This is a genomic window from Leucobacter aridicollis (genome assembly GCF_013409595.1).
GTDB lineage: Bacteria > Actinomycetota > Actinomycetes > Actinomycetales > Microbacteriaceae > Leucobacter > Leucobacter aridicollis.
Window position 1 is genome coordinate 1,132,722 of sequence record NZ_JACCBD010000001.1, and the last position, 57,671, is coordinate 1,190,392.

General features: G+C 68.6%; 43 protein-coding genes (2 of these 43 cut by a window edge). 19 read left to right on the forward strand and 24 right to left on the reverse strand.

Annotated elements, in window-relative coordinates:
* Positions 1-213, reverse strand: the start of a protein-coding gene (metX, locus tag BJ960_RS05300; protein WP_185986523.1) for a homoserine O-acetyltransferase MetX. It extends 993 nt beyond the left edge of the window; 213 of the gene's 1,206 nt are visible here — the first part of the coding sequence; it begins with the start codon at positions 211-213; its stop codon lies beyond the left edge, outside the window.
* A 116-nt stretch (positions 214-329) separates the two neighbouring features.
* Positions 330-1,652: a bifunctional o-acetylhomoserine/o-acetylserine sulfhydrylase gene (locus BJ960_RS05305; protein ID WP_121077473.1), complete on the reverse strand. Its 1,323-nt coding sequence runs from the start codon at positions 1,650-1,652 to the stop codon at positions 330-332.
* Positions 1,653-1,817: 165 nt separating this feature from the next.
* Here BJ960_RS05305 and BJ960_RS05310 point away from each other — a divergent pair, with 165 nt between their 5' ends.
* Both BJ960_RS05310 and BJ960_RS16675 read left to right on the forward strand, forming a co-directional pair.
* The gene (locus tag BJ960_RS05310; protein ID WP_185986524.1) at positions 1,818-2,642 is read left to right on the forward strand and encodes an SDR family NAD(P)-dependent oxidoreductase; all 825 of its coding nucleotides are present in this window, start codon (positions 1,818-1,820) and stop codon (positions 2,640-2,642) included.
* A gap of 8 nt (positions 2,643-2,650) precedes the next feature.
* Positions 2,651-3,478 (forward strand): uracil-DNA glycosylase, encoded by an 828-nt coding sequence (locus BJ960_RS16675; RefSeq protein WP_185988165.1) that lies wholly within the window; start codon positions 2,651-2,653, stop codon positions 3,476-3,478.
* A gap of 215 nt (positions 3,479-3,693) precedes the next feature.
* On the opposite strand, the gene BJ960_RS05320 is transcribed toward BJ960_RS16675, so the two are convergent.
* Complete coding sequence (locus tag BJ960_RS05320) at positions 3,694-5,136, reverse strand: amino acid permease (protein WP_185986525.1); 1,443 nt, start codon at positions 5,134-5,136, stop codon at positions 3,694-3,696.
* A 2-nt stretch (positions 5,137-5,138) separates the two neighbouring features.
* Positions 5,139-6,128 (reverse strand): agmatinase family protein, encoded by a 990-nt coding sequence (locus BJ960_RS05325; RefSeq protein ID WP_185986526.1) that lies wholly within the window; start codon positions 6,126-6,128, stop codon positions 5,139-5,141.
* 124 nt (positions 6,129-6,252) lie between these two features.
* Here BJ960_RS05325 and hutH point away from each other — a divergent pair, with 124 nt between their 5' ends.
* Together hutH and BJ960_RS05335 are read left to right on the forward strand one after the other, a co-directional pair.
* Positions 6,253-7,836, forward strand: a complete 1,584-nt coding sequence (gene hutH / locus BJ960_RS05330; protein ID WP_185986527.1) for a histidine ammonia-lyase — start codon at positions 6,253-6,255, stop codon at positions 7,834-7,836.
* A 36-nt stretch (positions 7,837-7,872) separates the two neighbouring features.
* On the forward strand, positions 7,873-8,661 hold the full coding sequence (locus BJ960_RS05335; protein ID WP_121077460.1) for an IclR family transcriptional regulator: 789 nt from the start codon (positions 7,873-7,875) through the stop codon (positions 8,659-8,661).
* 6 nt (positions 8,662-8,667) lie between these two features.
* Here BJ960_RS05335 and BJ960_RS05340 read toward each other — a convergent pair whose 3' ends face one another.
* Positions 8,668-9,264, reverse strand: coding sequence for a TetR family transcriptional regulator (locus tag BJ960_RS05340; RefSeq protein ID WP_185986528.1), 597 nt, complete (start codon positions 9,262-9,264; stop codon positions 8,668-8,670).
* Positions 9,265-9,351: 87 nt separating this feature from the next.
* On the opposite strand from BJ960_RS05340, the gene BJ960_RS05345 reads away from it, so the two are divergent.
* Positions 9,352-10,650: an MFS transporter gene (locus tag BJ960_RS05345; protein ID WP_185986529.1), complete on the forward strand. Its 1,299-nt coding sequence runs from the start codon at positions 9,352-9,354 to the stop codon at positions 10,648-10,650.
* A 15-nt stretch (positions 10,651-10,665) separates the two neighbouring features.
* Here BJ960_RS05345 and hutI read toward each other — a convergent pair whose 3' ends face one another.
* From hutI to BJ960_RS05360, 3 genes are all read right to left on the reverse strand, one after another.
* Positions 10,666-11,889, reverse strand: a complete 1,224-nt coding sequence (gene hutI / locus BJ960_RS05350) for an imidazolonepropionase (RefSeq protein ID WP_185986530.1) — start codon at positions 11,887-11,889, stop codon at positions 10,666-10,668.
* A 58-nt stretch (positions 11,890-11,947) separates the two neighbouring features.
* A complete protein-coding gene (gene hutU, locus BJ960_RS05355) occupies positions 11,948-13,675 on the reverse strand; it encodes a urocanate hydratase (protein WP_185986531.1) in 1,728 nt (575 codons plus the stop codon).
* Between the two features lie 125 nt (positions 13,676-13,800).
* Positions 13,801-15,387: an APC family permease gene (locus BJ960_RS05360; RefSeq protein ID WP_372430593.1), complete on the reverse strand. Its 1,587-nt coding sequence runs from the start codon at positions 15,385-15,387 to the stop codon at positions 13,801-13,803.
* A gap of 254 nt (positions 15,388-15,641) precedes the next feature.
* Here BJ960_RS05360 and BJ960_RS05365 point away from each other — a divergent pair, with 254 nt between their 5' ends.
* A complete protein-coding gene (locus BJ960_RS05365; protein WP_185986532.1) occupies positions 15,642-16,217 on the forward strand; it encodes a hypothetical protein in 576 nt (191 codons plus the stop codon).
* Between the two features lie 326 nt (positions 16,218-16,543).
* On the opposite strand, the gene hpaD is transcribed toward BJ960_RS05365, so the two are convergent.
* From hpaD to BJ960_RS05395, 6 genes are all read right to left on the reverse strand, one after another.
* Positions 16,544-17,686, reverse strand: a complete 1,143-nt coding sequence (gene hpaD, locus BJ960_RS05370; RefSeq protein ID WP_121077443.1) for a 3,4-dihydroxyphenylacetate 2,3-dioxygenase — start codon at positions 17,684-17,686, stop codon at positions 16,544-16,546.
* A gap of 65 nt (positions 17,687-17,751) precedes the next feature.
* Positions 17,752-19,248 carry a 5-carboxymethyl-2-hydroxymuconate semialdehyde dehydrogenase gene (gene hpaE / locus BJ960_RS05375; protein WP_185986533.1) on the reverse strand — a complete coding sequence of 499 codons (1,497 nt, stop codon included), beginning with the start codon at positions 19,246-19,248 and terminating at the stop codon, positions 17,752-17,754.
* A 50-nt stretch (positions 19,249-19,298) separates the two neighbouring features.
* Positions 19,299-19,970 (reverse strand): GntR family transcriptional regulator, encoded by a 672-nt coding sequence (locus BJ960_RS05380; protein WP_185986534.1) that lies wholly within the window; start codon positions 19,968-19,970, stop codon positions 19,299-19,301.
* Between the two features lie 2 nt (positions 19,971-19,972).
* Positions 19,973-21,484 (reverse strand): fumarylacetoacetate hydrolase family protein, encoded by a 1,512-nt coding sequence (locus BJ960_RS05385; protein WP_185988167.1) that lies wholly within the window; start codon positions 21,482-21,484, stop codon positions 19,973-19,975.
* Between the two features lie 345 nt (positions 21,485-21,829).
* Entirely contained in the window at positions 21,830-22,663 is an 834-nt protein-coding gene (locus BJ960_RS05390; protein WP_185986535.1) for an HpcH/HpaI aldolase family protein, read from the reverse strand.
* On the reverse strand, positions 22,648-23,433 hold the full coding sequence (locus tag BJ960_RS05395; protein ID WP_185986536.1) for a fumarylacetoacetate hydrolase family protein: 786 nt from the start codon (positions 23,431-23,433) through the stop codon (positions 22,648-22,650). Before BJ960_RS05395 ends, BJ960_RS05390 begins: the two co-directional genes overlap by 16 nt.
* Positions 23,434-23,611: 178 nt before the next feature.
* Between BJ960_RS05395 and BJ960_RS05400 the strand changes: the two genes are divergently transcribed.
* Positions 23,612-25,936 (forward strand): DEAD/DEAH box helicase, encoded by a 2,325-nt coding sequence (locus BJ960_RS05400; protein ID WP_185986537.1) that lies wholly within the window; start codon positions 23,612-23,614, stop codon positions 25,934-25,936.
* A gap of 87 nt (positions 25,937-26,023) precedes the next feature.
* Here the strand turns inward: BJ960_RS05400 and BJ960_RS05405 are convergent, their stop codons facing one another.
* From BJ960_RS05405 to BJ960_RS05425, 5 genes are all read right to left on the reverse strand, one after another.
* On the reverse strand, positions 26,024-27,436 hold the full coding sequence (locus BJ960_RS05405) for an aldehyde dehydrogenase family protein (protein WP_185986538.1): 1,413 nt from the start codon (positions 27,434-27,436) through the stop codon (positions 26,024-26,026).
* A gap of 72 nt (positions 27,437-27,508) precedes the next feature.
* Complete coding sequence (locus tag BJ960_RS05410; RefSeq protein ID WP_185986539.1) at positions 27,509-29,617, reverse strand: primary-amine oxidase; 2,109 nt, start codon at positions 29,615-29,617, stop codon at positions 27,509-27,511.
* Positions 29,618-29,737: 120 nt separating this feature from the next.
* Positions 29,738-30,673, reverse strand: a complete 936-nt coding sequence (locus tag BJ960_RS05415; RefSeq protein WP_185986540.1) for an AraC-like ligand-binding domain-containing protein — start codon at positions 30,671-30,673, stop codon at positions 29,738-29,740.
* Positions 30,674-30,752: 79 nt separating this feature from the next.
* A complete protein-coding gene (locus tag BJ960_RS05420; RefSeq protein WP_185986541.1) occupies positions 30,753-32,129 on the reverse strand; it encodes an FAD-binding oxidoreductase in 1,377 nt (458 codons plus the stop codon).
* A gap of 100 nt (positions 32,130-32,229) precedes the next feature.
* On the reverse strand, positions 32,230-33,096 hold the full coding sequence (locus BJ960_RS05425) for an IclR family transcriptional regulator (protein WP_185986542.1): 867 nt from the start codon (positions 33,094-33,096) through the stop codon (positions 32,230-32,232).
* Positions 33,097-33,205: 109 nt separating this feature from the next.
* On the opposite strand from BJ960_RS05425, the gene BJ960_RS05430 reads away from it, so the two are divergent.
* Together BJ960_RS05430 and BJ960_RS05435 are read left to right on the forward strand one after the other, a co-directional pair.
* Positions 33,206-35,389, forward strand: coding sequence for a malate synthase G (locus BJ960_RS05430; RefSeq protein ID WP_185986543.1), 2,184 nt, complete (start codon positions 33,206-33,208; stop codon positions 35,387-35,389).
* A 313-nt stretch (positions 35,390-35,702) separates the two neighbouring features.
* Positions 35,703-37,082 carry an MFS transporter gene (locus BJ960_RS05435; protein ID WP_185986544.1) on the forward strand — a complete coding sequence of 460 codons (1,380 nt, stop codon included), beginning with the start codon at positions 35,703-35,705 and terminating at the stop codon, positions 37,080-37,082.
* A 345-nt stretch (positions 37,083-37,427) separates the two neighbouring features.
* On the opposite strand, the gene BJ960_RS05440 is transcribed toward BJ960_RS05435, so the two are convergent.
* The 3 genes from BJ960_RS05440 to BJ960_RS05450 all read right to left on the reverse strand — a co-directional run bounded on the left by BJ960_RS05440 (position 37,428) and on the right by BJ960_RS05450 (position 41,623).
* Complete coding sequence (locus tag BJ960_RS05440; RefSeq protein ID WP_185986545.1) at positions 37,428-37,799, reverse strand: hypothetical protein; 372 nt, start codon at positions 37,797-37,799, stop codon at positions 37,428-37,430.
* 1,063 nt (positions 37,800-38,862) lie between these two features.
* Positions 38,863-40,755 (reverse strand): thiamine pyrophosphate-binding protein, encoded by a 1,893-nt coding sequence (locus BJ960_RS05445; protein ID WP_185986546.1) that lies wholly within the window; start codon positions 40,753-40,755, stop codon positions 38,863-38,865.
* A 142-nt stretch (positions 40,756-40,897) separates the two neighbouring features.
* Positions 40,898-41,623 (reverse strand): IclR family transcriptional regulator, encoded by a 726-nt coding sequence (locus tag BJ960_RS05450; RefSeq protein WP_185986547.1) that lies wholly within the window; start codon positions 41,621-41,623, stop codon positions 40,898-40,900.
* Between the two features lie 132 nt (positions 41,624-41,755).
* Between BJ960_RS05450 and BJ960_RS05455 the strand changes: the two genes are divergently transcribed.
* Positions 41,756-43,663: an FAD-dependent monooxygenase gene (locus tag BJ960_RS05455; protein WP_185986548.1), complete on the forward strand. Its 1,908-nt coding sequence runs from the start codon at positions 41,756-41,758 to the stop codon at positions 43,661-43,663.
* A 49-nt stretch (positions 43,664-43,712) separates the two neighbouring features.
* Here BJ960_RS05455 and BJ960_RS05460 read toward each other — a convergent pair whose 3' ends face one another.
* Entirely contained in the window at positions 43,713-44,165 is a 453-nt protein-coding gene (locus BJ960_RS05460; RefSeq protein ID WP_119282882.1) for an Lrp/AsnC family transcriptional regulator, read from the reverse strand.
* Positions 44,166-44,268: 103 nt separating this feature from the next.
* Between BJ960_RS05460 and BJ960_RS05465 the strand changes: the two genes are divergently transcribed.
* Complete coding sequence (locus BJ960_RS05465; RefSeq protein ID WP_185986549.1) at positions 44,269-45,351, forward strand: Glu/Leu/Phe/Val family dehydrogenase; 1,083 nt, start codon at positions 44,269-44,271, stop codon at positions 45,349-45,351.
* Between the two features lie 139 nt (positions 45,352-45,490).
* Positions 45,491-46,393: a serine hydrolase gene (locus BJ960_RS05470; protein WP_185986550.1), complete on the forward strand. Its 903-nt coding sequence runs from the start codon at positions 45,491-45,493 to the stop codon at positions 46,391-46,393.
* Positions 46,394-46,472: 79 nt separating this feature from the next.
* Here BJ960_RS05470 and BJ960_RS05475 read toward each other — a convergent pair whose 3' ends face one another.
* Complete coding sequence (locus tag BJ960_RS05475; RefSeq protein ID WP_185986551.1) at positions 46,473-47,315, reverse strand: M55 family metallopeptidase; 843 nt, start codon at positions 47,313-47,315, stop codon at positions 46,473-46,475.
* Between the two features lie 212 nt (positions 47,316-47,527).
* Here BJ960_RS05475 and BJ960_RS05480 point away from each other — a divergent pair, with 212 nt between their 5' ends.
* From BJ960_RS05480 to BJ960_RS05510, 7 genes are all read left to right on the forward strand, one after another.
* Complete coding sequence (locus tag BJ960_RS05480) at positions 47,528-48,550, forward strand: ABC transporter permease (protein ID WP_121077381.1); 1,023 nt, start codon at positions 47,528-47,530, stop codon at positions 48,548-48,550.
* Positions 48,547-50,418, forward strand: coding sequence for a dipeptide/oligopeptide/nickel ABC transporter permease/ATP-binding protein (locus BJ960_RS05485; RefSeq protein ID WP_202229189.1), 1,872 nt, complete (start codon positions 48,547-48,549; stop codon positions 50,416-50,418). The genes BJ960_RS05480 and BJ960_RS05485 overlap by 4 nt, the downstream gene beginning before the upstream one ends.
* The gene (locus BJ960_RS05490) at positions 50,415-51,194 is read left to right on the forward strand and encodes an ABC transporter ATP-binding protein (protein WP_185986552.1); all 780 of its coding nucleotides are present in this window, start codon (positions 50,415-50,417) and stop codon (positions 51,192-51,194) included. Before BJ960_RS05485 ends, BJ960_RS05490 begins: the two co-directional genes overlap by 4 nt.
* A 134-nt stretch (positions 51,195-51,328) precedes the next feature.
* The gene (locus tag BJ960_RS05495) at positions 51,329-52,921 is read left to right on the forward strand and encodes an ABC transporter substrate-binding protein (protein ID WP_185986553.1); all 1,593 of its coding nucleotides are present in this window, start codon (positions 51,329-51,331) and stop codon (positions 52,919-52,921) included.
* A 224-nt stretch (positions 52,922-53,145) separates the two neighbouring features.
* Positions 53,146-54,738 carry an ABC transporter substrate-binding protein gene (locus tag BJ960_RS05500; RefSeq protein WP_185986554.1) on the forward strand — a complete coding sequence of 531 codons (1,593 nt, stop codon included), beginning with the start codon at positions 53,146-53,148 and terminating at the stop codon, positions 54,736-54,738.
* Between the two features lie 106 nt (positions 54,739-54,844).
* Positions 54,845-56,269: a serine hydrolase domain-containing protein gene (locus BJ960_RS05505; RefSeq protein ID WP_185986555.1), complete on the forward strand. Its 1,425-nt coding sequence runs from the start codon at positions 54,845-54,847 to the stop codon at positions 56,267-56,269.
* On the forward strand, positions 56,269-57,671 hold the 5' portion of the coding sequence (locus BJ960_RS05510) for an amidohydrolase family protein (protein ID WP_185986556.1). The gene runs 73 nt beyond the window's last position; only the first 1,403 of its 1,476 coding nucleotides appear in the window; the start codon lies at positions 56,269-56,271; the stop codon falls past the right edge of the window. The genes BJ960_RS05505 and BJ960_RS05510 overlap by 1 nt, the downstream gene beginning before the upstream one ends.

Consider the following 57,671-nt stretch of genomic DNA (forward strand, 5'->3'; position numbering starts at 1 on the left):
CAGCTCGCCGAACGTCTCGTAGGCGATCCGCACGTGGGGGAGTTCCTCGCCGGCCTCGGTCGTGAGCGATCCGATCGACACGAACTGCCGGTTGCCGACGGGGTCGCCGTCGCGCCAGCCGCCCGAGATCGGTGGTCGCCCCATGAGCGCGCGGAGCTGCGCGTCAGTGATGAAGTCGGTAGGGAACGAGTCCTCGGGGGTCTGCCAGTCCATAACTCCCTATTGTGGCCTGCTTCGCACCCCGCCGGGCGAATGTTACGTGGGCAACGCAAAAGCGCCGCCCGCCCGGAACTCCGGGACGGGCGGCGCTTCACACCACGTGGCGCGGACTAGGCTGCGGCCGCCGCCACGACCTCGCGAGCGGCCGCGAAGCCAACCTCAAGGTCAGCCTTGATGTCGTCGATGTGCTCGAGGCCGACCGACAGGCGAACGAGGCCCGGGGTCACGCCACCCGAGAGCTGCTGCTCCGGGGTGAGCTGCGAGTGCGTCGTCGACGCGGGGTGAATGACGAGCGAGCGCACGTCGCCGATGTTCGCGACGTGGCTGAAGAGTTCGAGGCTGTTCACGAACGCCTTACCCGCCTCGACGCCGCCCTTGAGCTCGAACGACAGCACCGCGCCGACACCCTTCGGGGCGTAGACGTTCGCCGCAGCGTAGCTCGGGTCGGTGGGGAGGCCTGCGTAGTAGACCGAGGCCACGTCTGCGTGTGCGTCGAGCCACTCTGCAACGTTCTGCGCGTTCTGCGTGTGGCGCTCCATGCGCAGCGACAGGGTCTCAACGCCCTGCAGCAGCTGCCAGGCGCTCTGCGGCGCGATCGCCGAGCCGAGGTCGCGGAGCAGCTGCACGCGCGCCTTGATGACGTACGCGATGCTGTCACCGACGGCGCCGGTGTAGCTCACGCCGTTGTAGGAGGGATCAGGCTCCGTGAGGCCGGGGAACTTGTCGACGTGCTCCGACCAGGGGAACGAACCGCCGTCGACGATCGCACCGCCGAGCGTCGTGCCGTGGCCGCCAAGGAACTTCGTGACCGAGTGCAGCACCACGTCAGCGCCGTGCTCGAGCGGGCGCACGAGGAAGGGGCTCGCGACGGTGTTGTCGACGATGAGCGGGAGGTGGTTCTCGTGTGCGACATCGGCAACGGCGCGGATGTCGAGGATCTTGGTACGCGGGTTCGCGATCGACTCCGCGAAGAACAGCTTCGTGTTCGGGCGGACGGCGCGCTGCCACTCGGCCGGGTCGTCCTGATCCTCAACGAACGTGACCTCGATGCCGAGCTTCGCGAGCGAGTACTTGAAGAGGTTGTAGGTGCCGCCGTAGATGGCAGCCGAGGAGACGATGTGGTCGCCCGAGTTCGCGATGTTCAGCACGGCGAACGTCGACGCCGCCTGGCCGCTCGACAGCAGCAGCGCCGCGGTGCCGCCCTCAAGCGCGGCGATGCGCTGCTCGGCGACATCCTGAGTCGGGTTCGTGATGCGAGTGTAGATCGGGCCGAACTCGGCGAGTGCGAAGCGGTTCGCCGCCTGCTCAGTGCTGTCGAAGACGAAGGCCGTGGTCTGGTGGATGGGAAGCGCGCGCGATCCGGTCGTCGGATCCGGCTCCTGGCCAGCGTGAATCTGCTTGGTTTCAAAACCCCATGCGGTCTTGTCAGTCATTGTGTACTCCCCAGAGTTCGGTGTGGTGTTGTATCGAGAGTATGGAAGCGCGGGCGGTTCGCGCAATCGCGACCGACACGAACCGTAATGTTGCGCGTTAGGCTCAGACGTACAGCGGGGGCGAGGAAGCCGCCGCGCAGACAACGAGAGATGGAGTGGACAGCGATGGCGCAGCGAGTAGTCGTAACTGGAGCGAGCTCAGGCATCGGCGCGGCGACGGTACGCCGATTCGCGGAACTCGGATACGAGACGGTCGCCGTCGCCCGTCGTGAGGATCGCCTCCGCGAGCTCGCGGCCGAAACCGGGGCGCACGTCATTCAGTGCGACGTGACCGACGAGGCCGCCGTCGCACGGATGGCCGAGGAAGTTCGGGCCACGGGCGGCGCCTCGGGACTCGTGAACAACGCCGGCGGCGCGCTCGGCACTGACTCCGTCGAGACCGCCCTCAACGACGACTGGCGCCGCATGTTCGAGGTGAACGTCATCGGGCTCCGGAACGTGACTGCGGCGCTGCTGCCGGTGCTCCGCGAGTCGACCCGTGCCGCGGCCCCGGCACAGCCCGATGCGAGCGCGGGTGCGGCCACCGGAGTCGACGCCGGGCACGGCTGGGCGTCGATCCTGAACCTCACCTCCACCGCCGGCCTCGCCTCCTACCCGGGCGGCGGCGGATACAACGCGGCGAAGTACGCGGCGCACGCCGTCACCGAGGTGCTGCGGCTGGAGCTCGCGGGCGAGCCGATTCGCGTCATGGAGGTCGCTCCAGGGCTCGTGCACACCGAGGAATTCACCCTCAACCGGCTGCGCGGCGACGCGGCAGCGGCATCGATTCCCTACGAAAACGTGACGCCGCTCACGGCTGAGGACGTCGCGCGCGTACTCGTCGGCGCATTCGAGCAGCCGCCCCACGTGAACCAGGACCTCATCGTGCTGCGCCCCGTCGCGCAGTCGAGCGTCTTCCACGTGCACCGCGGCCCGCTCGCCGCGAAGTAGGCCGCGTGATCCCAACGTCGCTCGCCGAGCTTGTTGCCTCGGGGCGCGTCTCAGCCGACTGGGGCGAGGCGCTCGCCGCAGTCGATACGGGCGGCACGCTCGACGCGACGCTCGCTGAGCTCGCGTCGTTCCTCGCCGCCGAGGAGGCAGCGGGCGCCCAGGTGCTGCCCGCGGAGGAGCACGTGTTTCGGGCATTCGCGCGGCCGCTTGGTGCGGTGCGGGTGCTCATCGTCGGTCAGGATCCGTACCCCACCCCGGGCCACGCCGTCGGGCTGTCGTTCTCGACGGCCCGCGACGTGCGGCCGCTGCCGCGCAGCCTGAAGAACATCTACCGGGAACTCGAGGACGATCTCGGCGCTGGGCACACTTCCGGCGCCGGAGCCGGCGCCGGAGCCCTGCCCGAGTCGTCGTCAAGCTCGTGGGCTGAGGACTTCTGGGCGGAGTCTGTGGGCTCACCGGGTGCTCCCGGTCACGCCGCTGTCGGGCAGCACGGCGACCTCTCGGCCTGGGCCGATGCGGGGGTGCTGCTGCTCAACCGCGTGCTGACGGTGCGGGCCGGTGACGCTGGCTCGCACCGCCGCAAGGGCTGGGAACAGGTGACGGAACTCGCGATCCGGGCGCTCGTCGCACGTGGCGGGCCGCTGGTGGCAATCCTGTGGGGAGCTGACGCGCGGGGGCTCGCGCCGCTGCTCGGGGACACCCCGATCGTTGAGAGCGCGCACCCGTCGCCGCTGTCCGCTTCGCGCGGGTTCTTCGGGTCGCGGCCGTTTAGTCGAACGAACGCGCTGCTCGAGGCCCAGGGCGCCGCACCGATCGACTGGGGCGCGCTCGGCTGAGCTGGTTGCGCCTGCCTGCCTGCCTGCCAGCCTGCCCGGCCCGTCTGGCCCCACCGCCCACCAGTTGCAACTTTCTCTACGTTTTGACGTAGTTGAGAGGCTCAAACTACGTCAAAACGTAGAGAAAGTCTTGGGGCGGGGCGGGCGGGGCGGTGGCCCGGGGTGGCAGCCCCAGCCCCGGGCCGCCAGCCCCTGCCAGACAGGCCCGCCCCGGCCTACCGCACGCGCCGGCGCCTGGGACGAACCGGCTCGCCCTGCACCGCGATGGCGCCGGTCTCGTCGACCAGCTCGTACCGGCGCTTGCCCGCGTCCTTCACGAAGAACCGATAGCTCAGCGCGAGCAGCACAACCCACACGGCCCCGACAAAGATCGCGGGCCGCGAGTCTGGCACGAGCCCGATCATCACGATGACGAACAGAATGAACGCGATCGCCGCGTACGAGGCGCCGGGCCAGAGCGGCACCGGGAACTCGCTCGGCAGCCGGGACTCGCGGGCGATCTCGCGCTTCATCCGCACGTGCGCGATGAGGATCATGAGCCACACCAGCACCGTCGCAAACGTCGCGAGCGCCGCGATGAAGAAGAAGATCTGGTCGGGGAAGATCGCGTTGAGCACGACCCCGAGGAGGAGCGCCGTGACCATGGTCACCACCGTGAGCCACGGCACGCCACTTTTCGTCAGCTTCATGAACTGCTTGGGGGCCTGGCCCTGCTCGGCGAGCCCACGCAGCATGCGGCCCGCACCGAAGATGTCCGCGTTGATCGCCGAGAGTGCCGCGGTGATGACGACGACGTTGAGGATGTGCGCGGCGCCAGACAACCCGAGCGACTCGAAGATTGACACGAACGGGCTCGTCTTGCCGTCGATCGTGGTCCAGGGCTGGAGGCTCATGATGACGCCGAGGGTGAGCACGTAGAACAGCAGGATGCGCATGGGCACCGAGTTGATCGCCTGCGGAATGACTTTCTTCGGGTTCTGTGCCTCGCCCGCGGTGATGCCGATCACCTCGATGCCGCCGAAGGCGAACATCACGACCGTGAACGAAGCAAGCAGGCCCCAGAGTCCGTTCGGCATGAACCCTCCGTGCGACACGAGGTTCTGGATCCCGGCCGCGCCCTCGCTCTGATTTCCGAGGCCGAAGACGATGATCGCGATGCCGCCGACGATCATGAGTACGATCGCGGTGATCTTGATGAGCGAGAACCAGAACTCGAGTTCCCCGAACACCTTCACGCTGATGAGGTTGATTGCGGCGATGAAGAAGACGACGGCGAGCACCCAGATCCAACGCTCGACGTCGGGGAACCAGAAGCCCATGTAGAGCCCGAACGCGGTGACGTCTGCGAGCGCGACGACAAACATTTCGAACGTGTACGTCCAGCCCGCGAGAAAACCAGCGAACGGGCCGATGTAACGTGACGCGTACTGCGCGAACGAGCCGGATACCGGGTGTCGCACCGCCATCTCGCCGAGGGCGCGCATCACCATGAAGACGGCGGCACCGCCGATGATGTAGGCGAGCAGCACGGCCGGCCCGGCCGCCTGGATCGCCCCGGCGGACCCCATGAACAGGCCCGTGCCGATTGCGGATCCGAGCGCCATCCAGCGGATGTGCCGGGCGGTGAGCCCGCGCTTGAGTGCTTCAGGGGCCGCCATGGTTATGCCCTCCCGTCGCGTGTGGCCTGGCGTGCGGCAAGGCCTGCCGCGGCCTCCAGCACGCAGAGCGCGGCGAGTCGCACGGTGCGCCCGTCGGGGGCGTCGGCGGTCGCGTCGACCTCGGCGATGTCGATGCCGCGCACGCGCGGGTCGGCCGCGAACATCCGGGCGAAGGCCCGCAGCTCGTGCGCGGCGATCCCTCCCGGAATCGAGGCCGGGCAGCCGGGCGCGACGGCGCGGTCGCACACGTCGACGTCGAGGTCGACGTGCACCGGCCCGCCGCCGGCCCCGGCGATCTCGAGCGCTTCGGCGGCGATCTCGGCGAGAGGCCGCGAGAACAGCTCGTCGCGGTGGATCACCGTGATGCCCCACTCCTTCGCTCGCTCGCGGTAGGCGCGGGAGTTCGCGAAGTCGGCGATCCCGATCTGCACGATGCGGCGCGGGTTCAGCCCGGCCTCGACGAGCCGGCGGACGGGGGAGCCGTTCGAGCGGCCGTCGCGCAGGTCGTGGTGAGCGTCGAGCGTGATGAGTCCGGCCGATTCGAGGGCGTCGCCCGCGACGCCGAGCGCGGCGGGCACGGTGAGCGCGTTGTCGCCACCGAGGGCGACGACGAGCTCGGCGCGGGCGGCGAGCTCGCGCACCGTTGCAGCTGCGGCGCCCTCACCGTCTTCGGTGTCGGGATCCGTGACGTCCCCGGCGTCGCGGATGCTGAGCGCCTCGCCCAGCACCGTTTCCAACTCGGTGCCGCGCGCGCCCGGCGCAGCGGCCTCGACGGTGTGGTCGGAGTAGCGCCTGAGCGCCTCCCTGACGGCCGCCGGAGTGAGGTGCGCGTTCGTGGGCGAGAGCGACGTTCTCGAGGTCGGAATTCCGACGAGCGCGAGGTCGATCCGGGCGCTGCCGTCGGTCCCGTCGACTGCTGGCCAGGCGCCGGCGCGCGGCCAATTGGGGTCGTGGGAGAGCGGACGAGCGACGTTGCTAGTTGGGGTGGTCATAGTTGCAAGCTAGCAACGGAGCGGCGTGCAGCGGGTGGCAGGATCGCCGCCATCGTCCGGGATTCCGGACACGAGGTTGCGCTCTGGCGCACACGAGCGCCGACGAATGCGGTGTGATCGAACCATGACCGACAACACCCACACAGTGATCCTCGGGGACGCCCCACTGACCCGCGCCGATGTCGTCGCGGTGGCCCGCCACGACGCGAAGCTCGAGCTCGCCCCGGCGGCGCTCGCCAGGGTCGCGGCAAGCCGCGCGGTGATCGAGCAGCTCGCCGATGACTCCCGCCCGCACTACGGCGTCTCGACGGGATTCGGAGCGCTCGCAAAGGTGCAGATCCCTGTCGAGAAGCGCCAGCAGCTCCAGCGCAGCCTCATCCGATCCCACGCGGCCGGCACCGGCCCCGAGGTCGAGCGCGAGGTCGTACGATCGCTCATGCTGCTCCGGCTCCAGACGCTCATGACCGGGCGCACCGGCGTCCGCGAGGTCGTCGCTCGGACATACGCGGAGATCATCAACGCCGGCATCACGCCGGTCGTGCACGAGTACGGCTCGCTCGGCTGCTCGGGCGACCTCAGTCCGCTCGCGCACTGCGCGCTCACGCTCATGGGCGAGGGCAATGTGCGCGTCGGCGGTGCCGCGGATGAGGATCCGCACGCGCCCACCATCCCCGCCGCCGAGGCGCTCGCGGCCGCAGGCATCGAACCGCTCGTGCTCGCCGAGAAGGAGGGCCTGGCCCTCATCAACGGCACCGACGGCATGCTCGGCATGCTGTGCCTTGCGCTCGGGGATCTCGACGAGCTGTTCGCCGTGGCCGACTTCGCGGCCGCCGCGAGCATTGAGGCGTTGACCGGGACGGACGCCGTGTTCCAGCCCGAGCTGCACGCGCTCCGGCCGCACCCCGGACAGAGCTCATCGGCGGCGAACATGGCCGCCGTGCTCGCCGACTCGCACCTCGTGCAGCGCCCGCGCGAAGGGGAGTTCACGCGGGTGCAGGATGCGTACTCGCTGCGCTGCGCCCCGCAGGTGCACGGCGCCGCGCGCGACACGGCGAGCCACGCCGACAGGGTCGCCGCGGTCGAGCTCGCCTCGGCGGTCGACAACCCCGTCGTCCTGCCCGACGGGCGCGTCGAATCCAACGGCAACTTTCACGGCGCCCCCGTCGCGTACGTGCTCGATTTTCTCGCGATCGCGGTCGCCGATCTCGCATCGATCAGCGAGCGCCGCACCGACCGCTTCCTCGACGTCTCGCGCAGTCACGGCCTGCCGCCGTTCCTCGCCGCGGACGCGGGCCTCGATTCGGGCCTCATGATTGCCCAGTACACCGCCGCAGGCATCGTCTCCGAACTCAAGCGCCTCGCGGTGCCGGCGTCGGTCGACTCGATCCCGTCGTCGGCGATGCAGGAGGATCACGTGTCGATGGGGTGGGCGGCGGCCCGCAAGCTGCGTCGCGCCATCGACGGGCTCCGGCGGGTGCTCTCGATCGAGCTGCTCACGTCGACGCGCGCGCTCGACTTCCGCGCGGCCGATGGGGCGGGCGCTCCGGGCGCAGCGACGGCTGCGGTGCACGCGCTGTTCCGCACCGAGATCCCGGCGCCCGACACCGACACGTTCCTGTCGCCGACGATCGACGCGGCGGTCGGTTTCGTAGCATCGGGTGCGGTGCGCGAGGCCGCCGAGGCCGCGCTCGACAGGCGCTTGGCCTAGCCACGCCGGAGGGCGAGCGCCCGATAGGCTGCACCCATGAGCGAGCCCAAGGTTCCCGCGGCGGATCAGACGCTGCGCATCCTGACGCTGCTCGCGCGCTCCCGGGGCCCGGTCCCGGCGAGCATCGTGGCCTCGCAGCTCGGGCTGCCGCGCTCGACGGCGTATCAGCTGCTCGCGACGCTCCAGGAGCACGGCTACGTCATGCACCTCGCCGAGGAGAAGCGCTACGGGCTCGGGATCGCGGCCGTCGAACTGAGTTCGGCCTACGAGCGGCAGGAACCCATCGCGCGACTCGGGAGGCCGCTGCTCGCCGCGCTCGTCGATCGCGTGCGCGTGAGCGGCCATCTCGCGGTCCCGAGCGGGAGCGACGTGCTCTACGTCATCGAGGAGCGCGCTCAGGGGACACCGCCGCTCGTCACCGACGTCGATGTTCGACTGCCGATGCACCTCACCGCGAGTGGGCGGGCGATCCTTGCGAGCCTGCCGCGGGCGCAGGTGCGCGCGCTGTACCCGAACGCGCAGTCGTTCGCGCACCGCCTGGCTGGCCCGGACGGCATCGACAGATACTCGCGGCTGCGAGGCGTGCTCGACGACACCGTCACGCGCGGCTTCGCGCTCGAGCGCGGGTCGGTGACCGAGGGACTGTCGTCAGTCGCCGCACCCGTGCTTGACCACCGCGGGTGGCCGATCGCCGCGGTCGCCGTGACCTTCAGCGATGACGAGCACGGCGAGGGGGAGTTTGCCGCGCTCGCCGGCGAGGTGCGTGACACCGCAAACGCGCTGTCGGCGCGGATCCACGGGCGCGCGCTGCGCGAGGGCGGCTAGCGCCGGCTATCGCTCGGCGGCGAAGCTGCGCCAGCCGTCGTTCAGGATCCGGAAGGCCCCGTCAAGGACGGCCTCCGGATCGTCGTCCGCCGTCGCAAGTAGTTGTACTTGGAGGACGAACCGGGCATACGCGCGAATCTCTGGAGAGGGCGCGTCCAGGCCGAAATCCTCGGCGATCGCGGCCCCGAGGGCGTGTTCGTGTCTGGTCCACATCCGGGCGGCGTAGTCGGTGAGGGCGGGGGTCGCGTCGAGAAACTCCATGAATTTCTGGGCCCCGTCGCCGTGCTCGGTGCGGCTCTCGAGGATGCCCGCGGCGAAATAACGGTGCAGTGCGTCGGTGATTGATACCTCGGGGTCACGGTCTCGAACGGCGGCGACGAGCGCCTCGCGCTGCTCCTCGTCCTCGTCAAAGACGAGGGCTTCCTTCTGCGGGAAGTACGCAAACACCGTGGTGGGGGAGACGTCGACGCGGTCCGCGATCTCGCGAACGCTCACGTTGTCGAAGCCGCGCTCCAGAAACATCGCGGTGGCGGTGTTCGAGATCGCTTTGCGCGTCGCCGCCTTCTTGCGCTCGCGGCGCCCGAGTGTCGGTTGCTCAGCCATGCCCTGATTCTACCGGAAGTGGGCGCAAAACCGGTATTGATACAAAACTGGCTTGACTTCAAAGTTGGTATCGGTACACTTTTGCGCATGACTTCTTCATCATCCGCGCCTACGAAGGCGCCAGCAACCAGGCGTCGAGCCTGGATCACGCTCATCTCAATCACCATGCTCAACGTCATCGGCATGACCGTCGTGCTCCCGGTGCTTCCCTTCGTCGTTCAGCGATACGTTGACACACCCGCGCACCTTGCGATCTGGGTCGGCGTGCTCGAATCGGTGAACGCGCTCTGCGCCTTCCTCGTCGCGCCGCTGTTCGGTGGCCTCTCTGACCGCTTCGGCCGCCGCCCGGTGATCATCGTCGCGACGCTCGGCGCCGCGGTCGGCTTCGCGACCTTTGGCATCGGCGGCTCCATCTGGGTCCTGCTCGCAGGCCGAATCATCCAGGGCATCACCGCCGGAGATATGCCCGCGCTGTTCGCCTACGCCGCCGACATCACCCCGCCAGCGGAGCGCGCGAAGCGCTTCGGGCTGCTCGGCGCGCTCAACGGCGTCGGCTTCATGATCGGCCCGGCGCTTGGCGGCTTGCTTGCCGCGATCCACATCGACCTGCCAGTGTTCGTGACCGCAGGGATCGCACTTGTCGTCGCCGTCGTCGCGCTCTTCGCGCTCCCCGAAAGTCTCGCACCCGAGAAGCGCACGCCGCGCCTGAAGCTTGAGGGGCTCCACCCGGTCGCGGTGTTCAAGAAAGCGTTCGGCAGGCCCGAGCTGCGGGGCCTGCTTATCGCCCTCGTGTTCGTCGCGCTTCCGTTCGGCATGTTTGTGAACAACTTCAGCGTGCTCGCGCTTGATCAGCTTGCGTGGACGGCGACGTCGATTGGCCTCCTCACCGCCGCAATCGGCATCCTCGACATTGTGCTGCAGGGCGTACTCATGCAGGCGCTCCTGCCCAGGCTTGGCGAACGCGGCATCATCGTCGCTGGGCTCCTGGCGCAGGCTGTCGGCCTCGCTGCCCTCACGGTCGTTGGCACCGTGTTTGCGGAGCCGTGGATCCTGATCCTCGGGACGCTGCTTCTCGGCGGTGGACAGGGGCCCGCGACCGCAGCGATGGACGGCGTTCTCTCGCAGCAGGTCGGCGAGCACGAGCAGGGCTGGATCGCCGGGGTGATGCAATCGCTCAACACTGGCGTGAACGTCATCGCGCCGCTCATCGCAGGCGTGCTCTACGCGAGCGTGTCACACGCGGCGCCGTACGCGGTCGGCTTCCTGCTCATGATCGGCGCGATCATCATGGTCGGACGCGCGAGGTTTCAGAGCCTCGCGAAGCGCCAACGCGCGCAGTCACCCGGCGGGGCAGGGGAGGCCGACAGCGTGGCGGCCGGCGTCTGAGGGCTGGGGCCGCACTCAGACCGCGCGGACGCCAGCCTTCCACACGCCGTGCGTGAGCCGCATGCCTGGCCGGTACGCGAGGTGCGTGACCGAGGGAGCGTCGAGCAGCTGGACGTCGGCGCGCGCGCCGGGGGCGATCACGCCGACGCGGCCCTGCGCCTCGCCACGCGGATCGACCCAGCGGTCCTCGTGCATGCCGAGCGCGATCGCGCCGCCGAGCGTCGCGGCACGCACGGCCTCCTGAATCGAGAGTCCCATCTGGAGCACCGCGGTGGCGACGCAGAACCCCATCGAGCTCGTGTACGAGGTGCCGGGGTTGCAGTTCGACGCGATCGCGACGACCGCGCCCGCGTCGAGGAGTCGCCGGGCCGGTGCGAGTGGCATCCGCGTCGAGAGGTCGCAGGCGGGGAGCACCGTCGCGACGGTGCCGCGCGAGCCATTCGCCCAGGAGCCCGCGAGCGCCTCGACGTCGGCATCGTCGAGGAAGCCGAGGTGGTCGACGCTCAGCGCGCCGTGCGCGACCGCGAGCTGCGTGCCGGGCCCGTGCCCGAGCTGATTGCCGTGCACGCGGGTGGCAAGGCCCGCCGCGGTCGCCGCGGTGAGGATGCGCTCGGTCGCATCCCCGTCGAAGGCACCCGTCTCGCAGAACACGTCGACCGCGCTCACGAGCGGGGCGACGGCCGCGAGCATCGGCCCGGTGACGAGGTCGACGTACTCCGCCGGATCAGCTCCCGCCGGCACCAGATGCGCGCCGAGGAATGTGACGGCGTCGACCTGGCTGGCGGCGACGCGGGCAGAGCGCACCTCATCCTCGACGGTCAGCCCGTAGCCGGTCTTCGTCTCCATCGTGGTCGTGCCATCGCGGAGCGCCTCGCCCACGAGCCTGCCGAGGTTCGCCCCGAGCTCGGCATCGGAGGCGGCACGGGTCGCGTTCACTGTGACGTTGATGCCGCCTGCGGCATATCCCTCACCGGCCATGCGGGCCTCGAACTCGGCGGTGCGGTCCCCGGCGAAGACCATGTGGGTGTGCGAGTCGACCCAGCCCGGGAGCACCGCGCGGCCGGCGGCGTCGATGCGCTCGTCAGCTGCGGGGGCCTCCGAAGCCGGACCAACCCACGCGATCCTGTCGCCGTCGATGACGACGGCGGCGTCGCTCAAGCGCCCCCCGATCCCGGCCCCGAGATCGGGGTCGTTCGTGGTGAGCTCGCCGATGTTGTCGATGAGGATCGCGTGGGTCATATGCTCAGTCTCCCAGGGGATGTCGTGTGTGTCGTGTGCGTCGCGTGGGCTAACGCCGCTACCAGGCGGTCTCAGTGTTGCGGATCGTCGGTGCAAGCGGCACCCGCACGCCGCGCTCCTTCGCGACCTCGTCGGCGCGCTGGTACCCCGCATCGACGTGGCGGATGACCCCCATGCCGGGGTCGTTTGTGAGCAGCCGCTCGAGCTTCTCGGCGGCGAGGTCGGTGCCGTCGGCGACCGAAACCTGGCCGGTGTGGATCGAGCGGCCGATGCCGACGCCGCCGCCGTGGTGGATCGACACCCACGTGGCGCCCGACGAGGTCGCGGTCAGGGCGTTGAGCAGCGGCCAGTCGGCGATCGCGTCGGAGCCGTCGGCCATCGCCTCGGTCTCGCGGTACGGCGACGCGACCGAGCCCGAATCGAGGTGGTCGCGCCCGATGACGATCGGCGCCTTCACCTTGCCCTCGGCGACAAGCCTGTTGAAGAGCAGGCCGGCCTGGTGGCGCTCGCCGTATCCGAGCCAGCAGATGCGGGCGGGGAGGCCCTCGAACTCGACGCGTTCGGCGGCAGCGTCGAGCCACTTGTGCAGGTGCGTGTTCTCGGGGAAGAGCTCCTTGAGCGCCTCGTCGGTGACGCGGATGTCCTCGGGGTCTCCCGACAGCGCGGCCCAGCGGAACGGGCCGAGGCCCTCGCAGAACAGCGGCCGAATGTACGCGGGCACGAAGCCCGGGAACTCGAACGCGCGGTCGTACCCGCCCTTGCGTGCCTCGTCGCGGATCGAGTTGCCGTAGTCAAACACCTCTGCGCCGGCGTCCTGGAACTCGACCATCGCCTGGACGTGCGCTGCCATCGCGGCCTGCGCGTCGCGGGTGAACTGATCCGGATCCTGCTCGGCGCGCGCGAGACGCTCCTCGACCGCGTAACCAATCGGCAGGTAGGAGAGCGGATCGTGGGCGCTCGTCTGATCGGTGACGAGGTCGATCGTGACCTCGCCGGCCTGATGGCGGCGGAGGATCTCGGGGAACACCTCGGCGGCGTTCCCGACGAGGCCGACGGACCAGCCGCGGCCCTCCTCTTTCGCCCGCTGGACCTTCGCGAGTGCCTCGTCGAGATCGGTGACGACCTCGTCGAGGTAGCGCTTGCCGGCGCGGCGGTCGAGGCGAGTCTTGTCGACGTCGACGATGAGGCACGCGCCGTCGTTGAGCGTCACCGCGAGCGGCTGCGCGCCGCCCATGCCGCCGCAGCCGCCGGTGAGCGTGATGGTCCCCGCGAGCGATCCCTTGCCCTCGACCGGGGCGATGCGGCCCTGGCCCTGCAGCTTCCGCCCGGCCGCCGCGAAAGTTTCATAGGTGCCCTGCAGGATGCCCTGCGTGCCGATGTAGATCCACGAGCCAGCGGTCATCTGGCCGTACATCATGAGCCCCTCGGCCTCGAGCTTTCTGAACTCGGGCCACGTCGCCCAGTCGCCGACGAGGTTGGAGTTCGCGAGCAGCACGCGCGGCGCCCACTTGTTCGTGCGGAAGACGCCGACGGGCTTGCCCGACTGCACGAGCAGGGTCTCGTCTTCTTCAAGATCGCGGAGCGTGTCGACAATCGCATCGAACGCTTCCCAGCTGCGCGCCGCGCGGCCCGTTCCGCCGTAGACGACGAGGTCGTCCGGGCGCTCGGCGACCTCGGGATCGAGGTTGTTCATGAGCATGCGAAGCGGGGCCTCAGTCTGCCAGCTCTTCGCTGAGATCTCGGTGCCGCGTGGTGCGCGGACGGGGCGTGCGCCGGGGAGAGCCATCGTTGGTTCCTTTCAAACGGTCTGGATCGAGCCGATGACTCCATCTCACCGCGTCGCTGGTGCCCAAACAACGTCGCGCCGAGCGCCCCTGTCCGGAATCCCGGACGAGTGCGCCCCGCCCGCCGTCAGGAGGTAGCTCCGACCACGTCGACGACCTCGGTGCCGTAGGCGCCTGGCTCGGTGCCGCGGCCGATCCGCGCGTACACCTCCGGACGCTTCGCACGCAGCACGAGCCCCCACACGACGCCCGCAAGCCCGGCACACGCGACGATGATCGGCAGCACGTAGGTGCCCGCGGTCGGCGCTTCCTGTCCGAGCTGCAGGTGGAAGTTGGCGATGATCATGACGAACACCCACGCGAGCAGCAGGCCGGAGACGAGCGGCGCGACAAACGTGGTCCAGAGACCGAGCCCGCGCCGGTCGCGCGCAAAGAACCCGATCACCGCCGCGGCGATCACCGCCATGAGCATGACGAGGCCCATTGCGCCAGTGTTCGTCAGCCAGGTGAACATCGTGAGGACCGGGTACAGGAACCCCTGGTCGCCGAGCGCTGCCTCGCCACCCAGCGCCCCCGCGATCGCAAAGCCCGCGGTCACGACGAGCGCGATGACGGTCTGCGCGACAGATCCGGCCCACGGCGCGCCGGACCTGCCGGTGTGCGCGAACCAGGCGGGGAGCACGCCCTCGCGTCCGAGGGAGAAGAAGTAGCGCGCGACGGCGTTGTGGAACGACTGCAGGGCAGCGAACAGGCTCGTGAGGAACAGGATGTTCATGATGTCGACGAAGATGACGCTGACGTGCTCGGACATGAACACGAACATGAGGTCGGGGCCGAACTCCTGCGACGCGCCCACGATGTTCGACGGGCCGATCCCCACCGAGAACGCCCACGCGCTGAACGCGTAGAAGACGCCGATGATGGCGACCGCCGCGTAGGTCGCGCGCGGTACGGTGCGCTTCGGATCCTTCGCTTCCTCGCCATAGATCGCCGCGCCCTCGAATCCCATGAACGCAGCCACGCCAAACACGAGCACGATGCCGAGCGACGGGCCGAACAGCTCGCCGGGATTCAGTGTCGTCGTGGTGACGCCCTCGGGGGCCGCGGCGAGCGAGTAGATGTCGAAGACGATCACGACAAGAAACTCGAGCGCGACGAGGATCCCGAGGACCTTCGCCGAGACGTCGATCTTGTTCACGCCCAGGAGGCCGACCGCGATGATGCCGATGATGATCCAGAGCCACCAGGGCGACGCGAACCCGAACTTGGCCTCGAGGAACATTGACAGCTGAAATCCGAACAGCCCGAAGATGCCGACCTGCATCGCGTTGTAGGCGACGAGTGCGATGAGCGACGCCCCGACGCCGGCGGCCCTGCCAAGCCCGCGAGAGATGTACGCGTAGAAGGCGCCGGCGTTCGTGATGTGGCGGCCCATAGCCGTGTAACCGACCGCGAACACTGTGAGGATCACTGCGATGAGGAGAAACCCGAGCGGTACGCCGAGCGATCCGGTGACGGCGAACGACGTCGTGACGCCGCCCGCGACGACCGTGAGCGGCGCCGACGCTGCGATGATCATCAGGGTGATCGCGGGGACGCCGAGCGTGCGGCGGCTGAGCCCCGGGTCGTGCGTGGGGAGTGCCGTGTGCTGGGACGCTGTCTGCGCTGCTGGCGCGGTACGCGCGGGTTGCGCGGTGTTCGGTGCTTCGCTCATGTGCTGAGTCCTCTCGTGGCGTCGTTGCCGGCGCGCTTCCGGGAGAGCCTGGCCGCGCGTCGATCCGAGTCTAAGAAGCGCCAATACCCGAGGGAAGGGCTGGACTAGGGTGCGAGCGCATGCCCCATGTCCGGGAGTGCAGACCTCGCCGATGCAGAACAACGGGGTCTGCAAGTGGCGCACGGCGCATGTCGCAGCGCGCACGGTTCGCCTGGTCGGGGGCGCATCGGGGGAGCGGTTCGTAGTGTGAATGGATGCTCGCAACAATGGTGATGCCCGTGGTGATGATCGGCTCCGCCGCGGTCTGCCTGTGGTGCGCCGCCCGGACGCGGGACCCGCTGCGGCTTGTTGCCGCGTGCGTGATGTTTGGCGCCATGCTCGATCATGCGGTGACTGGGTACCTGTCGCCGATGCTGTGGGCTGCGTTGCTCATGAGTGCCGGGCTGCTCGTCGGAGCGTCGCTGCGCCCGTCAGCCTGTGACGACAGGGCGGCCGGTGCTGGCGGGGCGGCTGGTGCTGATGCGGCCGCACCCATGATGGCGGGTGCGCTTGTTCACGCGCATGGGATCCTGACCGCGCTCTCGTACCCCGCGATGGGCGCGCTGCTGCTCGTCAGCGCCGCGCCGCCGCCGCAGGCCAACGCGTCGCTGACGGTTGTGAAGCTGCACGAACACGGCACCGTGCCATCGCTCGAATGGCTGGCTGCGGCCGTCGGGCTGCTGGCAGTGGGGCTCGCGTGCACGGCGCTCGCCGCAGCCAGGGACGGTCGGAGGTTCGCGGCTGCGGACGCTGGCGCAATGTCGCTCATGCTCGGCGCGATGCTCCTGTGACGACGTGTCTGCCGACACAAACCGCGTCCCCGCCGCCCCAACCCGCGTCCCCGCCGCCCCAAACTTTCCTACCCGCCCCAAATATTCCGGAGATTTGGGGTTGCGGAGAAAAATTGAGTGGGTGAGGATCCCGGTTCGGCCGGGCTCCGGGTGGGTCGGGCGATGGGCGGGCCGAGCTCCGGGTGGGCCCGGTAACGGGTGGGCCGGGCACCCGTGGCCGAGCGCCGGGCGCGCCTCGCCCGCGGCGGGGAGCGCCCCGCACCGGCCGCAGGGACGCCGGAGGGGCTGGAGCGCCTGCGCGCCCCAGCCCCTCCGCTGCAACCGGTCTACAGGGTGTTGCCGAGCTTGAAGCCCTTCTCGCCCTCGTCGTCGCGGGTGTACGAGAACCCGTCGGCGCCGATCGTTACGGCCATTTCCGACGCGTCGGTGCGCGCGACGACGGGCTGCGGGTTCCCGTCGAGGTCGAGCACGAGCGACGCATCCGTGTACCACGACGGCACGACGGGGTTGCCCCACCAGTCGCGGCGCTGGTTGTCGTGCACGTCCCAGGTGACGACGGGGTTGTCTGGATCGCCCGTGTAGTAGTCCTGGGTGTAGATCTCGACGCGGTGCCCGTCGGGATCGAGGATGTACAGGTAGAACGCGTTCGAGACGCCGTGGCGGCCGGGGCCGCGCTCGATCCTGTCCGACATGCGCAGCGCGCCGAGCTTGTCGCAGATCGCGAGGATGTTGTGCTTCTCGTGCGTGGAGAACGCGACGTGATGCATGCGGGGGCCGTCGCCGCCCGTCGCTGCGGTGTCGTGCACGGTGGGCTTGCGGCGCAGCCACGCGGCGTAGACGGTGCCCTCCTCGTCCTGGATGTCCTCGGTGACGCGGAACCCGAGATCCTGGTAGTGGCGCACAGCGCGGGGCACGTCGGGGGTGACCTGGTTGAAGTGGTCGAGGCGCACGAGTGCGCCCGGCGTGTAGAGGTCGTAGCGCCACGCGAGCCGCTCGACGTGCTCGACGTCGTAGAAGAACTCGTACGGGAAACCGAGCGGATCCTCAACGCGCACCGAATCACCGATGCCCTTCGTGAAGCCCTCGGAACGGCGCTCGACGCGGCAGCCGAGCTCGGTGTAGAACGCGACAGCCTTGTCGAGGTCCTCGGGGGTGCGGACGCGGTACGAGAACGCGGCGACGGCAGCGACGGGCCCCTTGCGGAGCACGAGGTTGTGGTGGATGAACTCCTCGAGCGAGCGCAGGTAGATCGCGTTCTCGTCTTCCTCGGTGACAGTGAGGCCGAGCACGTCGACGTAGAACTCGCGCGACTTCTTCAGGTCGGTGACGACGAGCTCCATGTAGGCGCAGCGCAGGATGTCCGGGGCGGGAACCGACGGGGTCTTGACCGGGTTGTCGGTCTGGATCGGGGCTTCCTTGGTGACGTAGAAGCCGGAGGAGGTCTTTTCGCGACCCTTGAGTTCAGACATGACATTGTCCTTCCTGGGTAGTGGTGGCGCGCCATCGAGGGCGCGCCACCTGGATCAAACTGGGGTTACTTGCCTGCGCCGAACTTCGGTGAGTGCGCTTCGTTGAGCGTGATGTGCACTGCCTGCTGGTCGGTGTAGAAATCGATGGAGCGGTACCCGCCCTCGTGGCCAAGGCCCGAAGCCTTCACGCCGCCGAACGGGGTGCGAAGGTCGCGCACGTTGTTCGAGTTCAGCCACACCATGCCGGCCTCGACCGACTGCGAGAAGTTGTGCGCGCGCTTGAGGTCGGAGGTCCAGATGTACGCCGCGAGACCGTACTTCGTGTTGTTCGCGAGCTCGAGCGCCTCCTCGTCGGTGTCGAACGGGGTGATGGCGACGACGGGGCCGAAGATCTCCTCCTGGAAGATCCGCGCGTCGGGCTTCACATCGGCGAATACCGTGGGGGCGACGAAGTTGCCGACCGGGAAGCCGTCGGGGCGACCGCCGCCGGCGACGAGGCGGCCCTCGGTCTTGCCGATCTCGACGTAGCTCATGACCTTCTCGTAGTGCTCGGGGTGCACGAGCGCGCCGACCTCAGTCGCCGGATCGGAGGGGAGCCCGACGACAACGTTCTTCGCGCGCTCGGCGTAGCGCTCGACGAACTCGTCGTAGATTGACCGCTCGACGAGGATGCGGCTGCCTGCGGTGCAGCGCTCGCCGTTCAGGCTGAAGACGCCGAAGACCGTCGCGTCGAGGGCCGACTCGAGATCCGCGTCAGCGAAGACGACGGCCGGGCTCTTGCCACCCAGCTCCATCGACAGGCCCTTGAGGAACGGCGCCGAGTTGCCGAAGATGAGCGAGCCCGTGCTCGACTCGCCCGTGAACGAGATGAGGGGAACCTCGGGGTGCTTGACGAGCGCGTCCCCTGCCTCTTCGCCGAAGCCGTTGACGAGGTTGAAGACGCCGTCGGGCACGCCGGCCTCGCGGAAGATCTCGCCCCAGAGCGACGCCGACAGCGGCGTGAACTCGGCGGGCTTCAGCACCACGGTGTTGCCGGTCGCGAGCGCGGGGCCGAGCTTCCACGACTCGAGCATGAATGGAGTGTTCCACGGCGTGATGAGGCCCGCGACGCCGATCGGCTTGCGATTCACGTAGTTCATCTGGCGGCCCGGCACCTTGAACGCATCGTCGTGCTGGGCGACGATGAGGTCTGCGAAGAACCGGAAGTTCTCGGCCGCGCGGCGCGCCTGGCCCTTCGCCTGCGTGATCGGCAGGCCCGAGTCGAAGCTCTCGAGCTCCGCGAGCTGTGCGTCGCGGGACTCGACGATGTCGGCGACCTTGTGCAGGATCCGCGAGCGCTCGCGCGGCAGCATCTTCGGCCACGGCCCCTCGGTGAACGCGCGGCGTGCGGCCGCGACGGCGAGGTCGATGTCGGCCTTCTGGCCGGCTGTCGCCTGGATGTAGGTCTCATTCGATACGGGATCGAGAACGTCGAACTCCTCGCCGCCGACCGAATCGACGAACTTGCCGTCGATGAAGTGGCGGATCTTGTCGGGGAGCCCTGCGGGCTTCGTGTGAGTCATGTTGTCGCCTCCGTGTTGGGGTAGTGGAAACTGGGGAATGGGTGAGTGCGTTACGCGGCCGAGACCGGGTGCTTGAGTTCCTCGGAGTGCGCGAGTACCGCGTCGAGGGTTGCCGTACGGTGCGCGCGGGCCGCGAGCTCGATGTCGAGCGGGCTCGCGCCCTGCTCGATGAGCTGCAGAATGCGCTCGTGCTCCTCGACCGACTCGCTCGCGCGGCCGGGCACGAAACTGAACGACGAGTTGCGCAGCACCTTCATGCGGTTCCAGCCGCGGTGCACGAGGTCGAGGATGTGCGGGTTCGGGCACGTCTCGAACAGCACCGCGTGAAACTCGAGGTTGAGCTCGGTGAACCGCGTGGGATCGAACGCTTCGAGCGACTCGCGCATCGTCGCGTTGACGGCGCGGGCGCGGGTGATCTGATCCTTCGTGATGAACGGCGCGGCCAGGCCCGTCGCCGAGCCCTCCACGAGCGCGAGCGTCTGCATAGTGTGCAGGTACTCAGTCTCCTTCACGAGCGAGACCTGGGCGCCGACGTTGCGCTCGAACGTGACGAGTTGCTCGGCCTCGAGACGGCGAATCGCCTCGCGCACCGGCACCACCGACATGTCGAGCTCGGCCGCGATCGGGGCGAGCACGAGCCGGTAGCCGGGCATGTACTCGCCAGCGTCGATCCTGCCCCGGATGAGGCGGTACGCGCGCTCGGACTTCGATTCGGTCGACACGATCAGCCCCTGCCGGTTTCGGCGACGTAGCGGGCGCGCCACTCGGCGTTCATCGGGAACAGCCCGTCGACGGCGTGCCCCTCGGCGACGCGGTCGGCAACCCAACCGTCCTCGAGCTCCTGGGCGGCGGCCTCGGCCGCGACCTCAGCGAGCAGGAACGGCGGGATCACGATGACCCCGTCGCGGTCGCCCATGATGATGTCGCCCGGCTGCACGGCGGCCCCGCCGCACGCGATCGTGACATCGGTCTCCCACGGGACGTGGCGGCGGCCGAGCACGCTCGGATGCGCGCCCTGCGAGAACACCGGGATGTCGAACTGCTGCACGGCCGCGAAGTCGCGCACGCCGCCGTCGGTGACGACACCGGCCGCACCGCGGACCTGCGCGCGGAGCGCCAAGACGTCGCCGACTGTGCCCGTCGAGGGGACGCCGCGCGCCTCAACGACGAGCACCTCGCCCTCGTTCACGGTGTCGAACGCGCGCTTCTGCGCGTTGAAGCCGCCCGCGTGCTCCTTGAAGAGGTCGGGGCGGAACGGGATGAAGCGGAGCGTCTTCGCCGTGCCGAGGATCGCGTCGCCCTCGTGGTTCGGGTAGACGCCGTCGATGAAGATCTCGGTGTATCCGCGCTTGCGGAGCGCGGCGGACACCGTCGCGACCGCGACGCCGCTGAGGAGCTCGCGGATCTCGGGCGTGAGCGGGCTCGCCGGCGACGTGGTGGCGTCGGTGGAGGCTGCGTCGCTCGCGCTGGCGGCGGGTGCGTCGAGCGGGGTCGCGCGGCCGGCCGCGACGGCCGCCGCGTGCTCCTCCTCGCTGCCCCACGCCTCGATTCGCTGCAGGTCGTTGACGGCGGGCCGGTTGCCGAAGTCCCCGAACTCGGTCTCGCCCTGCGTGACTGTCGTCACAAGGCGCCCGGTAGTCGGGGCGCCAGGCGCCGTCGGGGCGTCGACCTCGACCTCGACGACGTCGCCGGGGAGCAGCACGGAGGAGCCCGCGGGCGTGCCCGTCAGGATCACGTCACCCGGCTCAAGCGTCATGTGCTGCGAGAGGTCTGCGACGAGCTGGCCGAACGGGAACTTCAGGGTGTCGCTCGTGTCCTCCTGGACAAGCTCGCCGTTGACCCAGGTGCGCACGCGCCAGTCGCCCTCGCCGATGCCGTCGGTCGGGATCGTGACGGGGCCGATCGGCGTGAAGCCGTCGCCGCCCTTGTTGCGCACGTTCGAGCCTTTATCTGCGGCGCGCAGGTCGTAGAGCCCGAGGTCGTTCGCTGCGGTGACCTGCGAGACGTACTGCCAGCCGTCTTCGGGGGAGACCCAGCGGGCCGCTTCTCCGATGACGAGTGCGATCTCGCCCTCAAACGCGAGCAGCTCGGTGCCGGCGGGACGCTCGACGGTGCCGCCGGTCGGGGCGAGCGATGAGGCCGGCTTGAAGAAGTAGGAGGGGAACTCGGGGGTGCGCCCGCGCTGCGCGATCCGTGAGGGATAGTTCAGATGGACAGCGATGATCTTGCCGGGCATATCGATCCCGAACTCGCTGTCGAACTCGTCCTCGAACTCACTGTCGAGTTCGTTGTCGAAAGCGGCTTCGTTTCCGAGCGCTGCTTCGTTTCCGAGCGTCATGACTACCTCGTCTCTTCTTTGTATTTCATATCGTATATGATCTGGTGGCCGTTGGGAAGGGGCGTCTGTGGTGGCGGGGCCGCTGGGCATTGCGCCTGCGTGTGCCGTTCCGGGGTCCCTGCGCCCTCACCCCGCCGGAGAGTAGCTTCCTTGCGGAACAGGCCCTAGAACGCTGTGGGGAAGGGGATGTTTTGCCGGAACATGTCTGTCTTGCGGGATGAGGGGACCGAACCCGGGGCTGAGCTAGTAGCTGGCGCGCGGCGCGGCAGTGTCGCCCGCTGTGGCACCCTCGGATCCTGACGGAATGAACTGGTCAACGAGCGCTTCGGTCGCGCGGGCGAGAATCGCGACGTCGGCTCCCACCGCGATGAAGTTCGCCCCGGCCTCGATGTAGCGCTCCGCCTGCTCCGGCACGAACGCGTTCACGCCGACGGGCTTCCCCGCGGCCCGCGCTGCCGAGATCACGTGCAGCACCGCATCAACGACCGCCGGGTGCGACTGCTGCCCGAGAAGGCCCATCGACGCCGCGAGGTCAGCGGGGCCGACGAACACCGCATCGACGCCGTCGACCGCGACGATACGTTGCACGTCGCTCACAGCGGCGACCGACTCGATCTGCACGGTCACGCTCACGAGGTCGTTCGCCCGGGCGAGGTAGTTCTCGACTCGGTTCCAGCGCGCGGATCGAGCAAGCGCCGACCCGACCCCGCGCGTGCCCTCGGGGGCGTACCGGGTGGCGCGCACGACCTCCTCGGCGTGCTCGGCAGAGTCGACCATCGGGATCAGCAGATTCTGCGCCCCGAGATCAAGGAACTGCTTGATCGTTACGGTGTCGCCGTATGGCGGGCGCACGACGACGGTCGCCGGGTACGGTGCCATCGCGTGCAGCTGGGCGAGCAGCGACTCGAGTCCATTGGGGGAGTGCTCAGCGTCGAGAAGCACCCAGTCGCAGCCACTGCCCGCGACGATCTCGGCGTTGACGGCGCTGCCCGCTGTCGCCCACAGGCCGATCAGCGCACGATCGGATTCCGCGAGGCGGTCGCGCAGCGTGGGCGGAAGTTCTAGATGAATCGGCACGTCACTGACCCCAATCCGTTGTAGTCGGCGTGCACGGTATCGCCGCGTTCGACCCACATGGGCTTCGTGAAGGAGCCGGCGAGGATGATCTCGCCGGCCTCGAGGGACTGCCCGTGCTGCGCAAGCTTGTTCGCGAGCCAGGCGACCCCGAGCGCCGGATGTCCAAGGACAGCGCCCGCGACGCCCGAATCCTCAATGGTCTCGTTGCGGTAGAGGAGCGCGGGCACCCAGGTGAGGTCGACGTCATTGACCTTGACCGGGCGACCGCCCACGACCATCGCGCCCATCGCGGCGTTGTCCGAGATGGTGTCGACGATCGTGCGGCCCTCGAGTTCCAGGTGCGAGTTCAGCACCTCAAGCGCCGGGACGACGTAGGCGGTCGCGTCGAGCACGTCGAACAGCGACACGTTCGGGCCGGTGAGCGGCTTCGAGAGGACGAACGCGAGCTCGACCTCGATGCGAACGTTCGAGAAGCGATCGAACTCAAGTGTCGCGCCGGACTCGAAGACCATGTCGTCGTGGATCACGCCATAGTCCGGCTCCGTGATGCCGGTCGCGACCTGCATGACCTTCGACGTGAGGCCGATCTTGTGGCCAACGAGGCGGGCCCCCGCGGCAATGCGGCGATCGGACCACTCCTTCTGGATCGCGTACGAGTCCTCGATCACCATCTCGGGGAAGCGGGAGGTGAGCCGGGGAAGCACCGCGCGGTCGCGGTCCGCTTGGACGAGTTCATCTGCGATGGATGCGATTTGAGAGGGATCGAGCACAGGGGCCTCCGCTTCTTCGGGGTGTGGGCTGTCGGGTCGCTTGGGGCGCGGGAACGAACGCGCCGCCCGCGGCCATATCTCAGATCGTATACGATCCCGGGTCGCGATTCTAGCCCGGAATGCGCTGGGCGTCTGAGGGTGTTCCTCGGCGTATACCATGAGGGTGTAGACTGATACGATGCCCTCTTCCGAGAACACCGCGCCCGAGTCCGCAGACGAAACCATCGCTGCTGAGACCGCTCCGGCTGACGCGCAGACCGAGTCGCCAGAAGCCGCTCCCGCGAACGCCCCCGAAACTTCCTCCGATCCCGAAACCGATGCTCCGGCAGTCGACGCTCCCGCGAAGGGCGCAGACGCAAACGACGCCGATGCCGACACTGAGCGTGTGACCTTCGCAGACCTCGGCCTCGCGCCGAAGGTGCTCGAGGCGATTACCGCCGTCGGCTACGAGACTCCGTCCGCCATCCAGGCGGCGACGATCCCGACCCTCCTGTCGGGGCGCGACGTCGTCGGCCTCGCGCAGACTGGCACCGGCAAGACCGCCGCGTTCGCGCTGCCGATCCTGTCGCGCATCGAGCCCGGTCAGGGTGTGCCCCAGGCCCTCGTGCTCGCTCCGACCCGTGAGCTCGCGCTCCAGGTGTGCGAGGCCTTTGAGAGCTTCGCGTCGAAGCTGCCCGAGGTTCACCTGCTTCCCGTCTACGGCGGTCAGGCGTACGGCCAGCAGCTCTCGGCTCTGCGCCGCGGCGTTGACATCGTCGTTGGCACGCCGGGTCGCATCATGGACCACCTGAAGCGCGGCTCGCTCGACCTCACCCAGATCAAGTACCTCGTGCTTGACGAGGCCGACGAGATGCTCAAGATGGGCTTCGCGGAGGACGTCGAGACGATCCTCGCCGACACGCCGAAGGAGAAGCAGGTCGCGCTGTTCTCGGCCACGATGCCGAACCAGATCCGCCGCATCTCGCAGCAGTACCTCAACGATCCGCGCGAGGTGAAGATCGCGGGCAAGACGCAGACCTCGTCGAACATCACGCAGCGCTACATCGTCGTCTCGTACATGCAGAAGGTCGACGCCCTCACCCGCGTGCTCGAGGTCGAAGACTTCGACGGCCTCATCGTCTTCACGCGCACCCGCGGTGATTCCGAGCAGGTCGCCGAGAAGCTTCGTGCGCGTGGGTACTCGGCAGCCGCGATCAACGGTGACGTGCCCCAGAACGTGCGTGAGCGCACCGTGCAGTCGCTGAAGGACGGCCGCCTCGACATTCTCGTTGCGACCGACGTCGCGGCGCGCGGCCTCGACGTTGAGCGCATCAGCCACGTCGTGAACTTCGACCTGCCGATCGATACCGAGTCGTACGTGCACCGCATTGGCCGTACGGGACGTGCTGGCCGTTCGGGCGACGCGATCAGCTTCGTCACACCGCGCGAGCGTCGCATGCTCACCTCGATCGAGAAGGCAACGAAGCAGACGCTCACGCAGATGCAGCTGCCCCGCGTCGAAGAGGTCAACGCGACCCGCCTCACCCGCTTCGACGACGCGATCACCGCGGCGCTCGGCGAGACGAGCCGGATCGAGCGCTTCCGGGACATCATCGACCACTACGTGCGTCACCACGATGTGCCCGAGACCGACGTCGCGGCCGCGCTCGCGGTTGTGTCGCAGGGCAAGACGAAGCTGCTGCTGGACGAGTCTGACGACCAGAAGTTCGCGCGCGACCGGCAGCAGGCGGCTCGCTTCCTTGAAGACGGGCAGCGCGATCGGGATCGCGGCGACCGTGGCGGTCGCGACGACCGCGGCGGCCGGTTCGACCGTGAGAAGCGTGAGCCGCGCGCGCAGCGCGACGACCTGCAGATGTACCGCATCGAGGTGGGCCGTCGCCAGAAGGTGCAGCCCGGCCAGATCATCGGCGCGATCGCGAACGAGGGTGGCCTCACCCGCGACGACTTCGGTCGCATCCAGGTGCGCGACGACTTCTCGCTCGTTGAGCTCCCGAAGCGGCTGTCTGCGGAGACCGTCGCTGCGCTGTCGGATACCCGCATCAGCGGCAAGCTCATTGAGCTCCGCGAGGATTCAGGCCCCAGCCCGCGCGGTAAGGGCTGGGAGGATCGTGGCGACCGCGGCGGTCGTGGCGGTTACGACCGCGGCGACCGCGGCGGCGACCGCGGAGACCGTGGTGGGTACCGTGGTCGTGACGACCGTGGCGGAGACCGTGGCGGGTACCGCGGACGCGATGACCGTGGAGATCGCGGTGGATACGGCGGCGACCGCGGGGGAGACCGCGGCGGCTACCGTGGCGGCAACGACCGTGGGTACGGCGGAGACCGTGGCGACCGCGGCGGCAACGACCGCGGTTACGGTGGCGATCGCGGCGGGTACCGCGGGCGCGATGACCGCGGCGGAGACCGCGGCGGACGCGGTGGCTACGGAGGAGACCGCGGCGGCTACGGCGGGAACGACCGCGGCAACGACCGCGCTGACGGCAAGCGCAAGCCGCGCTGGTAACCAGCGGACATGAGGAAGGCCTCCCGGGACGAACGTCTCGGGGGGCCTTCCTCATTGTGTGAACGGCGTCGGGCGGAGCCCCGCGGGCTAGCCGCTGATGACGTGCGGTTCAGCGACGGCCTGCAACCCGAGCACGCCGAACTCCCGCCCGTAGCCTGACTGCTTCGCGCCGCCGAACGGGATCATCGGGTGCAGGCCACCGTGCGAGTTGATCCAGGTCGTGCCGGCCTCGAGCCGCGCCGCGACCTCGAGCGCCTTGGCCCGGTCTGATGACCACACCGAGGATCCGAGACCGACCTCGAGCTCGTTGGCGAGCGCGACCGCCTCGTCGACGTCCGAGTAGCGGATGATGGGCAGGGCCGGGCCAAACTGCTCCTCGAGCACGAGCTCCTGGTGGGCATCGATGTCGGCGATGAGCGTTGCCGGATAGAAGTTACCGACCGCCTCGCGGTCTGGGTTTCCGCCGAGCACAACGCGCGCGCCCGAGGCCTTGGCCGACTCGACGAGCCTGTCGACGATGTCGAACTGTGCTCGGTTCTGCAGCGGGCCGAGCACGTTCTGCTCGTCAAGCCCAACGCCCATCGGCACGGCCGCCGCTACCGCAGCAAGCTCCTCGACCACTGCGTCGTACACAGCATCGTGCACGTACAGGCGCTTGAGTGCAGCGCACGTCTGGCCGGTGTTGATGAATGCGCCCCAGAACAGATCCTCAGCGATCGCCTTCGGATCCACGTCCGGCAGCACGATCCCCGCGTCGTTCCCACCCAACTCGAGCGTGAGCCGCGTCACGTTCGGCGCCGACGCCTCGATGATGCGCTTGCCGACCGGGGTCGAGCCGGTGAACATGATCTTGCCGATCTTGGGGCTGCGCGTGAGTGCATCGCCGACCGTTCGGCCGGGGCCGGGGACAATGTTCAGCACGCCCTCCGGGAGCACCGTGTTCATCACGTGCACGAGCGCGAGCACCGACAGCGTCGTGGTCTCCGCCGGCTTGATGACGACGGTATTGCCCATACGCAGCGACGGCGCGATCTGCCAGATCGAGATCATCATCGGCCAGTTCCAGGGCGAGATCGCTCCCACCACGCCGATCGGGCGGTAGTGCAGTTCGGCGTAGCCCGACTCGTCGTCGACGACAACCTCGACGGGGAGCGGGGTGTCGGCCGCGGCCCGCGTCCATGCGACGGCGCCACCGACCTCGAATCTCGCATTCGGGCCGTTCAGCGGCTTGCCCTGCTCGCGCGAGAGCAACTCAGCGAGCGGCTCGGCATGCTCCTCAATCGCGTCGGCCGCCCGGTTCAGGTACTCGCTCCGCGCCTCGTGCCCGAGCGCCGCCCATGCTCGCTGGGAAGCCTCGGCCCGATCGATCGCCACCTCGAGCGCGGCAACATCGCTGACGGGTGCCTGGCCGATGACGGCGTCGGTCGCGGGATCGCGAACCTCACGGCTGTCGCCGCTTGTCGCGGTCACGGCGGCGAGTAGCTCTTCGTAGCTCAACATGTATCTCTCCTCTGTGGAAGTGGTGGGGTGGGTACCCGCGTCTGGACGGGCGTCGAGTCGGGATCCGGGCCGCTACGCGCGCGGCTTTCCGCAGGCGCACGCGGTTCCCCCGCAGCGGCAGCTGTCGCCGGCGCAGCAGCCGCAGCCGCCGCCCGCGCAGCACCCACCGCCGGCCGCGCCGGAGGCGTTAGTGCCGCGCGAGCAGGAGGCCCCGGCGCGCGCGTCGGCGGGCAGGTTCATCGCCGGGTTCTGGTCGAGGAAGCCGTGCGGCTTGAACCAGAAGCCCGAGTAGTCGACTGGCATGATCGGCCAGTCCTCGGTGCGGGGGATGTGGGTCGGGCCGAACGAGTGCCAGAGCACGAGGTCTTCGCCGTCGAGCGACCGGTCTGCCGCGGTCCACGCGGGGAGGCCTGCGCCGGGCTCGTGCGCGTTCGGGTAGGAGCCGGCCGGGTAGAGCTCCTCGGCGTCGTACTGGGTGCCCCAGAGGTGCTTCGTCGCGAAGGTCGCCCGCCCGTGCACGGTGGCCTCGGGCTGCGCCGCGAGCAGCATCTTGCCCTCGGGGATGAGCCAGTACGCCGTCGGCTTGCCGACGTAGTTCGTACGGTGGGCGGAGCGTACCTCCCACACGCGTGACGTGAGCCCGTTCGCGATGCGCTGCGCCTCAAGCTCGCTCGTGAGCTGCGTGTTCGTCCAGGTGAATGCGTTGCCGTATGGGTTGTCGGGGCCGGTCGGGATGCCTGCCGCCTCGATCTCGTGGAGCGTGTTGTCCTCGCCGTCGATCGCGACGTCGAGGCGCGCGCAAAAGATGTGTTGGTGCACGGGGGTGAAGATGCCGGGCGCGATCTCGGGGCCGTGCGGGTCGTCGCTGCCGGGGATCCCGGCGCCGGCGAACACGATCCCGGTCGCTTTGGCCTCCATCTGGATCGAGCCGTCGAGGTAGAAGTACCAGAAGAACCCGTAGTCGTAGTTGCCGATCGTCGTGAAGTAGCTCACGACGAGCCGGCGGCTGCGGCGGGTCTCGGCGTTGCTGGCGAGGTCCGTGTGCTTCCAGAGGATGCCGTAGTCCTCCTCGTGCATGCAGACGGCCTGCGGGATGACGACGGGGTTGCCGTGGTCGTCGGGCACGAACGCGTCGAAGTAGTGGATCACGCCGAGGCAGTCGCAGCCGAGCGCGAGCGAGTTCGCGTTCTTGCCGAGCAGGTACTCGCCGGCGTCGAAGTAGCTGATCCAGTGCCGGCTCACCGAGGTGTCGCCGTACGGCACCACCATTTCGGGGACGCTCGCGCGGGTCGCGACCGAGCGATCCTCATCGCCGTCGCGCCAGGTGACCTGGTTGAGCACGAGGCCCTCCTGCTGGTTGAACCCGACCCGGAACTTCCAGTTCTCCCATTGCACGAGGCTGCCGTCGACCGAGAACGACGGGCCCTCGGGCTGGGTGATCTCGATCGGCTTGAGCGAGGTTCGCACCGGGCCCTGCACGTCGAGCGTGTAGTTGCCGTGCTGCTCGGGGACGGGCACGTCGCCCTCGTCGTCAAGCCTGAAGACGCGCCGCTCGGTGAGGTCGACGTGCGCGACGAGCCCCTCAATCGGGTGCGCCCACGGGCTGTCGTCCTCCGAGAAGCGGAGATACGTGTGCGAGCGGACGATGCGCTTGCCGATCTCGTCCTCGCGCCCGAAGAAGCCAGGGGCAAGCGGCGAGCAGAACGCGAGCTCCATGTGCTCCTCTAGCCCGCGGCGGCGCATCGCCGCCTGCCACTCGGGCGACGCCTTCACAATGTCGGCCGCGTCGTCGTACTCCTCAAACAGGTACTGGGGCTGCCCGTACGGGGCCGCACCGTTTGGAATGACCTCCAGCGAGTCGACCTCGCCGCGCGTCACCGACACGATCGCTTCCGATGCGACGCCCGTTGAGCGCTCGAGCAGCGTCACCCGAATCCGCCGGTCCATCGGGTCGCCAGCGCGCCACGCGGCGAGCGCATCCTTCGGGGGATCCACCGGGAGCATCCGGGGCACCCGGGTGTGTTCCGAGAAGTGGCCTGCGTCGACGAGGATCGCGCGCGCGGCTGCGATCTCGTCGCCGGTCAGCGGGTCCAACGGATGTCTCACCTCGGTCGGCGTCGTGATCCGCTTGCCGTGCGTGTGCGTGACATCCGGGGCGTGTGAGCCGTGAACGTGCGTCATTGAAACCGTCCTTGTCGCCGTTGAGGGAGTGAACCATCCTCAGTATGACAACGGCAAGGCGGGGCGTCTTGCGCGTGCGCGCAGCGGCGTTGACGCGCGGTGATCGAAGTTGCCCGCGGGCTACGCGACGCGAAACTCCCGCGGCGAGACGCCATAGGTGGCCTTGAACACGCGGCTGAAGTGCGCGGCGTCGCCGAAGCCCCACTTCATCGCGATCGCGGCGACCGTCCGATCCGCGAGCGCTGGGTCGCGCAGATCGGCGCGCGACCGCTCGAGCCGGCGATCCCTGATCCAACTCGAGACCGTGGTATCTGCGGTGCGGAACAGGACGTGGAGGTGGCGCTTGGAGATGTAGTGCGCGGCGGCGATCGACCCGGGGGAGAGCTCCGGAGAGCCGAGGTGTTCGTCGATGTACCCGCAGATGCGCTGCAGCAGGAGCTGGTGCGGATCCCGCTGCGCGGGCGACGCGTCGAGCACGTCGGCGAACAGCGTGCCGAGCAGGTCGAGGCTGGTGTGAGCGAGTTTCGCGCGGACGCCCTCGGGGAGCGGAGCGAGCTGGCTCGGGAACTGCGACAGGTAGCTCGAGACGATCGGCAGCAGTCCCGGGTGTTCGTCAGCAAGCGGGGCCGCGATGAGCTGATCTGTGAGCGCGGGCGGGAGGTCGAGCCTGTCCTTCGGGAACATCACGATGAGCGTCTTGAACGCGTCATCGAACTCGAGCGTGTACGGGCGGGACGTGTCGTAGATCGCGAGGTCACCAGCCTGGATGACGATCTCGCGGCCGTCTTGGACGAGGTGCCCGCACCCTGAGAGCATCAAGCTCACCTTGTAGAACCCCGATCCGCCGTCCGCAATGCTCGCGGTGGTGCGGTGCACGACGTGCGGGCGCGCCGCGATCTCCGTGAACGCGATGCCGTCGGTGTCGATCGAGGCCATGCTCGCGCTGAACGGGGCGCCGCGCCGCTCGCGCTCTCGCGTGATTTCCAGCGGTACGAACGAACTCGAAACCATGCCTCGGAAGGCTCCGAGGCTCTCCACGACGGTGTGCCCACTCATGACGCACACACTACTCGGAAATTCTCGAATGCCAACCCGCGTGATCGCGACATGGGCGCGCAGGCGGCCCGACCGGGCCTCACCCGTAGACGGCTCCGGGGTTGAGGATGCCCGCTGGGTCGAGCGCGCGCTTCACGCGCCGATTGAGCTCCATGACATCGGGCCCCAGGTAGTCCGCGAGCCACGGCTGCTTCATCCTGCCGACGCCGTGCTCGCCGGTGATGGTGCCGCCGAGCCGAATCGCGAGGTCCATGACCTCGCCGAACGCGAGGTCAGCTCGCGCGCACTGCGCGGGGTCGCCGGGATCGGTCACGATGAGCGGGTGGGTGTTGCCGTCTCCGGCGTGGGCGACGACCGCGATGGGGACGTCGCGGCGGGCGGAGATGTCGCTGATCCCCGAGACCAGGTCGCCGAGTCGCGGCAGTGGCACCCCGACATCCTCGAGGAGAAGCGTGCCGCGGCGTTCCACCGCCGGGATCGCGATGCGCCGTGCGACGGCAAAGGCCTCGCCCTCCTCCGGATCCGACGTCGCGAAACACTCCGACGCGCCGGCGGCCGTGCAGATCTCGGCCACGCGCTCGATGAGCCGCGCGGCGTGCTCGCCCGGCTCGTCGCACTGGACAACGAGCATGGCCGCCGCGTCCCGGTCGAGGCCCATCCGGGTCTCGTCCTCGACCGCGCCGATCGTCTCCTGGTCCATGAACTCGAGCATCGCCGGGCGCATCTCGGCGGTGATGCCGAGGACCGCCGCGGTCGCGGAGGCGAGGGCGGGAAATGCCGCGACGAGCGTGGTCCGCGCCTCCTGGGCGGGGATGAGCCGCAGTGTCACCTCGGTGATGACGCCAAGCGTGCCCTCGCTCCCGACAAACAGCTTGGTGAGCGAGAGGCCGGCGACGTCTTTCAGCCTTGGCCCGCCGAGCGTCACCGCGCTGCCGTCGGCGAGCACGACCGTCATGCCGAGTACGTAGTCGGTCGTGACCCCGTACTTCACGCAGCATAGCCCGCCGGCGTTCGTCGCGACGTTGCCGCCGATCGAGCAGAACTCGAACGACGACGGATCCGGCGGGTACCAGAGCCCGTGCGCGGCTGCCGCGGCCTTCACCTCAGCGTTGAGCGCACCGGGCTCCGCGGTCGCGGTGCGGGTGGCAGGATCGATCTCGATCGAACGCATTCGGTCGAGCGACAGCACAATGCCGCCCGCCACCGCGGAACTCCCGCCCGACAATCCTGACCCGGCGCCGCGCGGAACGACGGGGATGCCGGCCGCCCCGGCGATCCTGATCGCCTGCTGGACCTCGGCCGTCGACGACGCCCGAACGACCGCGAGCGGGACCCCGGCGTTGGGGTCGCGAGCGCGATCCCACCGGTAGGCGTCCATCGCGGGCGGGTCGGTGACGAGCGACTCCGGCGGGAGCGCGGTCGCGAGGGCTTCGAGTGTGTCGGCTGCGTGCGTCATTGAACTGCCTTCCATCGTCGGACTCCGGTGTCCGTGCCGGAGTGGGGCCGGTTGCGACGGGATGGTAGCAGGCCGCGGTGTGTGCCCGATCCGGATCTCGCTAGCGCGCGGCCCCGCTCAGACGGGCAGCCGCGCCCTGCAACGCCTCGACGACGCGGGGCACCATGTCGTCCGTGATCCGCGCGGCGGGACCCGAGACGGACAGCGCCGCCGGAGGGTTCGACCCGGGAACGGCGACAGCGATGCAGCGGACGCCGACCTCGCGCTCGCCGTCGTCGAGCGCGTAGCCGCGCCCGCGGGTCTCTCGCAGTTCGCGCAGCAGATCCGCAACCGTCGTGCGCGTCGTCTCGGTGTACCGGGGGAGCCCCGTGACCTCGAGGATCGCCCGGACGCGTGCCTCGCTCAACGTCGCAAGCATGGCCTTGCCCGCGCCCGCGGCGTGCGGCAGGACCCGTCGACCGACCTCGGTGAACATGCGCATCTGGTGACGTGACTGCTGCTGGGCGACGTAGACGGCGTTGGTACCGTCGAGCACGACGAGGTTCGCGGTCTCCTGCGACAGCTCCTCGAGGTCGCGCAGCAGCGGCTGCGCGCGCACGGCGAGCTCCGGGGCAGCGCGATTGCCGAGAGCGATGAGGCCCGGACCGAGGCCGTACTCCCTGGCCGCCGTCTGCCGCGTGTAGCCGAGACCCTGCATCGTCTTGAGGAGCCGGTGCGCGGTGGGCTGCGCGAGACCCGTGCGCTCGGCGATGGTCTGCAGCGATAGTGGCTCGGCCGCGTCCGCGAGGGACTCGAGGAGCGCGAACGCGCGCGCCACGGACTGCACGTGGCCCGAGGATGCTGGCTCGCGCTGTGCCGGCTCGTGCTCCGCGCGCCCGTGCTGCGCTGGCGCGTGCCGTGCTGGCTCGGTGTCCGCCGTCTCGTGCTCCGCCGAGCGGTCGGTGTGCTCGCGATCCTGTCCCGTCATGAATTCCATGATACGGAATTGCGATTCCAAAACAAGGGCTAGACCCCTAGTGTGGGGGCTGGGGCGAGCACGCCCCATGTCAACGCCGCCTACCGAGGAGACCACCCCAATGATCCCCACCGAAACCCGCGCAGGGCTTTCCGTCGCGACCCCGATTGTCGAGTTTGCTCAGGAGGCGCTCGCCGCGGACCGCGCCGCCGGTGGCACGGTCTCGGACGAAGCATTCTGGGACGGGGTCGCTGCGATCCTCGCCGATCTCACCCCCGAGAACGAGGCGCTGCTTGCGCGCCGCGACGAGCTCCAGGCGACGCTCGACGACTACCACGCCGCGAACCCGGGCCAGCCCGATCCGGCGCCCTACCGCGCCTTCCTCACGGAGATCGGCTATCTCGAGCAGGAGCCCGCGAACGTGGCGATCGCCACCGACCGCGTGGACCCTGAGATCGCAGTGCTCGCGGGCCCGCAGCTCGTCGTCCCGTTGCTCAACGCCCGCTTCGCGCTGAACGCCGTCAACGCGCGCTGGGGCTCGCTCTACGACGCCCTCTACGGCACCGACGCGATCTCGCGCGACGGTGACCTCGCGCCGGGGACCGGGTACAACGCGGCGCGCGGGGCGGCGGTCATCGCAGAGGGGCGGCGGTTCCTCGATGCGCACGTGGCGCTCGCGGTCGGCTCCCACACCAACGCAACCGGGTACGCGGTCGTCGACGGCGCCCTCACCGTCGCGCTGAACGACGGCAGCACGAGTGGGCTCGCCGACCCCGCCGCGTTCGCCGGCTACCGGGGTGACGCGGCCGCGCCGGATCGCGTGCTGCTCACCCACAACGGACTACACATCGACATCGTTGTCGACCGGACCGGCACGAACGGCCAGGCCGACGCCGCAGGCATCGACGACATCGAGCTCGAGTCCGCGCTCACCACCATCATGGACCTCGAGGACTCGGTCGCTGCGGTCGACGCCGACGACAAGGCGCTCGGGTACCGGAACTGGCGCGGCCTCATGGACGGCACGCTCGCTGAGCAGGTCACGAAGGGCGGCGAAACTTTCACCCGCAGCGCGAACCCCGACCGCGAGTACACGGCGCCGGACGGCGGGACGCTCACATTGCCTGGTCGCTCGCTGCTGTTCGTCCGCAACGTGGGCCACCTCATGCGCACCCCGGCCGTCCACGATGCGGCGGGGGCTGAGGTGTTCGAGGGCATCCTCGACGCGGTCATGACCGCCGTCGGATCGCTCGTCGAGCTGCGCGGGCCGGCGGCCGGGCGCAACTCGCGCGCCGGCTCAATGTACATCGTGAAGCCGAAAATGCACGGCTCGGCAGAGGTCGTCTTTGCTGCGAAGCTCTTCGGCCGGGTCGAGGAGCTGCTGGGCCTGCCAGCGAACACCCTGAAGATCGGCATCATGGACGAGGAGCGCCGCACCTCGGCGAATCTCGCCGCGTGCATCGCCGCGGCAAGCGACCGCGTCGTGTTCATCAACACCGGGTTCCTCGACCGGACGGGCGACGAGATCCACACCTCGATGCGTGCGGGAGCGATGCTGCCGAAGGGTGCGATCCGCGAACAGCCGTGGCTGCCGACGTACGAGGCGCGCAACGTCGCGATCGGCGTGGAGTGCGGCCTCGACGGGCGCGCGCAGATCGGCAAGGGCATGTGGGCAATGCCCGACCTCATGGCCGCGATGCTCGAGCAGAAGATTGGGCACGTGCGCGCCGGTGCCTCGACGGCGTGGGTGCCGTCGCCGACCGCCGCGACGCTGCACGCGCTGCACTACCACCAGCAGGACGCCTTCGTTGCGCGCCACGGGCTGCCCGAGCTGCCGGCTGATAGCCTGGGCGAGCTCCTCACGATCCCGCTCGCTCCCGAGGGCGCGCTCACCCCGGAGATCGTCGCGACAGAGCTTGAGAACAACGTGCAGTCGATCCTCGGGTACGTCGTGCGCTGGATCGATCAGGGTGTCGGCTGCTCGAAGGTGCCCGATATCCACGACGTTGGACTCATGGAGGACCGCGCGACGCTGCGAATCTCGAGCCAGCTACTCGCGAACTGGCTGCTGCACGGCGTCATCACCGAAGACGAGATCGATGCGGCGCTCGCCAAATGCGCCGTCATCGTAGACCGGCAGAACGCCGCGGACGCGACCTACGAGCCGCTCGCGGGCGGCGCGGGGACGGCGTACGAGGCGGCTCGCCGGCTCATCCTCGAGGGCACGACGCAGCCGAACGGCTACACCGAGCCGCTGCTGCACGCGCTGCGGCTGCGGAAGAAGGCGGAGCTCGCGGGAGCGTAGCCCAGAGTCTGCTGGCAAACGGTGGTCGGCGGCCCCGCACCCTCTTTGTGGGGGTGCGGGGCCGTCGCCTTGCGGGTGGGCTGGCCTGAATATGTCTCCTGACCTGGAGTTCTATTGAGGGCTGCCCGTGCGGGGCCGGCGGGTCATTGGCCCCAGCGTCGGTGCGGATGCGGAGGAATGCGCGGGCGACGACTGTGGGGAATTTGCGCTGCGATGCGGCACGGCGGCGCGGAATCCTGTAGGGTGAACCGCGAGCTGTGGTGTTCAATTACCGCACACGCTGTTCACTAAACGACAAAGGAGTCCTCTGGGTATGTCTTCCCACACTGCTGCGCCCACATCGCAGCGCGAGCTGCGGCGGGTCGCCGCCGCCACCGTCATCGGCACCACCATCGAGTGGTACGACTTCTTCCTCTACGCGAGCGCTGCCGGCCTCGTCTTCGCTGAGCTCTTCTTCAAACCTGCGGGTCCGCAGTTCGCCACGATCCTGTCGTTCGCGACCGTCGGCGTGAGCTTCCTGTTCCGCCCGCTCGGCGCGTTCCTCGCCGGCCACTTCGGCGACAAGATTGGCCGCAAGGCGATGCTCGTGGTCACGCTGATCCTGATGGGCGTCGCGACGACACTCATCGGCGTGCTTCCGACATACGCACAGGTCGGAATGCTCGCGCCCGTGCTGCTCATGCTGCTGCGCATTCTGCAGGGCCTGTCGACCGGCGGCGAGTGGGGTGGCGCCGTGCTGATGGCTGTCGAGCACGCTCCCGACGGTCAGCGTGGACGCATGGGGGCGTTCCCGCAGATCGGCGTGCCGATCGGCCTGCTGCTCGCCTCGGGCGTGCTCGCGCTCATGACGGGTGTGATCTCGCCAGGCGAAGCCTTCCTTGAATGGGGCTGGCGCGTGCCGTTCCTGCTGAGCTTCGTCCTCATCGTCGTCGGTATCGTCGTGCGGCGTTCGGTCGAAGAGAGCCCCGTGTTCACCGAGATCTCCGAGCGCAAGGAGCAGACCAAGGCGCCCGTGCTGCAGCTGTTCAAGCGCCACTGGCTGCTCATCATCCTCGCCGCGCTCACCTTCGCCGGTAACAACGCTGCCGGCTACATGACGACCGGCGGGTACATTCAGAACTACGCAACGACGCCGATTTCCGAGGGCGGCCACGTTGGCATGGACCGCACCGAGGTGCTGCTCGCTGTCGCGGCGGCTTCGGTCGTCTGGCTCATCATGACGTTCGCCGCCGGTGTGATCTCCGACAGGATCGGGCGCAAGCCGACCTACATCATTGGTTGGATCGCCTTCCTCGCGGTGATCTTCATCCTGTTCCCGCTCGTGAACACCGGCAACGTGTGGCTGCTCTTCCTCGGCCTGTCGCTGTTCGCGATCGGCAATGGGCTCACCTACGGACAGCAGGCGGCGTATTTCGCCGAGCTGTTCCCGGCGTCGATCCGCTACTCGGGCGTCTCGATCACATACGCGATCGGCGCGATTATCGGCGGCGCGTTCGCCCCGATGATCTCGACCTGGCTCGTCGCCACCACCGGTTCGGCGGCCTCGGTCGCGGTGTACATCGCCGTCGTGATGTGCGTCGCGTTCGTTGCGACGCTGCTGCTGCGCGATCGGAGCGACATCCCGCTCGGCGCCGAGCACGAAGAGGTCCAGCAGCAGGGCCACTTTGTCTGGGAGCCCGCGACCCGCTACTAGACCCTCTTGGGGCTGGGGCTGGGGCTGGGCCTGGGCCTGGGCTTGGCTTGGCTGGCTGGCTTGAGCCTGGATGGGCCCGACTGGCCTGGCTGAGGCCGGCCGGGACCCGCACTTCCCGCACGCTCGTTCCCCGCTGAACCGTTCCGCCCCATCGTGGGGTGCGGGACGGTCCGCGGGGAACGGGGCGTTTGAAGTTGAGTCAGCGCTTGGTGCGGCCTGGCCGGGCGCTTGTTGCAGCCTGGCCCGGTCTGGCGTCGCTTGGCCGCGGCCCCGAAACACATGAATCTCTTCGGGGCACACGCTATTTTCGCGAATTTCGATGTGTTCTCGAGAGAAAGATGTGCCTTAGGGGACGCGTGTCAGAGTTGCGGCGATGTCGGGGTCTGGGTGTCTCGCGGGGTTTCCCGGGGGTGCGACTCCCAATGCGCGGAGATGCGCGGTGAACGCCGCGAGTGTGCGGACTTCTTCGACGCCCCACCGAATCAAGCGCAGCCCCGTCTTGCCGGTGACCCAATCCGCTCGTCGCTTCTCCTCGTAGACGATTTCCTCGGCTGACTTCCCACCCCGGAAGCGGGCGTCGGTGTACTTCGACCGGCCGTCGCACTCGCCCCACAGGCCAAGGCTAGGCACGTAGAAGTCCAGGAAGAACGTCCCGCCGTGCGGGCCTTTGACCGGTACTTGGAGATCGACGTCGAGACCCAGCTGGGCGAATCTCATGCGGCTGATGGACTCCAAGGGGGAGTCTGCGCGCGGATCAGCGAGTTGGATCATTGCCCGAACGGCAGACGAGCCCAGCCGGGACTCACACGCGGCGGCGCGGGCCAGCATTTGTGCTCGCCATCCTGAAAGCGCCACCTGGTCGGTCTGCCTGCCAACACGTGCAACGACTCGCAAATGCGCATCGGCTGCGACGAGGGCAACCCCAAATGCGTCGGAACGGGCAAGATCTGAGAGCGTGCGCTCGGGAGAAGTCGCGACAATGCTGGGTTCGTCAGCGCGGCCAGTGAGGGGGAGAGCCTCGTCGTCCAGCAGTTCCGCGTTGAATCGCTTGACCACCCGGGACGAACTCGCGCGCCGGCTTGCGCCAACGGTGACACTCGTACGAAGCGGATTGCTCGCAAAACCTGCGATCCAGGGTGCCCACACGGGCCAGCGGTGCAGGGTCGCTGCGCTCCGGTGGGAGAAAACTGGTGGCGACTTCGGTGAGGGCGTCAGTGAGGGTGCCGCTTGGGCCGTCGGTGTTGCAGATCGTGTCTGCAGCCCATCTGTTGCACGGGCTGCTGCCCGGATTGCGAGAAGATGCTTCTCCTCGGGGAATGTCGCTCGCCAACGCTCCCCATCAACGTAGTACCCACGACGAATTCGAACGAGTCTCTGCTCGGTGATTGCGCGGGCGATGTGGGCGTGGTTGAGCCCTTGCCGAAGCAAATCATCGGTGTGCAACAACTCGTTGGTGGTCTGCGTTAAGCGGGTCTGCGAAGGCATGATTTGAGCTTCGCAAGCGAGATTGGAACGGAAGCCGAGGCGGGCATGATTGTGGAAAATCGCGTCAAGTGGCGAAGCGCATTGTGCCTGTGGGCGACGCGGCCCGACCTCGACCCCGATCCTAGAGCTCGGGGAGGTAGCCCGACTTCCACCACATGTCTTTCGTGTGGTCACATCTTCTTCGGGCGAAATAAGGTGTGCGCTCCTGAAGAAGGTGTGCTGGGCGCGGGAAGTGTTTAGGGAGGTGTGCTCCGGTGCCCCGGCGGCCCCGGTGCCCCGGCGGCCCGCCCGCGGCCTATTCGGCCGGGATGTCGAGGCCGTTCACCCGCTGCACCTCGCGCTGGTAGTCCGCGACGACGGATCCTGAGACGCGGCAGTCCAGCAGGATGGTGCCGGCGGCTCCTGAAGCCGTCCATTCCCGGAGGGCCTCAAGGTCGGCGAGCGATTCAACGACCACGCCTGTCGCACCGAGCGCCGACGCGACGCCCGCAAAGTTCACTGTCGGAATGAGCATCGGCCCCTTGTCAAGCCCCATCTCGCCGTAGAGGTGCACCTCGGCGCTGTACGCACTGTCGTTCCAGACGACGATGACCTGGCTGCGGGCGGTGCGGATCGCCGTCTCGAGATCTGCGAGCGCCATCAGGCCACCGCCATCACCGGTCGACAGCACGACGGTCGACTCGGGGGCCGCGGCAGCGACGCCCGGCACCGTGCAGAATCCGAGCCCGATGGTCTGGTAGGCGGTGCCGACCATGATCATGCGCTCAGGGGCCGCGACCTGCCAATACATGTTCGCCCAGCCGATGAAGTGTCCGCCGTCGCTCGTGACGTGGCGGTCCTCCGGAAGGAGTTCGCCGATCTTGGCCGCGACGCCACGCGGGTCAAGGAGGCCGTCGGCGCAGAACTCACTCGAGCCCGCGAATCGGGATCGCAGGGCGCCGCCGGGCTCAAGTCCCGAAACCGTGTCGCGCCACGCCGCGGTGGTGGCCTCCTCGGAACTTACCGGAGCATCTCCAAGTGCGTCTCCAAGTGCGTCTCCAAGCGCATCGGCGATCGCGCGCAGCGTCTCGACGGCACCGCCCTGCAGGAGCTGATGCGTCACGGGGTGCACGGTCTTCGGGGCCGCGACCTGCTCCGTGTCGACGCGGAGCACCGTTGTGCCCTCGCCGAACAGCTCACCAAAACGCATGGTGAACTGGTTGAGGCTGGCGCCGACGACGAGCACGACGTCGGCCTGCTGCACGACGGCCATCGCTTCGGGCTGGCCGAAGCCGCCGGTGATCCCGAGGTCGTAGTTGGCCTCCGGGAAGATTCCCCGTGCGAGCGCGGTCGTTGCCGTGAGCGCGCCGAGCTGGGCCGCGAGCGCCCCGAGTTCGGTAGCGGCCCCGGCGAGGTGCGCGCCATGACCTGCGATGATGAGCGGCCGCTTGGCACCGAGCAGGGCCTCGGCGGCGGCCTCGATGCGGTGCGGCGCGGGGACCGTGGAGGTCGAGACGATGGCGCCCGGCATCATCGCGGTCGGCGCTGGCGCAGGGGAAGCAGCGGGCTGGGGATCGGCGGCAACCGAGACCGAGAGCTCCGCGAGCACTGCCGGGTCGCTGAGGTCGATCTCAGTGAGCGAGGTGGAGGTTGGAGCGCCGACGCTGGCGGCGGAAGAGCCCGGGTCCTGCGGCACGATCGCCGCGGTCACGAGATCGTAGGGGAGTCCGAGCACGACGGGGCGACGCATGCGGAGGGCGTAGCGGACGGCGCGGTCGACTGTCTCGTCGACGCCTGCCACCCCGAGCGTGAACAGGCGCACCCCGACGGCGGCGCTCAGCATTTCCTCGTCGACGTCCCAGGGGCGCGGTCCGCCTGAGGGCGCGTCGCCGACGACGACGAGCATCGGGGTGCGCGCCTGGGCGGCTTCCGCGAGCGCCGTGAGCGTGTTCGTGAAGCCCGCGCCGTAGGTTGTGGTGGCGATCGCAATGTCGCCGCTCACCCGGGTGTACGCGTCGGCGGCCGCGACGGTCGCTGCCTCGTGCCGCACCGCCGTGTACCTCACGCCGGCCTGCGTGAGGTTGTCGATGAGGTGCGCGTTGCCGTTGCCCATGAGGCCAAAGCTGTGCGCTGCGTGCCGCGCGAGTGCCTGCGCGGTGGCTGCTGCGAGCGAAACAGGGGTCGACGAATGCGGGTTGGAGAGAGACATCTACGAATCCTTCGTTGGATCGAGCGGTGAATGATGACCGTGTATGTCTCGCGAATCCTCGCAGCAGCGCCCCTTTTTCGGGTGCCTTACCCGGCGCAGCGGGTGGACAATCTGTAGTGTAGCGGATCGCGGCCGCGCCGGCCTATCGGTAGCTTGCGAGCACCTCGCGCGCGGCGCGGTGGAGCCGCGCGGCGACGGCATCGACCGATTCTGGCAGCCGGAAGTGGACGATCGCGACCGCCGCTGGTGGCTCGCCGGGGATGCGCAGCGGCACGGCGATCGAGGTCACGCCGTCGATGACCTCGCTCTCGCTCAGCGCGTATCCGAGTGCTCGAGCTTCAAGTGCTGCTGGGCTCGCCTCGGGCCCGCCGAGGGCCGCCTCGCGTTCGGCGGGGGAGAGCGTCGACTCGATCGCGTGGCCGGGGGCGCCGCGGTCCCACGGGTGCCGAACGCCCGGGTTTCGCGCGATGCTTGCGTCGACGTTGCCTGGCTCCACGGACGCGAGCGTGACGATGTCGCCGGCGTCGAGCACGGTGAGGAACGCGGTCATCCCGAGGTCGTGCGCGAGCTCGGTGAGCACGGGGGCTGCGGCGGTGTTGAGGTGCGGTGCGACACCGTGGGCGAGCGCTGCGATGCGCGGGCCGAGACGGATGAGCCCGGCGTCGTCTCGGATCGCGAACCGGTGGTCTTCGAGCGTGCGGAGGAGCCGGTAGGTGTTGGACCGGTGCACGCCGAGCTCCTCGGAAAGGCGGGCGATCGAGATGGGGGATCCCGCCTCTGCCAGTATCTCCAGCGCGCGCAGGCCGCGTGCGAGCGTCTGGGATCCCGCGGTCTGGGCAGGCGAGCCGGCGGGCGTGTTGGGGGCCAAGAGCGCTCCTCTGTTGTGATCGGTCGGTGTTGTGCGATGCGGCGCACACCCATACACTGGTGTGCAGTATTCGAATTTAGTGTTCAAATATCGAACACGAGGCTCTCGGGCACAATGAAGTGAGGTTCACCCATGCAGTTCCACCATCATGGCTATGTTTCCACGGATCCGCGCGTGCTGCCAGCCGCCGGCGTGGGGCTCGATCGCCCGGAGGAGCTGCCAGACGAAGTGGACGTGCTGATCGTCGGGTCCGGTCCGGCAGGCATCGTCGCGGCGGCCCAGCTCGCGCAGTTCCCAAACGTCGTCACCCGCGTCGTCGAGCGCCGCGACTCGCGCCTCGTGCTCGGCCAGGCCGACGGTATCCAGGCCCGCAGCGTCGAGACGTTCCAGGCGTTCGGGTTCGCCAGGCAGATCATCGACGAGGCGTACCAGATCACGGAGACGAACTTCTGGACTCCCGACCCGGAGAACCCGCAGCACATCGTCCGCAGCTCGGCCACCGACGACGACCCGGCCGGCATCAGCGAGTTCCCGCACCTCATCGTGAACCAGGCGCGCGTGATCGACTACTTCGCCGAGTACGCGCGCCGGGCTCCCGCGCGCGGCGACGTCGACTACGGCTACGAGTTCGAGGGCCTTGAGGTCGGCTCGGGCGACTACCCCGTCGCGGTCACGCTCCGCGAAGTCACCGGGCAGAGCGGCGCTGGGATCAACGCCGAAGCGGCCGCCGACGCCGCGCGCGGGGCGACGCGCGTCGTGCATGCGAAGTACGTGATCGGCGCCGACGGGGCAAGCTCCCGCGTGCGGCGGTCGATCGGAGGATCGCTGTCAGGATCGACGTCGATGCATGCCTGGGGCGTCATGGACGTCCTCGCGGTCACAGACTTCCCCGATGTCCGGAAGAAATGCATCATCCACTCGGAGGCCGGAAGCATCCTGCACATCCCGCGCGAGGGGAACCACCTGTGCCGGATCTACGTGGACCTCGGAGAGGTCGCCGAGGGCGACGATCGTAAGGTCCGCGACACGCCCCTTGAGGAGATTATCGCGCGCGCGAACGCGATCCTCAGCCCCTACACGATCGACGTCAGGGACGTCCCCTGGCACAGCGTGTACGAGGTTGGTCATCGCCTGACCGATCGCTTTGACGACGCGGAGACCTCGCCCGACGGCACGGGCCGCGTGTTCCTCATGGGCGACGCCTGCCACACCCACAGCGCCAAGGCTGGCCAGGGCATGAACGTGTCGATGCAGGACGGCTGGAACCTGGGCTGGAAGCTCGGCTACGTGCTCGAGGGGCGCAGCCCCGAGTCGCTGCTTGCGACCTACTCGGAGGAGCGCCGCGTCACCGCCAAGAACCTCATCGATTTCGACCGCGAGTGGTCGACGCTCATGGCGAAGAAGCCGGAGGAGTTCGATTCGCCCTCGCAGCTCGAGGAGTTCTACGTGCAGACCGCCGAGTTCCCCGCGGGCTTCATGACGGAGTACACCGATTCGATGCTCACCGGTACACTCGAGCACCAGGCGCTCGCCGCAGGCTTCCCGATTGGCAAGCGTTTCAAGTCGGTGATGACGACGCGCGTGGCCGATGCCGTGCCAGTGCACCTCGGCCACCACCACCGTGCCGACGGCCGCTACCGCGTGTACGTGTTCGCAGACCGATCGGGCGAGCAGCTCGCGCGCTGGGCCGACTGGCTCCTCGAGAACCCGGCGTCGCCGATTACGCGCTTCACCCCGGCTGACGCCGATCTCGACGCGATCTTTGACGTGAAGGCCGTGCTGCAGCAGCCACACCGCGAGGTGCGCATCGAGGAGCAGTCGAAGCTGTTCCTGCCCGCGTCCGGCCCGCTCGGCATGACCGACTACGAGAAGATCTACGCGGCGAATGCTGGCGAGGACATCTTCGAGCTGCGCGACGTCAGCCGGGACGGCGCGGTCGTCGTCGTGCGCCCGGACCAGTACGTCGCGGCGGTGCTTCCGCTCGACGCGCCTGAGGCGCTCGCCGAGTTCCTCTCGACGGCCTTCCTCGACCGCCGCTGAGTAGGTGGCGCGGGTGTGCGGGGCAGCGGCGACGCGCACCCGCGCGCCGCTAGAGCAGCTGGTGCTGCCTGCGGGCGATGAGTCCGCGGAGCATGATCGCTGTTGACGTGCGGATCACGCCGCGGCACTTCATGATCTCCTGCGTAACGCGGTAGACGTCGTCGGCGTCGCGTGCGACGATCTCGATGGCAAGGTCGCTCGGGCCCGAGACCGCGAAGCACTCGGTGATCTCGGGGATGAGTTCGAGGTCGGCGATCATTCCCTCGAGCTCCTCTTGGTTCGCCTCAGCGGTGATCCGCGCGCGGAGCGGCCAGCCGAGCGCCGGCGGGTCGAGGCGGAGCGAGTTCGCGCGGAGCGCGCCGGACGTCTGAAGCTTGTCGAGCCGGGTGTGCACGGTGCCGCGCGCGAGTCCGAGCCGATACGCGATGGCCTGCACGGTGGCCCGCGGGTCGGCGTCGAGGACCGTGAGGATCCGGCGGTCGGTGGCGTCAAGGACATGCATACTGTTCAAGTTAGTCCCACCCGGGTGAGAATTCATCGATCAAAACGATCAATAACTCGGGCGCCACTTGTCGGATCCGCTAGCGGTCGATTGAATTCTCGGCATGACTAGTGCTTCTACCCTGACCCAGCCCGCCCTCACCGACGAGAGCGCGACTGCAGAATTTCCGTTCCTCGACCACGAGAAGGTCAACATTTCGACAGGCGCCCGGTCGGGGCTCACGATTATCGTCGCCGTGCACAGCACAACGCTCGGCCCCGCGCTCGGCGGCTGCCGCGTGTGGAGCTACAGCGGCTGGGGTGAGGCGCTCGCCGACGCGCTGCGGCTGTCGCGCGGCATGACCTCGAAGAACGCGCTCGCGGGCCTGCAGCTCGGCGGCGGCAAGTCAGTCATCGTGCTTGAGCCGGGCCAGCAGCTCACTGGCGAGCTGCGTCGCAACGCGTTCCTCGATCTCGGCGACGCGGTCGAGGCGCTCGGCGGGGCATACCTCACCGCCGAGGACGTTGGCACGACGGCCGCCGACATGGCCGTCGTCTCCGAGGTCACCGAGCACGCAGTCGGCCTGCCCGCGGACCAGGGCGGCCTGGGCGATCCCGGCGCCTACACGGCCCGCGGCGTGTACTCCGCGCTGCGCGAGACGCTTCGCCGCACGCACGGCAGCACTGACCCGAAGGGGCGCAAGATCACCATCGTGGGCCTCGGCCACGTCGGGTCGGCGCTCGCCGAGCGCCTCGCCGCCGAGGGCGCGGTGCTCACCCTGTCCGACATCAACGAGGCAAAGCGGGAGCTCGCCTCGGGGCTCGGAGCCGACTGGGTCGCGCCTGCGGACGCCCACCGCGTTCCCGCGGACGTCTTCATGCCTGCCGGTGTCGGCGGCATGCTCTCGCCGCAGGTGATCGACGAGCTCGAGGTTGCCGCGGTCGTTGGCCCGGCGAACAACCAGCTCGCGCAGGCCGACGGCGCCGAGCAGCTCGCGGCGCGCGGCATTCTTTACGCCCCCGACTATCTCGTGAATGCGGGCGGCGTCCTCTACCTCGGCGCCGAGGACGACACGATCGACGAGCGTATTGCGCGCATCGACGCGATCGGCGACACGCTGTCGCGAGTCTTCGATGAGGCCGAGTCGCGTGGCATCACCACAGTGGTCGCTGCAGACAACCTCGTGAACGAGCTACTCGGAAGGTAGCGCTCTCACGCGGGATTCCGCAACGCACCCGCCTGGCCATAAGCCGGACGGGTGCGTTGTTCTGTGGGACGAACCGGGGTGGGTGCTCTCGTTTGCGCTCACAACCGTGCGCGTCTCGGCAGCCACTAGTCTGCTCAGTATGAGCACGAAACTTATCGATGAAGATACCCTCACCGCCCAGATCGCCAAGGTCGCCGAAGACGCTGGGGTGTTCGCGTTCGCGCACGCCCGCGACATCGACACGGGCGTCGAAGTCGGCTTCCGCTCTGACGACCCCACCGTGACGGCCTCGGTCTTCAAGGTTCCCGTGCTCGTCGAGTACGTGCGCCAGGTGGCCGCGGGAGAGCTCGACCCCGCGCAGCGCATCGAGGTATCGCCGTCGGAGGCAACGATGGGCCCCACGGGCCTGAGCGTGTTCTCGGACGTCGCCGACTGGTCGCTGCGCGACATCGCGACCTCGATGATCACGGTGAGTGACAACGCGGCGACCGACATCGTCACAGGGCTCGTCACTGTGGATCGCGTCAACTCGACGATGCGTGAGCTCGGGCTGCCCGGCACGCAGCTGACCGGTGATTGCTCGGTCATTTTCGACGACATCGCGAAGGATCTCGCGGCGGCCGGCATCGGCACCATCGACGGCATGGCGAGCGTGGACTACGACACCGCCGCGACCTTCACCGCCGCGACGCCCGAAAAGACCAACCGCACGACGCCGCGCGAGGCGACGTCGCTCCTGCAGCAGATCTGGACGGACGCCGCGGCGACGCCCGAGGCTTGCGCCGAGGCGCGCCGCATCCTCGGCATGCAGGTGTGGCCGCATCGCCTGAGCGCCGGCTTCCCGCGCGACGACGTGAAGATCAGCGGCAAGACCGGCACGATCGGCATGGTGCGCAACGAGATCGGGGTCGTCGAGTTCCCGGATGGCAAGCGCCACGCGATCGCCGTCTTCCTGCGCGGCAAGACGCTGCAGTCGCGCAACCCGGCGGCAGACCGCGCGATCGGGGACATCGCGCGCCTGCTCTCCGACGCGCTCGGCTAGCCCGAGCTCCCAGCAGCCTGGCGAGCACACAATAGCCCGGGCCCCGTTCACGGGGCCCGGGCTATTGCGCGTGTGCTGGTTAGCGGTTGATGAGCGGCAGCATGCCGCGCAGCGACGCGGCGGCGAACTGGTAGCACGCGGTGATGAAGTTCACGGCCTCGCGCGGCGAGCGCGCGGTGAGCTTGATTGTGCGGATCGCGGTGCGCTCGGCCGTCGGGATCATCTGCGCGAGCTCCGCGGAGGGGATGTTTGGCATGTCGATCTCCGCCTCGATGATCTCCGGCACCGGGGCGAGCGCCAGCTCACCGGCGCCCTCCACGGCGCGCTTCGCCGCGTCGTGGATGAGACGGCGCGACTCGGTGGGGGAGACGGAGTCGGCCGCGTTGTAGCCGTGCGCCTCCTTCACCGTCACCGTGTGGATGCCGGGCAGCGAGGTCGCGATGTCGGCGCAGATCACGTCGTCGCCGGTGAGGAGCGCGACGGGCACGCCGACCGCGGCCGCCTGCAGCGCGTTCACGTCCGCCTCGGAGACCGGAGTGCCGTTGACGCGCACCTCGTTGAAGAGCGACGAGTAGGTGTGCGCGATGACGCCCGGCCCGCCTGCGGCCGCGTGGTAGCCGATGAAGAGTGCGACGTCGTGGTCCTTGTCGATGCCCTCGGCCATGCAGTCGACCTTGGGGCTGCCGAATACGACGCGGGCGCGCTGGTCGAGATCCTCGTGAATGAGGTTGTCCATCGTGCCGTGGCTGTCGTTGATGGTCACCTCGGTCGCGCCACCGGCAAAGGCCCCCTCGATGGCAGCGTTCGCCTCGCCGGTCATCAGCTGCTGCGCGCGCGGGTAGCCGTGGCCGCCTCGGACAACCTGGTCCATCGTGGCGATGCCTGCGACACCCTCCATATCGATCGAAATGTATACGCGCATTACTAACCTTTCCAAGGGGATGTGAAGCGGCGGCGTCGCACCGTCGCGAAGCGTAAGGCCTCCAATCTCGAAGCCTATGAGGTATCGGAACCGGGGTGTTGGTACGCCGGACAGTTTTTGGGTTCGTTGCTTGGCGCGTCCGACAATGCGACGCGATTCACTTCTCCGCAATACTGAGTTCAGCAGCTACGACCCAACGGCGAGGAGAGCGCATGCCAGCAATTTCTGCGAGTCCATTACCGGACACTGATACACCACAACCGCAGAAGCGAGAATCGTTCCTGGCTCGCAAGCCCTGGGCCGCGTACCTTCTGCGTCGCGGCGGCTACTTCGTCGTATCGATGTTCGTGTTGATCACGGTCACGTTCCTGCTCATGCAGCTCATTCCTGGCGACCCCGCGCGCGTGTCCGCGGGCGAGAATGCCTCGCCGGAGGCTATCGAGGCGCGCCGGATCGAGCTCGGCCTCGACCGGCCCGTGATCGTCCAGTACTTCTCGTTCTGGAAGGGGCTCTTCACCGGCGACCTGGGCGAGTCGATCAGCTCGCGCATGCCGGTGATCGACGTCATCATGCAGCGCGCACCCGCGACGCTGGAGATCGCGTGGTCCGCGGTCGCGATCGCGCTGTTCGTCGCGATCTGCCTCGGTCTGACGTTCGGCGCCCTCACCCACGGCGAGCGCCGCCCGGGCGTCGACGCCGGCTTCAACTCGGTCACCGCCGTGCTCGCGCTCATCCCCGAGTTCCTCGCAGGCGTGTTGCTCGTCTACTTCTTCGCGGTGACGCTCGACCTGTTGCCGGTCGCGGGCAGAGGGGACTTTACCTCGTACATCCTGCCGGTCACGGCGCTGGCGTTCGGGCCAGCCGCGGGGCTCACCCGCATCGTGCGGGCCGAGACGCTCACGGTGTTGCAGCAGGACTACGTTCGCACCGCCCGCGCTCGGCGGATGTCGCCCGTGCGGCTGTACCGCAAGCACGTGCTTCCCAACCTGCTCACGTCGACGCTGACGATCTCGGGTATGGCGCTCGGCGGCATGATCGCGGGCACCGTGATCGTTGAGGGCATCTTCGCGTGGCCGGGCCTCGGCGGTGTCATCGTGCAGTCGATCCAGGGCAAGGATTACCCGCTGGTGCAGGCGATCATCATCTTCTACGGGGCAGTGGTGCTGCTCATCAACCTCGTTATCGACGTCCTGCTGATCCTGCTGGATCCCCGTACCGCATTGGATAAATCATGACCATGTCACAGCGCTTCCTCGCAACGTTGCGAACGCCGCTCGGGGTCGCCTCGATGGCGACGCTCGCCGCCCTCCTGTTCTTCGCGATTTTCGCTCCCATCATCTGGGGTGAGCAGGCCGCCCTCACCAACGCGAGTCAGATCTCGCAGCCGCCGAGCGCCGAGCACGTGTTCGGCACCGACGGTTCCGGCAGGGATATCCTGCTGCGCACCCTCGTAGCGACGCGCCTCTCGATCGTGATGTCGCTCACGGCGACAGTCATCGGGATCGTGTGCGGCGTGGTGCTCGGGCTGATGCCGCTCGTGCTGGGCGGCCGCGCGGGCCGGTGGCTCGTCGCGGGCATCAACATCGGTGTCGCGTTCCCCGGCCTGCTGCTCGCGATCGCCTTCTCGGTGATCTTCGGGCAGAGCGCGATGGCCGCGAGCCTCGCGATCGCGATTGCGATGATGCCGAACTACGGTCGCCTCGTGCACAACCTCGCAGCCTCGGTCTGGGGCCGGGACTACGTATCGGCGGCGCTCGTGCTCGGCGTGCCCAAGCGCCAGATCGTGTTCCGGCACGTGCTGCCGAACATCCGCGATCCGCTGCTCGTGAACGCGACGCTCACCGCGGGCGGCACGCTGCTCGCGTTCGCCGGGCTGTCGTTCCTCGGCCTCGGCGTGCAGGTGCCGCAGTACGACTGGGGACGCATGCTCAACGAGGGCATCAGCCGGATCTTCGTCACCCCGACGGCGGCGCTCGTTCCGGGCATGGCGATCATCCTCGCCGGCATGACGTTCGTGTTGCTCGGCGAGGTGTTGAACCGCACCCTCCGCACGGGCGCGCAGCGGAGCCTGTCGGCGGGCCTGCTGAAGAAGCTCAAGCTGTCTCGCGCTGAGAACGCCGCCGAGGTGAAGCGCCGCGGCGAGACCGTCTCCACCGGCGAATCGAGCGACACCGTGTTGTCGGTGCGCGGCCTGAAGGTGTTCGCGCCGCAGGGCGGCACGCAGCTCCGGCCGCTCGTCGATGGGGTCTCCTTCGACGTCGGGCGCGGCGAGATCGTCGGCGTTGTCGGCGAATCGGGGTCGGGCAAGAGCCTCACCCTCATGTCGATCGCTGGCCTGCTCGAGGCGCCGCTGCACGTCACGTCGCGCTCGGCGAGCTTCGACGGTGAAGACCTGGTGCTCAGCGAGGAGGGGCATCCGAGGTCCCTCGACCATCACTTTGGCACGAAGCTCGCGATGGTCTTCCAGGATCCGATGTCGTCGCTGAACCCGGCGCTCCACGTCGGCACGCAGGTCGCCGAGAGCGGGCTGCTGCACCTCGACATGAACAAGGCGGAAGCGAAGGACGCCGCGATCGACAGGCTCAACGCCGTGAAGATCCCTGACGCCGAGCGCCGCTACTCGCAGTACCCTCACGAGTACTCGGGCGGCATGCGGCAGCGCGCGATGATCGCCGCCGGACTCATGGGCAAGCCGTCGCTGATCCTCGCCGACGAGCCGACCACCGCGCTCGACGTGACAGTGCAGGCAGGCATCCTCAAGCTGCTCAAGCAGATCAACGAGGAGGATGGCACGGCGATCATGTTCGTCTCGCACGACATCGCCGTGGTGACGTCGCTGTGCACGCGCGTGCTCGTGATGTATCGGGGGCGGATCGTCGAAGACATCAGTTCCGAGGAGCTGCGCGCCGGCAACGCCGCGCACCCGTACACGCAGGCCCTCATGGCGACGGTCCCCACGATGGACAGCCCGCGCGGCGAGGCGATGGCATCGATTCCTGACGACGCTGATTTCTCGGGCACCTCGCCCATCGGCGTCATCGAAGCGGTCATGCCGCCCACCGGCGCGGTGCGCCTCATCGACTTTGAAGGAGCCGTGAAGTGAGCAACCAACTCGAATTCGACGCAGTGAGCATCACCTACGGCCACGGTGCGTCCGCCTTCAAAGCCGTGAACGACGTCAGCCTCGAACTGCGAGCGGGCGAGGTGCTCGGGCTCGTGGGGGAGTCCGGCTCGGGCAAGTCGACGCTCGCTCGCGCCGCCGTCGGGCTCGCGGAGCCCTCCGACGGCCGCGTGGTGCTTGAGGGCAACGAGATCTCCCACGCGCGCGGTCGCGTGCTGCGGGAGCGGCGGCGGGTGCAGATGATCTTTCAGGATCCGCAGTCCTGCTTCAACCCCCGCCGCACGATTGGGCAGTCGCTCGACGAGGCGCTCGTCGCGGCGCATAAGCGCGACGGCTCGGCGATCCCGGCGGTTCGAGCGCGCAGGGACGAGATCGCGAACCTGCTGCGCGCGGTCGCGTTGCCCTCCGACACCGCGCAGCGGATGCCCGCGCAGCTGTCCGGCGGGCAGCGCCAGCGCGTCGCGGTGGCGCGGGCGATCGCGGCGAAGCCGGCCGTGATCCTCGCCGACGAGATCACCTCGGCGCTCGACGTGTCCGTGCAGGGCTCCGTGCTGAACCTGTTGAAGCAGCTGCAGCGAGACCTCGGCTTCTCGATGCTGTTCATCAGCCACAACCTCGCGGTCGTGCGCCTGGTCTGTGACCGCGTCGCGGTCATGCGCCAGGGCAGGCTCGTCGAGGTCGGCGAGACCCTCGATGTCATGCACGATCCGCAACACGACTACACCCGCGAGCTCATCGCCGCGGTTCCCACACTGTAACGACTGTTCACTCCTGATCCACCCAACCAGTTCGGGGCGGCAAGTCGGGCGAGCGCAACTGCAGAGCACACCGACGTGCTGTGCGCGCCCGCTCGGTGCGCTTGCCGCTCGAGCTTCAACCGAAGGAAGACACTATGAAGGCGTACACACTTGTTGGTCTTGCGGCCGTGGGGGCGCTTGCGCTCTCGGCCTGCACCGGCGGCGGCGGAGGCGGCGCGAGCGGCGAGAGCGGTGGCGAGCCGGTCATCGACGGGACGCTGAGCTACGCGATCACCCGCGATCCTGGCATGTTGTTCAGCCCGCTCAACCCGAGCGGGGCGCTCGGCTCCGTCACTCAGTGGGCGTACGAGTCGCTCATCTACTTTGACGCGGACGGCCAGCCGCAGGGCTGGCTGGCGAAGTCGTGGGAGCAGACCCCGACGTCCCTGCACTTCGAGGTGCGCGACGATGCGGTGTGCGCGGACGGCACGAAGCTCACCGCCGAGACGATCGCGAACAACTTCCGGTGGATCGCGGATCCCGCGAACAACTCGACCGCGATCAACCTCGTCGTGCCGTCGACCGCGAAGATCGAGAACGACGACTCGAGCATCACGATCACGACCGTTGAGCCAGATCCGTTCATGATCACGGCTATCGGGTCGCAGGCGATCTATTGCCAGGCCGCGCTCGACGACCCGCAGTCGGTGTCGACGGCGAGCAACGGCACGGGCATGTTCAACGTGACCGATGTTGTCACCGGCGACCACCTGACGCTTGAGCGCCGCGACGACTACGCGTGGGCGCCCGAGGGCGGCGCCGACAGTTCGACCCCCGGCGTGCCGAAGACCGTCGAGCTGAAGATCATCGAGAACGAGAGCACCCGCGCGAACCTGCTGCTGTCGGGCGAGCTGAACGTCGCGACGATCACCGGCCCCGACGCCGACAGGCTCGAGGGCAAGGTCGACGTGCTGAACTCGGGGATGCTTATCACCGGCGGCTTCCTCTACAGCCAGGCTGAGGGGCGCCCGACCGCTGACAAGAACGTCCGCATCGCGCTCACGAAGGCGCTGGATCTCGACGAGCTCATGCAGGTGAGCACCGCAGGCAAGGGCGAGCGGGCCCAGCGTCTCGCGACCGTCGATCCGCAGGTCTGTCAGTACGACGCTGTCGGACCCAACCTGCCCAAGACCGATGTCGCCGGCGCCGAGAAGCTGCTCGACGAGGCGGGCTGGGTGAAGGGCGCCGACGGCAAGCGCTCGAAGGACGGGCAGCCGCTCGTGCTCGAGTTCGCGTGGCAGTCGAAGGGTGCGGAGATCGCGTCGGCGGCTGAGATGATGGCTGACCAGTGGGGCGCGATCGGCGTCGGCGTGAACCACGACGGTTCCGACTACGGTGCGTTCATCGAGAAGATCAGCACCCCGGGCGCCGCGTCGAAGATCGACGTCATGTGGCTCACCGCGAACTACCCGGTGCCGAGCGCGCTGATGGTCTACTACACGGGTGAGGCACCGCCGAAGGGGAACAACTTCGCCGCGCTCAACAACCCGAAGTTCGACGCGCTCGTCGAGAAGGCGAACAACAGCACGGGCGCAGAGGGCTGCAAGGCCTGGGAGGCCGCCGAGGGCGAGATGTACGCGTCTGCGGACTACGTGCCGTTCGCGATGACGTCGCACCCGACGTTCGCGCAGGGCATCAGCGAGTACGGCATCAAGGAATTCGCGCCGAGCACGATCCTCGTCAAGTAACCCACGCGGGTGGGGCGGCGCCGGGCTGAATTAGGCGTCGCCCCATCTCCGCGTACCCCCGGTGCGCCGCAGCGAACCGCGAAAGCGGATCGTTTCGGTGCAGCAGGCCAACGAACTGTCCTGGCGAACAGCACCGGCGTTCAAATTTGTATCGCACACCGAAGTGCGTGGGCACGCACTCCCGGGATGATGGAACCCAGAGCCTCAACACGAAGGAACACACTATGAAGGCGTACAAGATGCTTGGCCTTGCGGCCGTTGGGGCGCTCGCGCTCGCCGGCTGCGCGGGTGGCGGGGGATCTCCCGCGGGCGGCGAGACCGGCGGCGAGCCCGTGATCGACGGCACGCTGAACTTCGCGCTCATGCGCGACCCGGGCATGCTCTTCACCTCGCTCAACCCGAGCGCCGTGCTCGGGTCGGTCACACCGTGGGCGTACGAGTCGCTCGTCTACTTCGACACCGACGGCACTGCCAAGGGCTGGCTCGCGACCGAGTGGGAGGAGACCCCCACCTCGCTGCACTTCGAGGTGCGTGACGACGCGGTCTGCTCCGACGGCACGAAGCTCACCGCAGAGACCATCGCGAACAACTTCCGCTGGATCGCCGATCCGGCAAACAACTCGACCGCGATCAACCTCGTCGTCCCGTCCGACGCGAAGATCGAGAACGACGAGACGAGCGTCACGATCACGACGACCGAGCCCGACCCGTTCCGCATCACCGCGATCGGCACGATGCCGATCTACTGCCAGGCGGCGCTCGACGATCCGAAGAGCATCGCGACGTCCACGAACGGCACTGGCCTCTACCAGATGACCGAGGCCGTCACCGGGGACCACTACACGCTCGAACGCCGCGACGAGTACGCGACTGGCCCCGAGGGCGCGCCGACTGGCTCGACCCCCGGTGTCCCCAAGACCGTCGTGATCAGCATCGTCGAGAACGAGAGCACCCGTGCGAACCTGCTGCTCTCGAAGGAGCTCAACCTCGCGTCGGTTTCAGGCCCCGACGCTGACAGGCTCGAGGGCCAGGTCGACGTGTACGCCACGGGCAAGCTGCTCAGCGGCGGCATCCTCTACAGCCAGGCTGAGGGCATGCCGACGGCCGACCGCGACGTGCGCATCGCGCTGACGAAGGCGCTGAACCTTGACGAACTCATGCAGGTGAGCTCGGCCGGGAAGGGCGAGCGCGCGCAGCGGCTCGCGGTCGCGAACCCGCAGGTCTGCCAGTACGACGCGGCCGGACCAAACCTCCCGAAGATGGACGTCGCCGCGGCCGAGAAGATGCTCGACGAGGCCGGCTGGGTGAAGGGCGCCGACGGCAAGCGCGCGAAGGACGGCAAGACGCTCGACCTCGAGTTCGCCTGGCAGTCGAAGGGCGCGGAGACCGCCGCGACCGCCGAGATGATGGCTGACCAGTGGGGCGCGATCGGCGTGGGCGTGAACCACCACGGCGCCGACTATGGTGCGTTCATCGAGGAGATCAGCAAGCCGGGCGCCTCGACGGTGATCGACACCATCATGCTGTCGGCAAACTTCCCCGTTCCGAGCGCGCTCATGGTCTACTTCACGGGCGAGACCCCGCCGAAGGGCAACAACTTTGCCGCGCTGAACAACCCGAAGTTCGACGAGCTCGTGGCGGAGGCGAACCAGCACACCGGTGCCGAGGCCTGCGCGGCCTGGGAGACCGCCGAGGCCGAGATGTACCAGTCGGCCGACTACGTGCCGTTCGCGATGACCTCGGGGAAGAGCTTCTCGCAGGGCGTTGAGGCTTACGGCATCGACGAGTTCTACACGGCGATGATCCTCGTCAAGTAGCACCCCGCGCGGGGCGCCCGGGCCGACCGTCCGTGGCGCTCCGCGCCCCAACACCACTCAGCACGGCACCAGCACCGCACACCGAACCAGAACACAGGAGTCAACGATGACGAACCCTCTGAACACCCTTGCTTTCGACACCGCGCGGTGGGAGCAGTTTCTCGGTGAGACCGCGAGACGGCACCACGTACCCGGCATCGTCGCCGGCGTGCTGCGCATCGACGAGGCGACGGGCCGTGAGCAGCGCTTCGTCGCGAGCACCGGGCTCGCGAACAATCGCACCGGCGTCGAGACGACCCGCGACACGCTCTGCCAGATCGGCTCAGTCACGAAGATCATCACCGCGACGATGATCATGCAGTTGCGCGAGGAAGGCAAGCTCGAGCTCGAGACGCTCGCCTCCGAGCTGCTCCCGGACACCCCGCTGTCGACGACGGACGACGGCTCGAAGATCACGATCAGGCACCTGCTGTCCCACACGTCGGGCATCAACGGCGACGTCTTTACCGACACCGGCCGGGGCGACGACTGCATCGAAAAGTACGTTGCACTGTTGAAGGACGCCGAGCCGCTCTTCAGCCCAGGCAACGGCTGGTCGTACTGCAACTCCGGCTGGGTCGTGCTCGGCCGGATCATCGAGCTGCTCGATGGCCGCACCTGGGACGCTTCGGTCCAGGCGCGCATCAGCCAGCGCCTCGACCTGCACCAGTTCTTGACGATGCCCGAGCAGATCATGAGCCACCGCTACCAGCACGGCCATACCCGCGACACGGGATCGAAGGATTGGGTGCCCGCGCCGACGACCGCGCTACCGCGCTCGGTCGGACCCGCAGGCATCATCAACAGCAGCGTCGACGACCTGCTCGACTTTGGCCGCTCCTTCCTCCGCGGCGGGCTCGGCGTGGCCGGCACGAACGTGCTCAGCCCGGAGTCGGTCGAACTGATGGCGCAGGTCCAGGCGGATCTCGGCGACGCCGACGCGCTGTCGCCGCAGTGGGGCCTCGGCTGGATCCTCGACGAGTGGGAGGGCCACCGCCTGTTCTGGCACGGCGGCACCACGGTCGGAAACAAGGCCTGGTTCCAGGTGCTTCCGGACGACGGCGTCGTCATCGTTGTGTTCTGCAACGGCGGCATCGCAAACCGTGCGGGCGGCGAGATCGTCGAGGCGTTCGCGCGCGAGTTCGTTGGCGCATCCACCGGCGCCGGGGTGAGCCCGTCGGGCCCCGCGAGCGAGACCGTCGTGAAGGACGAGTGGCTTGGCACGTACGGCGACTTCATCACCTCCGTCGAGGTCTTCAAGGCCGAGGACGGCCAGGTGAAGGCGAAGCTCACGCAGGGGCTCGACCCGAGCTCGGTCACCTCGACGCTCTTCGACATCCTGCCGACCGCGAAGCCGAACCGGTTCGTGTCCCGCCCGGATTCGCTGTCGACCTGGTCGCAACTCACATTCACCACGGTTGACGGGCATCCCTGCCTGTACGCCGACATTCGTTGCCTGCGCAAGCGCGACGAAGCCGAAGCAGCCGCCTAATGCGACGCGTGCTCTTGCGCGGCGGCCGGGTGGTGGACCCTGGCGGCGGGACCGACCGCGTCGCCGACGTGCTCATCGAGGACGGCCGGATCGCCGCGGTCGGGCTGGAGCTGCGGGTCGACGACGCGCAGGAGATCGACGTCGCCGGCATGATCGTCGGGCCGGGCTTCGTCGACCTGCACAGCCACGTGAACTCGATCGCGGGCCAGCGGTTGCAGGCCCGCGACGGCGTCACCACCGCGCTCGAGCTGGAGGCAGGGCTGCTGCCCGTCGAGCTCGCCTACACGAAGGCGATGCAGGAGGGGCGGCCGATCAACTTCGGCTTCTCGGCATCGTGGGGCATGGCCCGCGCCGAGGTGCTCTCTGGCCGGTCGGCCAACGCCGACTTCGCCGAGGGCCTCTCGATCCTCGGTGACCCTGCCTGGCAGGCTGACTCGACTCCCGCGCAGCTCACCGCGTGGCTCGGTCGGCTCGAGAGCGAGATCGGCGATGGCGCGCTGGGCATCGGGATCCTGCAGGGGTACGCGCCGCGGACGGACCCAGCGGAGTACCTCGCCGTCAACGAACTCGCGGCGCGCGCAGGCGTGCCGACGTTCACTCACGTGCGCGAGATCACCGAGGCCGATCCGACGACGCCGATGGACGGCACGGAGGAGGCCGCGCGCGCCGCGATGGAGTTCGGGGGACAGGTGCACCACTGCCACGTGAATAGCACGTCGCGCAGGCACATCGATCGCACGCTCGGCGTGATCGAGCGGGCCCGCGCGGGCGGCGCCGCCATGACCGTCGAAACATACCCCTACGGGGCCGGCAGCACCGGCATCGGGGCGGCGTTCCTCGCGCCGGAGCGCCTCGGCGTCTGGGGGATTGCGCCGTCGAACATCGTGATTGTCGCGACGGGCGAGCGCATCCGCGACGCCGAGCATCTCCGGCACATGCGCAAGACCGATCCGGGCGCGGCGTGCATCGTCGAGTTCATCGACGATGCGGATCCGACGGACCGCGCCCTGCTCGAGCGCGCGCTCGCGTTCCCGGACGGGATCGTGGCGTCGGACGCGATGCAGGTGAACTGGCCAGACGGGAGCGTCGACACGCGGGAGTGGCCGCTGCCGGCTGGCGGGACCACCCATCCGCGGACCGCGGGAACGTTTGCGCGCTCGATCCGCATGATGGTGCGCGAGCAGCGGGCCTGGAGCTGGCTCGAGGCGTTCCGCCGCTGCAGCTTTCTGCCGGCCCGCGTCATGGACCAGACGACCCCGGCGTTCGCGCGGAAGGGCCACCTCGGGCTCGGCGCCGACGCCGACATTGTGGTGATCGATCCCGACCGCATCACAGACCAGGCGACGTACTTCGACAGCACCCGGCCATCGATCGGGATCGAGCACGTGCTCGTTGCCGGCGA

Bases quoted from the DNA above. Each gene is read 5' to 3' on its own strand.
- BJ960_RS05305 (WP_121077473.1), bottom strand. From the start codon at position 1,652: ATGACTGACAAGACCGCATGGGGTTTTGAAACCAAGCAGATTCACGCT.
- BJ960_RS05310 (WP_185986524.1), top strand. From the start codon at position 1,818: ATGGCGCAGCGAGTAGTCGTAACTGGAGCGAGCTCAGGCATCGGCGCG.
- BJ960_RS05320 (WP_185986525.1), bottom strand. From the start codon at position 5,136: ATGGCGGCCCCTGAAGCACTCAAGCGCGGGCTCACCGCCCGGCACATC.
- BJ960_RS05325 (WP_185986526.1), bottom strand. From the start codon at position 6,128: ATGACCACCCCAACTAGCAACGTCGCTCGTCCGCTCTCCCACGACCCC.
- hutH (WP_185986527.1), top strand. From the start codon at position 6,253: ATGACCGACAACACCCACACAGTGATCCTCGGGGACGCCCCACTGACC.
- BJ960_RS05335 (WP_121077460.1), top strand. From the start codon at position 7,873: ATGAGCGAGCCCAAGGTTCCCGCGGCGGATCAGACGCTGCGCATCCTG.
- BJ960_RS05340 (WP_185986528.1), bottom strand. From the start codon at position 9,264: ATGGCTGAGCAACCGACACTCGGGCGCCGCGAGCGCAAGAAGGCGGCG.
- BJ960_RS05345 (WP_185986529.1), top strand. From the start codon at position 9,352: ATGACTTCTTCATCATCCGCGCCTACGAAGGCGCCAGCAACCAGGCGT.
- hutI (WP_185986530.1), bottom strand. From the start codon at position 11,889: ATGACCCACGCGATCCTCATCGACAACATCGGCGAGCTCACCACGAAC.
- hutU (WP_185986531.1), bottom strand. From the start codon at position 13,675: ATGGCTCTCCCCGGCGCACGCCCCGTCCGCGCACCACGCGGCACCGAG.
- BJ960_RS05360 (WP_372430593.1), bottom strand. From the start codon at position 15,387: ATGAGCGAAGCACCGAACACCGCGCAACCCGCGCGTACCGCGCCAGCA.
- BJ960_RS05365 (WP_185986532.1), top strand. From the start codon at position 15,642: ATGCTCGCAACAATGGTGATGCCCGTGGTGATGATCGGCTCCGCCGCG.
- hpaD (WP_121077443.1), bottom strand. From the start codon at position 17,686: ATGTCTGAACTCAAGGGTCGCGAAAAGACCTCCTCCGGCTTCTACGTC.
- hpaE (WP_185986533.1), bottom strand. From the start codon at position 19,248: ATGACTCACACGAAGCCCGCAGGGCTCCCCGACAAGATCCGCCACTTC.
- BJ960_RS05385 (WP_185988167.1), bottom strand. From the start codon at position 21,484: ATGCCCGGCAAGATCATCGCTGTCCATCTGAACTATCCCTCACGGATC.
- BJ960_RS05400 (WP_185986537.1), top strand. From the start codon at position 23,612: ATGCCCTCTTCCGAGAACACCGCGCCCGAGTCCGCAGACGAAACCATC.
- BJ960_RS05405 (WP_185986538.1), bottom strand. From the start codon at position 27,436: ATGTTGAGCTACGAAGAGCTACTCGCCGCCGTGACCGCGACAAGCGGC.
- BJ960_RS05410 (WP_185986539.1), bottom strand. From the start codon at position 29,617: ATGACGCACGTTCACGGCTCACACGCCCCGGATGTCACGCACACGCAC.
- BJ960_RS05415 (WP_185986540.1), bottom strand. From the start codon at position 30,673: ATGAGTGGGCACACCGTCGTGGAGAGCCTCGGAGCCTTCCGAGGCATG.
- BJ960_RS05420 (WP_185986541.1), bottom strand. From the start codon at position 32,129: ATGACGCACGCAGCCGACACACTCGAAGCCCTCGCGACCGCGCTCCCG.
- BJ960_RS05425 (WP_185986542.1), bottom strand. From the start codon at position 33,096: ATGACGGGACAGGATCGCGAGCACACCGACCGCTCGGCGGAGCACGAG.
- BJ960_RS05430 (WP_185986543.1), top strand. From the start codon at position 33,206: ATGATCCCCACCGAAACCCGCGCAGGGCTTTCCGTCGCGACCCCGATT.
- BJ960_RS05435 (WP_185986544.1), top strand. From the start codon at position 35,703: ATGTCTTCCCACACTGCTGCGCCCACATCGCAGCGCGAGCTGCGGCGG.
- BJ960_RS05440 (WP_185986545.1), bottom strand. From the start codon at position 37,799: ATGAGATTCGCCCAGCTGGGTCTCGACGTCGATCTCCAAGTACCGGTC.
- BJ960_RS05445 (WP_185986546.1), bottom strand. From the start codon at position 40,755: ATGTCTCTCTCCAACCCGCATTCGTCGACCCCTGTTTCGCTCGCAGCA.
- BJ960_RS05455 (WP_185986548.1), top strand. From the start codon at position 41,756: ATGCAGTTCCACCATCATGGCTATGTTTCCACGGATCCGCGCGTGCTG.
- BJ960_RS05460 (WP_119282882.1), bottom strand. From the start codon at position 44,165: ATGCATGTCCTTGACGCCACCGACCGCCGGATCCTCACGGTCCTCGAC.
- BJ960_RS05465 (WP_185986549.1), top strand. From the start codon at position 44,269: ATGACTAGTGCTTCTACCCTGACCCAGCCCGCCCTCACCGACGAGAGC.
- BJ960_RS05470 (WP_185986550.1), top strand. From the start codon at position 45,491: ATGAGCACGAAACTTATCGATGAAGATACCCTCACCGCCCAGATCGCC.
- BJ960_RS05475 (WP_185986551.1), bottom strand. From the start codon at position 47,315: ATGCGCGTATACATTTCGATCGATATGGAGGGTGTCGCAGGCATCGCC.
- BJ960_RS05480 (WP_121077381.1), top strand. From the start codon at position 47,528: ATGCCAGCAATTTCTGCGAGTCCATTACCGGACACTGATACACCACAA.
- BJ960_RS05485 (WP_202229189.1), top strand. From the start codon at position 48,547: ATGACCATGTCACAGCGCTTCCTCGCAACGTTGCGAACGCCGCTCGGG.
- BJ960_RS05495 (WP_185986553.1), top strand. From the start codon at position 51,329: ATGAAGGCGTACACACTTGTTGGTCTTGCGGCCGTGGGGGCGCTTGCG.
- BJ960_RS05500 (WP_185986554.1), top strand. From the start codon at position 53,146: ATGAAGGCGTACAAGATGCTTGGCCTTGCGGCCGTTGGGGCGCTCGCG.
- BJ960_RS05505 (WP_185986555.1), top strand. From the start codon at position 54,845: ATGACGAACCCTCTGAACACCCTTGCTTTCGACACCGCGCGGTGGGAG.